Raw genomic sequence first — 52,308 nt, 5'->3', positions numbered from 1 at the left:
CTGTCCCTTTGCCGAAACAAACGGCGGAAACAGACGTCTAACCCTAGGGAGATTGATAGAAAACTACGATTACAATGGTTTGGAGGATTTGGAGAATGGTACTTCGCAAGTGGTTTATCCTGCTGCTCATGCTGGCGCTGTGCGTCCCGGCGATGAGCCTGCCGGTCCATGCCCAGGCGCAGGGGATCAGCATCTATCTGGACGGGCAAAAAGTAGAAAGTGACGTGGCTCCGTACATTCTTCCAAGTGTGGGCGTCACGATGGTCCCGCTGCGGGTCATCAGCGAGAGTCTTGGGGCGCAGGTCTCCTGGTCGCAAAGCGCACAGACAGCGACGATCAACAAGGCGGGGACGGAGATTGCGATGACCGTCAATCAGAAGTCCGCCCGGGTGAACGGCGCGAGCGTCGCCCTGGATGCTTCCGTCGAGAACAGGCAGGGACGGGTCATGGTGCCGATCCGGTTTGTCAGTGAACAGCTCGGTCTGCAGGTGAACTGGAACCAGGCGACCCAAACGATTTCCCTGCATTCGGAAAATGCAGAGGTTCCGGCTCTGCCCGGGCAAGCGCCCAGCAGGGAGCAGGCCAAGGCCGGCGATTCGATGCGCGGCGCCTGGATTTCCACCGTATTCAATCTGGACTGGCCGTCCAGCGGCTCGTATGGAAATAAAGCCAAGCAGCAGCAGGAATACGTGCAGCTGTTGGACGAGCTGCAAGGGATGGGGTTAAATACCGTGTTCGTACAGGTCCGTCCTGCCGCGGATGCCTTGTACCCGTCGACAATGGTTCCCTGGTCGCGCTTCTTGACCGGAACGCAAGGGAAGGATCCGGGGTACGACCCGCTTGCTTTTATGATTGAGGAGACGCATAAACGCGGGATGGAATTTCACGCCTGGTTCAATCCGTTTCGGGCCAGCACCGATGCAAAAACGGACCAATTGGCGCCCAATCACATCGCCAAGCAGCATCCGGACTGGATTGTGAAGGCGCAGGACAAACTGTACATCAATCCGGGAATTCCCCAGGCGCGTCAGCAAATTATTGCGGAAATTATGGAGGTTGTGAATCGCTACGAGATTGACGGAGTCCATCTCGATGACTATTTTTATCCCTCCGGCGGAGATTTTCCCGACGATGCCGCGTTCAAAGCGTACAACGCCAAAAAATTTGCCACCAAAGCCGAATGGCGCCGCGACAACATCAACCAGTTCGTCAAGGACCTGGGACAGTCGATTCACAGCGCCAAGCCTGGCCTTCCCTTCGGAATCAGCCCCTTCGGCGTCTGGCGCAACAAGTCGGCAGACCCTACCGGCTCCGATACCAAGGCCGGTGTGAGCGCCTACGACAACATGCATGCGGACGTACGGACCTGGATCAGGCAGGAGTGGATCGATTACGTCATGCCGCAAATCTACTGGAGTTTCTCCTTTGCTCCAGCCCAGTACGACAAGCTGGTGGCATGGTGGGCAAACGAAGTGAAAGGAACGAACGTCAAGCTGTACATCGGACACGCCCCGTACAAGCTGGGGACGACGGAAGCCGGCTGGCAGACCGCCCAGGAAATCATCAACCAGCTGCAGTACAATACACAGTACCCGGAGATAGCCGGGGACGTGTTCTTCAGCGCCAAGGATCTGCGGAAAAATCCGCTGGGGTTGGTGCAAGCCCTTACCGAATACTATCGCCGCTAAAGACGTCTCATGCGGCAGCAAAAAAGCAAAGGAAAGCAAGGTTAGAAGAAGTTCTGTTCTAATCTTGCTTTCTTTTTTTTCGTAGAAAATGAATTTCGGAGGTTTCCCAGTCTCCGCAGAGCGGATTGGGCAGCACGATGAAATAGGTGCCGAACTGCTCTTCCACCCGAAGATGTCGTGTTGACGAACAGGATGAATCTGGATATACTGGTTTTTGAACTGACTAGTCAGTTCAAAAACGAAAGTTGGTGAATGGATGGCCAGAACAAAAAAAGACCAGATCTCTCAAGGGGCCCTGCAGGCATTTGCTGCCAACGGGTACAGCGAAACCTCCATGGATGCGATCGCCGATATCGCCCAGGTGGCCAAAGGAACCTTGTATTACCACTTCAAAACAAAGGAAGAGCTGTTTGTCTACGTCAATCGCAAAGGGGTGGAAAAGCTGATCGCCGCTGCTACGGAGGCGATGAAAGACACTTCCCGCCCCCTTCAAGAGCGGCTGCTTCACTTGATGGATGAGCATCTTCGCTTTTTCGACAACGAGCGGGAACTGTGTTTGCTGCTGTTAAATATCAGCTCCGGAGACCGCGAGCGGGATGAGCTTGTCCGTTCGATTCTCGCCGACTACTTCGGCACGATGGAAGCGTATTTTCGCAAACTGCAGGATGAAGGGATGCTAAACCCCAAGCTGGATGCACAGACATTGACATCGGCGCTGTTTGGCATGATCGGGTTTACGGCGCTTCGCAGGTTGTTTTTGGGCGAACCGCTGTACACAGATGAGACGCGCTCCACGTTGATTGCCCTGTGCAAAGGGGCTTTGGGGCTGTAAACGAGAGACAGGAACAAGAGGGAGAGGGAGAAGAAACATGAACAAACGAAAAGCGTGGATCGGTGTGGCTGCTTTTTTGGTGTGTATTGCCGTGCTGACGTTCTATTTGCTGGCGCCCGGCAGCGCAGTAGGTCAGTTGAACCAACAGGTGACCGGGGTCGTGGAAGGAACGGAAGTGAATCTGGCCTTTAAAATGAGCGGACAGATCGAGGAGATCACGGTGAAGGAAGGCGACCACGTAACCGAGGGGCAGCTTGTGGCGAAGCTGACAAGTGACGAACTGCTCGCAAAACGGGACCAGGCGAAGGCGGCTTACGAGCTGGCTTTGGCAAAGTGGGAGCAAGCCAAACAAGGGGTAAGCGTCACAGCCCAGACGTCTGATGCGCAAATCGCCCAGGCAAAAGCCGCTGTCGCTGCAGCCAAAGCACAGTATGAAGCGAATAAAAACGGCGCCCGCCCTGAGGAAATCTCGCAGCTTCAGGCCAAACTGAAGGCGGCGCAAACGGCGAAGGAAACAGCCGAGAACAACTTGAAACGGATGCAGACTCTGCTGGCCGAGGGTGCGGTTCCCCTGGTTCAGGTAGAGGAAGCGCAGGCCGGGTACGAAAAAGCAGCGGCTGAACTTGCGGCAACCCAGGAGCAGCTGGCAATGGCACAGAGCGGTGCCCGCCAGGAGCAGGTGAATGCAGCCAAGGCGCAATGGGAGCAGGCACAAGCCGCCTACGAACAGGCTGTTGCGGGACGCGGCCAGGTGGGTGTGCGGGAATCGGACGTCAAATCGGCGGATGCAGGCGTAAAACAGGCCAAAGGAGTGCTGGACGAAATGGAGGCCTACTTGCGCAATACGAAGTTGACCTCACCCATAGCGGGAACCGTCAAATCGGTGATGGCGGAACGCGGCGAGCTCGTCGCCCAAGGTGCGGCGATCGTGACGATTCAGTCTGACGCGGACCTGTTCGTCAAATTGTACGTCGATGAAAATCAACTGGGCCATTTGCAAGCAGGAGATCAGCAGACACTGTATGTGCCGGCGCTGCAAAAAGAGGTGCAGGCCAAGGTTTTGGCGATATCGCCGGCTGCTGATTTCGCCGTAAAAAGGGCGACGCAGGAGTTGGGAGATCGCGATATTCGCGCCTTCCAGGTCAAGTTTGACGTCGCCGGGACGGGACTTCGGCCAGGACTTACGGTTGAATGGCGGTTAGAAGGGGAGAGAAGCGGTGAATAGCAAACTTTCCCAACTCTTTCTAAACGAGTGGCGGTCCATATTTGCCAACCGGACGATCGTACTGGTGATGCTTATCGTCCCACTGCTCTATACGACGCTGTTCGGATTCCTCTACAGCGAACGAAGGGTGATGGAACTGCCGACGGTCGTCCTTGATGCCGACCAGTCGGAGCTGAGCAGGGAGTTGATTCGCGCTTTTGACCAGGATCAGACTTTTGCCGTCTCAGACATGGTAAACAGTGAGGCAGAATTGAACCGGCGGATTGATGCGGGGGAGGATTACGTCGGAATCATCATCCCGGCCGGCCTGTCAGACAAGTTGAAGCGGGGGCAGCAAACGGAAGTATTGACGATCATCGACGGCAGCAATCTGATGATCTCCAATACGGCTGTCCGCGCCGCGAGCACGATCGTCAAGACGGTATCTGCCAGCGTCACGCTGAAGCAGCTTGAGGCCAAAGGGGAGTGGGGCGAGCAGGGGAAGAGCTTTCTAACCGGAATTGATTATCGCTACCGCGTCCTGTACAATCCGACGTTCAGCTATTTGTCGTTCATGGTATTCGGGCTCGGCGGGACGGTGCTGCAGCAGGTCGTCTTCCTTGGCATCGCCATCGCTGTGACGCGGGAGAAGGAAGCGGGAACCTGGCAGCAAACGATTCGGGAACACAGCTTTGGTCAATTGCTGGCAGGAAAAATGCTTCCCTACCTGATCTTGTCCACCTTCAGCCTGTTGATCACGTACACCTTGCTGTTAAAGGGATTTCAGATTCCCTTCTACGGCAATCCGCTCTGGCTGATACTGGCGGGTATCGTCTTTAACGCGGCGGTTTTGGCATTGGGCCTCGCGATTTCCTTCTTCTCGCCCAATCAACTGCAGGCGACGCAGGTAGCCATGCTGATCGCCGTCCCGTCGTTCATGCTTTCCGGCTACACCTGGCCGACCATGTCCATGACGCCGGTGATTGCCGGAATCAGCAAATCGCTTCCGCTTACGTATTTTTTGCACGCCGTTCGGGAAATTTTGACGAAAGGGCACGGATTCGACTATATTCGACAAGATCTGCTCGTGCTTTGTCTCATGGCGATGATCGGCATATTTTCCGCATTTCTCGCGTATTTATGGAATCGTAAGCGGGCAATCGAGCCGGTGGAAAACCTGTCGACCATGCAAAACTTGTAAAAAGAAAAGCCTTGTATCTTTGAAAGGGGTTTCATAAAATAGAAAAGGAACTAATTTAACATTTCTCTTCCCAAGGAGGTACCCATGTCTGGAACTCACTTGAAATTGCTGTGTGAAGAGACTTTTCGGCGGTTAAAAAAGGTAAGCATGGAGTTGGAGCGCTTTCTCAACCAGGTGACGCTGTCGGAGTTGGTCAAGCAAAGCGGCGATCCGGAGGAGTACGAAGCTTATTATCGGAGCTACCTTTCCGACTTGCGCCATCTGCTCGTCAATTCGGAGAATGCCTACGAAAAAGTGGGTGTCTGTCTCCGGCGGGCCCGCTTTAGCGAGGAGTTCGCTCAAGAAGTGCTGTACAACGTTTACCACACCTGCATCAACTGCTTCTACTATCCCAAAGGGGAAGTGTACGACGAGAACAGCCGGATGGGCTATACGGGAGAAGATCCGATTGTTTTCTCCAAAGAGGTAACGCCTGAGCTTCGCCATTTAACGCTTTACCTTTCCAGGACGTTCGAGCAAATGCGCAATGAACTGCACTACTTTGAGAGTGATAATACTATTCCTTCGAATCAAATGATCTCATCCGTTTGATCATCAGTAAACCGCAGCTCCCATGGAGCTGCTTTTTTGTATGCCAGCAGTAATAGTATACAATTTTGCCGGGTCGGAACACAACATCTTTTTATAAATATTCAGAAAATTTTTCACGACATTTTCCGGGTTCGTAAAAAGCAGGCTCATGCAAAACATGAACCTGCCCGTTTTTTCGCTACAGCCCAAAACCAAGCCGGTGTAAAAAACGGCTGATAAACCCGCCGATGCCGCCGTTATACTGTCTTTCATCAGTCGACTGCTGAACGGGCGGCGCTTCCACTGCCTGCAGTTGAGAGAGTGCGGCATTGACGTTGATCAGTCCGTATCCGTACTCCGGATCCTTGCCCGGCCTGCCAAGATCGGTGGCCGTCTCCCGGATCAGGCGCATGACTTCGCTGTTTTTCATCCCGGGGCTGACAGATCGGATCAGGGAAGCAAAGGCGGATACGTGCGGACATGCCATCGATGTGCCAGACAAGGCAGCGTAATCGCTCTCGATATAGGTACTGGGTATGTCGACGCCGGGAGCGGCCACATCGACGTAATCGCCGTAGTTGGAGAAATCGGCCCGGGCTTTGAGGTGATCGACTGCCGCCACGCCCATCACTTCCGGATAAGCGGCTGGATAACCCGGCTGGTCGGAGTCGTCGTTGCCGGAGGCGGCAACGAGGATGACATTGTTGTCGAAAGCGTATCGGCAGGCTTCCCGCAATGCCGCGGATGAGGTGTAGTTGCCGACGCTCAGATTGATGACGTCGGCGCCGTTGTCTGTTGCAAAGCGTATGCCCTGGGCAATGTCAAACGCCGAACCGGAACCGTCCGCGCCAATTGCTTTGACCGGCATGATTTTGCTCTTCCACGACATGCCGGCAATCCCGGCGTTGTTGTTGGTGCGGGCAGCGATGATGCCGGAGACGTGGGTCCCGTGTCCGTTGTCGTCCATCGGCACGTCGTTATCGTCTATGAAGTTGTAGCCGGGGACCAGCTTGCCCTTGAATTCCGGGTGCTTCAAGTCGATGCCGGTGTCGACCACGGCGATGATGACGTCTGTGCTTCCTTCCGTTATGTTCCAGCCTTCCTCCATGCCGATCATTGGCAAATTCCATTGGTAACGCGGATAGTAGGTGTCGTTCGGAACCACGTTGGGCAACAGCAAGTAGTTGGGCTCGGCGTATACGGAATCGGGATGCTCGGCAAACACCTTCATCATCTCTTTTGTGGTCTTCGAATTCGACTTGATGATCATCGCTTCTCCGTAATCGCGCTTGATTTTGCCGTCTACCTTCCCCAGGATCTTTTTGATGGTCGCCTGATCGGGCCGCGGAGAGAAGCGGACGACAATCTCGTGTTCCACGTAGTGACTGCGGTCCCGTTCGTTGTGGTGGATCTTTTTAATATGAGGCCTGCTCTCAACCTGCCGTCTAATGTCCCGCACTTGTTCGATGTAGTTGATCCGGGGAATATCGGAACGAATGGAGGTGACGGATGGATGGGGTTCATTGTACTCTTGCACGCGGTAGCGCTGAACGGGAATCGCAACAAGTACGACCAGCACAGCAGCCACCAAAACGGCGGCGATTGCTCTCACCAGACTCACTCCCTACACTCTTAAGTAGGTATATCCTGCTACGCCGGCAAAGAGTTTATGAAGGAAAAAACAGGGGAGTGAGTTTTACGGACCGGGCTGTTCGGCGGCATATCCCATTCCGGGTCGAACCAGGACGTTCTGGAGGCGCTGAACATCGCCAAAGAGGCGGGAGCGGGCCGGAACCGCGTGGATAACGATTACCTGGCGGGGAATACTGGAGAGGAAGGTTTTCCTTTAAAAAAGAGCGATCTCTGATTCGGCGTCAAACACGTGGCATTTGGACAGGTCCATCCCGAGTGTGACGGTCATCTTCGGGCGCAGTCCTTCGCGGGCGTCTACGCGGGCCACCATCTGCGAATTGCCGATGTTGTTGAAGTAGACGTACAGCTCGGAGCCCATGTTCTCCACGACATCGACTTCTGCTTGGAAGACGCTTTGAAACGGGTTGGCTGTAATAAACTGGTTGTCGCGGTAAATGTCCTCCGGGCGGATGCCGAAGGTTATTTCTTTTCCGACATACCCGTTTTTCCTGAGCAGCTGAGCCTGATCGTCCGGAAATTGAATGTCGATCCCTCTCGCCGCAAACCAGACCTTGCCTGCTTCCTCGCGCGTCCGTCCCGTGATGAAGTTCATGTTGGGCGAACCGATGAAGCTGGCGACAAACTGGTTGACGGGGTGGTTGTAGATATCGTTTGTCGTCGCTACCTGTTGAATCAGTCCGTCCTCCATGACGACGATCCGGTCGCCCATCGTCATCGCTTCCGTCTGATCGTGGGTGACGTAGATGACGGTCGTCTCCAGGCGCTGATGAAGCTTGGCAATCTCCGTACGCATCTGTACGCGCAGCTTGGCGTCGAGGTTGGAAAGCGGTTCGTCCATCAAAAAGACCTGCGGCTCGCGAACGATTGCCCGACCGAGCGCCACCCGCTGCCGCTGGCCGCCGGAGAGCGCTTTTGGCTTGCGGTCCAGCAAATGCGCGATGTCGAGGATCCGCGCCGTCTCTTTGATCCGGCTGTCGATCTCAGTTTTGGAGAACTTGCGCAGTTTTAAGCCGAAGGCCATGTTCTCATAGACGTTCATGTGCGGGTAGAGCGCATAGCTCTGGAATACCATCGCAATGTCGCGGTCCTTTGGTGCCACGTCATTGACGCGGCGATTGCCAATGTACAGATCGCCTTCGGAAATATCCTCCAATCCGGCGACCATCCGCAGCGTGGTCGATTTGCCGCAGCCGGACGGGCCGACTAAAACGAGGAATTCCCGATCCTTTATGTCCAGATGAAAGTCATTTACAGCCGTGACGTTTCCATAACGCTTAAACACGTGATGCAGGCGTACTTCTGCCATGTATGCTCCCTCCCCACGGATAGGTACGGACCCGTCCGAATTTTCTCACTCTTACTATAGCGAAATACGGGCGGCGGTCTCTATGGCGATTCTGCACAAATTTGCTTAGCGGTTTTGACTAAACAGCAAGGCCAGGCGCAGCAGCAGCGCGTCGGAGAATTGGCGCGGATCCAATCCGGTCGTCTCTTTCAGTTTGTCCAGGCGGTAGAGCAGCGTATTGCGGTGAATGTATAACGCGCGGGCCGTCTCACTTATATTTAAGTTGTGGGAGCAGAGCGCCGCTAGCGTTTCCCGCTGTTCCGCCGACAGCCGCATCGACCACGGCAGTGTTTGGCTGATCATCATGGCGGCCTGATCCGGCAGCTCGGCAGCCCACATCTCCAGGCGGTACTGCCAGGTCGCGGCGACCATCGTTTTGGGCAGGAAGCGTTTTACGGCACGCGACAGGGAAGCCAGCTCGCGTAGCGCTGCGGCAAGCTGCTCAGGCTGCCCGATCGGCGGCGCTACAAAGACTCTCGCGTTCTCCATCGCCTCCGTCGAAATCAGATCGTGTATGCCGGCGGCCCACTCCAGCAGGGACTGCCCGGGCGGTTCTCCTGTGTCCGTATCCGTCCTGACTTCAGACAGCAGGGAGAGCGGCAGCAGCAGAAGGGCAGCGGTGTCGGTCAGGGGATACAGCTCCAGCTTTTGTCCCGCGTCAAAAAAATCGGTCAGCAGCGCCAGCCACGCTGCGGCATGGCCGCTTCTCTCCGGCATGGTCCGCTCCAGGAGAAAACAGGCCCGCTCGTCAACCCAGTTCCACGGCGTTTGCAGCTGGATGGGAACAGCCGGGGTTTGCCCCATGTAACAGGCCTTCAGCCAGGCTTGAACACTTTCCTTATCGGGCTCAGCCTGATCCGGCTCATGATGTAACAGCAGATTCAACAACGCCAGGGCAGGCTTTGGCCATGCCTCCGGGCTGACGCCGACGAACCAGACCTCCGCCTTAGTGACTTCGCTTATAACGATTTTTCCGCCCGCACGTTCGTACTGCTGCCTCTCCGCCTCCCACTCACTCGGGGAACAACGAACCAATTCGATTGGCAGGCTGGTCGTCTGACGTATCCGCTCGATTTCTCGGCGCCATCTAGCGATCACATGCTACCTCCGTTCCGAACAAGAAAAAAGAATATTGGCAATGACGAGATACTACTTATGATTATAGCAAAGAACGCCTCCATCGTTGGCAACGGAAGCGTTTTGCGTTTTATATTTCGCTTGCGGCCAGCACGGAAGCCTTCTCCCGGGAAGGCGAGACGGACACCCCGGATTTTTGTTTCTGCGGGGCAGGCTGGCTCTGCAAGGTGTGTACGGTGATCTCCGGACGGGAACGAAGCCTGACGTTCAGCCCGGTTTGCCCCAAGCCTTCACTGATGTAGAAGGGACGCCCGTTTAGGTAGTGCAGTCCCTTGACGATATTCATCCGCGGGAGCTGCCCCATCTTGGCCAGGTGAAATGGCTTCGGCCAGTGGATCTGTCCGCCGTGGAAGTGACCGGACAACAGGTAGTCGTAGTCGTATTCCTGCATTTCAAGCACGACATTGGGATCATGTGTCAGCACGAGGCGCAGCCCGTCGCCGGGAACCTGCTGAAACGATTTGGCCAAGTCGCTTTGGCGCGTGGCGTAGTCATCGACGCCGATGACGTGCAGCTTCACATCCGCCGCATCGAGCGTAACGGTTTCATTGCGCAGCACGCGGCAGCCGACCCCTTCCAGCTCTCTTTGCAGCAAGTCCAGCTTGGCAGCGGGCAGCAGGTAGTCGTGGTTGCCGAAAACGACAAACGTGCCGAGCCGGGGGGAGAGCTGCTGCAGCTGTTCCACAAACGAAATGGCTTTGGGGATATTGTACGCGCGGTCCAGAAAATCACCGGTGATCGCGATCAAATCCAGCGCTTCATCAGCCAGATCGGCTACGAGTCCCTCCGGTTTGATCGAAATATTTTCCATGTGCAAATCGGATAAGTGAAGAATGCGAATAGGCGGAAAAGCTCCGTTTATGTGACGCTTCTCTCGCGCGATGTCGATCGAGATGCGGTTGATTGTCGGATGGAAGGTGTTGCGGTACGCCTTAAAGCCAAGGCCGGCAAAAGCAAGCAAGGCAATTGGCCATAACATTGGTCTATCACCTCATCTATCGGTAGAGTACATACTTTATGATTATACTACACATACCGAAAGGCTGCGGAAGTATATACTGGAAGGAAATGCAGTGAAAAGAGTAGAAATATTCTTACGAGATAAGCCGAATATACTGTACCTGGAAGACAGGAGGGGTGATCCGATGAACTTTGAAGAGGCACGGCGTCGGTTTCCTTGGACGCTACATGGTGTGGGTAATATTGTCTATGAAGCAGTGGATCGGCATGTGGACGAGGGAAAAGGAGAGCAGACGGCTCTCTTCTTTACCGACGGCCAGCGAGAGGAATCGTATACCTTCGAGCAGATCCAGCGGCTCTCGTCTCGTTTTGGACGGGGCCTCAAATCGCTTGGCATCAAAAAAGGAGAGCGCGTATTCCTGTTCATGCCGAGGTGTCCGGAGCTGTATATCGCGCTGATAGGAATCGTACGGGTTGGCGGGATCGCAGGTCCCTTGTTCGAGGCGTTTATGGAAGCGGCTGTGCATGACCGCTTGCAAGACAGCGGCGCCGCGGCGATCGTGACGACTCCTTCGCTGCTGCCGCGCATTCCCATCGAAGAGCTGCCGCAGCTTCGCCACGTCATCGTCGTCGGCGAGATCCCCCGGACGGCCAGCCAGCGAGCCGTCTCCTACGATCAGCTCATGGCCACCTCCGACGAACCGCTCATCGAACGGGTGGATGGCGAGTCCGGCTTGTACCTCCACTACACGTCGGGTTCGACAGGCAAGCCAAAGGGTGTGCTGCACGTGCATGCGGGACTGGTTCACCAGTACGTGTCAGGAGCGGTCGTCTACGACTTTCGCCCGGGGGATGTGTACTGGTGTACGGCGGACCCGGGCTGGATCACGGGAACCTCGGCCGGACTGTTCGCCCCCTGGCTGCACGGGGTGACAATCGTCGTTCGCGGCGGCCGGTTTCGTCCGGAGGATTGGTATGCTACTTTGGAAAAGTATGGGGTAAATGTCTGGTTCAGCGCGCCGACGGCATTCCGGATGTTGATGGCGGCAGGGAACGATCTGCCGCGGCAGTTTGACCTCAGCCGTCTGCGCCACATCCTGTCGGCGGGCGAGCCGCTCAATCCGGAGGTGATCCGCTGGGGAGAACAGGTGCTGGGCAAGCAGATATACGATAATTGGTGGATGACGGAGACAGGCTCCACCATCTGCGCCAACCGGCCCGGCTTGCCTGTCCGGCCCGGTTCGATGGGCATGCCGCTTCCGGGGATTCATCTCGCTATCGTGGATGGGGAAGGCAGAGAACTGCCGGCCGGGGTGATGGGAAATTTGGCGATCAAGCCGCCATGGCCGGCGATGATGCGGACCATCTGGGGCAACGAAGCCAAATACCACTCGTATTTTCAACATGGCTGGTACATATCAGGGGACTCGGCCTACAAGGATGAAGACGGGTACTTTTGGTTTCAGGGGCGGATCGATGACGTCATCAATACCTCCGGAGAGAGGGTAGGCCCGTTTGAGGTGGAGAGCAAGCTGGTAGAGCACCCTGCCGTTGCAGAAGCCGGGGTGATTGGCATTCCCGATCCGGTGCGCGGCGAAGTGATCAAAGCGTTTGTGGTGCTGCGCCAGGGATACGAGGCCAGCGAGCAGCTGGGCGAGGAGATCAGGGAGTTTGTCCGCAAGAATCTGGCCGCGCATGCCGCTCCGCGCGAGATCGCTTTTCGGGATTCGCTGCCCAAGACCCGCAGCGGCAAGATCATGCGCCGCGTATTGAAAGCCTGGGAATTGGAACTGCCGACCGGTGACTTATCCACTCTGGAGGAGTAACATTCACTGCCAAAAGATTCCGCTGATTTCGGCAGGAAAACGCTTGCGGTTTGTCGAATACTCAGACTTATCCCAAAAGAGAGATGTTTGATTTTGATAAGGAGCGTGAGCATATGAAAGAGAATATGATACCAGCTGAAGAAGGCAACTTTAATTTGCAGGATTACGATCAAGCATATGCGAATTTTGACTGGAAAGATGTCGAAAAGCAATTTACCTGGTATGAAACGGGCCGAGTCAATATGGCATACGAGGCGATCGACCGCCATCTGGCTACCGACCGCAAAGATAAAACGGCGCTGCTGTACTTTGACGCCACGCGCGATGAAAGCTATACCTTTGCTGAGTTGAGCCAGCTCTCCAACAAATTCGGCAACGTTCTGCGCAAGCTGGGCATCGTCAAAGGCGACCGCGTCTTCGTGTTTATGCCGCGCTCCCCTGAGCTTTATGTAAGCGTTCTCGGCACGCTGAAAATTGGCGCAATCGTCGGTCCGCTGTTTGAAGCGTTCATGGAAGGGGCTGTCCGCGACCGCTTGGAGAACAGCGAGGCGGTGGCGATCGTCACGACTCCGGCCTTGCTCCCGCGTGTACCGGTACAAGATCTGCCGCATCTCAAGCACGTCATCGTCGTGGGAGACCCGGATCAAGTAGGGGACGGACAGGTCAGCTACCATGAAGAGATGGCCAAAGCCTCCGCAGAACTGGAAATCGAATGGGTAGACCGTGAAGACGGCATGATTTTGCACTACACATCGGGTTCCACCGGCAAGCCGAAAGGCGTTCTGCACGTCCACAATGCCATGATTCAGCACTACCAGACGGGGAAATGGGTGCTTGACCTGCAGGAAGACGACATCTACTGGTGCACCGCCGACCCGGGCTGGGTAACGGGAACCTCGTACGGCATCTTCGCTCCGTGGTTAAACGGCGCGACCAACGTGGTTCGCGGCGGCCGCTTCAAACCGGAAGATTGGTACAAGACCATCGAAAAGTTCAAGGTGACGGTCTGGTACAGCGCTCCGACTTCTTTCCGCATGCTGATGGGAGCGGGAGACGAGCTGGTGAAACAGTTCGACCTGTCATCGCTGCGCCACGTCATGAGTGTCGGCGAACCGCTCAATCCGGAAGTGGTAACCTGGGGATTGAAGGTCTACAAGCAGCGGATTCACGATACGTGGTGGATGACGGAGACAGGGGCACAGATGATCTGCAACTACAAGTCCATGCCGATCAAACCCGGTTCGATGGGCAAACCGTTCCCCGGCACCCATGCCACGATCATCGACGACGAAGGAAACGAGCTGCCTCCGAATCGCATGGGGAATCTCGCTCTGCGCGTCGGCTGGCCGTCGATGATGCGCAAAATCTGGAAAAACGACGCCAAATACGAGGAGTATTTCCGCTTTCCCGGCTGGTACATTTCAGGTGACTCCGCATACAAGGATGAAGACGGGTACTTCTGGTTCCAGGGTCGCGTCGACGACGTGATCATGACCTCCGGCGAGCGCGTCGGGCCATTTGAAGTAGAAAGCAAACTGGTGGAACATCCGGCAGTGGCCGAAGCGGGCGTCATCGGCAAGCCGGACCCTGTGCGCGGCGAAATCATCAAGGCGTTCATCGCCCTGCGCTCCGGTTTTGAACCGACCGAGGAATTGATGAATGACATCAAGCGTTTCGTCAAAGAAGGGTTGGCCGCACATGCAGCGCCGCGCGAAATCGAATTCCGCGACAAGCTGCCAAAGACCCGCTCCGGAAAGATCATGCGCCGCGTCTTGAAGGCCTGGGAACTCGGGCTGCCCACCGGCGATTTGTCCACGATGGAAGATTAATCCCGAATCGCAGTATGATAAGAAGCGTACGTCCGGAGCTGTCCGGGCATACGCTTCTTTTTCGTCTAATATTCTCTGCCGAACGCCTGATATAATAGGAGTACATTCAGCGCAATGATGATGAACGCGACAAGCACGGCCAAGCAGTTGGTCAACGGCCTGTTGGCGTAGCGCCCCATGAATGTTCCTGGTGAACAGAAGCAGGGGAATGATCGTAAAGGGCAGTTGGACGCTTAAAATGACCTGACTCACCAGCAGCGCCGTCAGTGTGTTGAATCCAAAACCGATGACGGCCAGAGCGGGAACCATCGTGATCAGACGGCGCAGCCAGATGGGGAAGCGAATGTCCAGAAAGCCCTCCAAAATATACTGGCCGGCCATTGTCCCGGTCAACGAGGATGAAAGCCCCGCCGCTGATGTTCGTCGCCCAGTTTCCGGGGTCGATGTAGCCGACACTGACCAGGAACGCCGGGCCGAGATAAGCCAGACTTTTGCGCGTAAACAGCATTTTGCCAAAAGAGTCAGATGTTCGCTGCACAGGCAGTTTTGTTTTGAATGTTTTGTACATACGGCCGCCTCCGCCATCTCCGTGTCTTTCTTTCCCGGTATTTTGCCCATGTGATCCGTATATTTTCATCGGCAATTTATAGTGACGAAGTACCAAATGCGTGCAAACCGCTTACAGTATGGTAAGGAATGAATAGAAGGGTTTGGTGAGGTGAATCATGTGGACGACTTGGACAACGATCCATGAATCATACGGCCTGCCGCGGGCGGCCAACGATTTGCGTCAATATTTAGAATTGAATGGAATTCGCGTTCGGCTTTCCAACCAAAAACAAGGAACGCTGCGTTCGTACGCCCTGCAGGTACCGATCCATCAGAAGGAAACTGCGCTGCGGCTGCTGGGCCATTACAAAAAGACGATTAAATAAAGCCAACCGACCATATTTCACCTCCGCTCCCGCAGTTGGAATGGGAATACTATCCCCCAGGGGAGGGATTGCAATATGGTCACGACACTGGTTGATCAAGCAGATGTTCGGGTACAGCATCAACGCCAGACCAAGCAGTTCGTGCCGGATCTGGTGTTCTTTGAACCGCGGGCCTTGGAATATCCGCTGGGTGAGGAACTGTTTCGCCGTTACAAGCGGGAAGGCATACCGATCAAGATGACGACAAGCCATAATCAGGTAAGAGGAATACCAGGCGAAACGGACTTGGAGAAATACCGCAACGCCAAACGCACACTGGTAGTCGGGGTGCGCAAAACACTCACCTTTGAACAGTCAAAACCCTCCGCGGAATACGCGATCCCCCTCGCAACAGGCTGCGCAGGCCACTGCCACTACTGTTACCTCAATACGAATGTCGGCACGAAGCCCTACATCCGGGTATATGTAAATATGGACGAGATCCTGGAGAGGGCGGCCAGGTATATACGTGAGCGGGAGCCGGAGATTACCAGCTTCGAGGCCGCTTGTACGTCAGATCCTGTCGGGATCGAACACATTACCGGCAATCTGAAGAGGGCAATCGAATTTATGGCCGATCAGCCAAATGGGCGCCTTCGCTTTGTGACCAAGTTTCACCATGTCGATTCGCTGCTGGACGCCAGGCACAACAAGCATACCCGCTTTCGCTTCAGCGTGAACGCCGACTACGTGATCAAGCATTTTGAACCGGGCACGTCGTCGTTTCAGGAACGGCTGGAAGCAGCCGACAAGGTGGCGGCAGCCGGCTACCCGCTCGGATTTATCATCGCCCCGCTCTATTGGTTTGACGGATGGCAGGAAGGCTATACGCATCTGTTGGAAGCCTTGAATCAACATCTCGGCCCGGAAGCAAGGCAGGACTTGACCTTTGAATTGATCCAGCACCGCTTTACCAAAATCGCAAAAAGCTTGATCTTGCAGCGTTACCCCAAGACCAAGCTGCGGATGGAAGAGGCGGAACGGAAGATGAAATGGGGAAAGTACGGCAAGGCAAAATACGTCTACCCCGATGTCCAGGCCTTCGCGCTGAAGTCTCACCTGGAAGGGGAGATCCATCGACTTTTTCCCCAAGCCCGAATCGAGTACTTCACCTAGGGTGCCTAGCCGAACAACTCGCTCATCGACAAATACCGCTCGCCGCTGTCTGCACAGATGGCGAGCACTTTTTTATGCGGTCCCAACTGCTTTGCTACTTTCAGCGCAGCAAAGACGGCTGCCCCGGATGACGGGCCGACGAGGATGGCTTCTTGTCTGGCTAATGCCCTCGTCATCTCCAGCGCCTGTTCATCCGTAATCTGGACGATCTCGTCGTAAATCTGCGTATTCAAGGTTTGGGGAATAAATCCCGGGCTGGTCCCGACCACTTTGTGCGGCCCTGGCTTGCCTCCGGATAAGACGGGCGAACCGGCCGGTTCTACGACCGCGATGTGCAGGTGCGGCAGATGCTGACGCAGGACTTCGCCTGTCCCGGTGATGGTGCCGCCAGTCCCGGCTGTAGCCACAAACCCGTCAAGGGAGCCATCCATTTGCTGAAGGATCTCCCGCGCAGTCGTCAAGCGGTGGATGTCGGGATTCGCTTCATTTTCAAATTGCATCGGCATGAAGCTGTTCGGGACTTCACGCAGCAATTGCTCTGCCTTGCGAATCGCTCCGGGCATTTTTTCATCGCCCGGCGTGAGCACGACCTCTGCTCCGTAAGCCTGCAGCAGCTGGATGCGTTCACGGGTCATCGTGTCGGGCATGACGATGATCGCCTTGTAGCCTTTGACGGCTGCGGCCATCGCCAATCCGATTCCCGTATTGCCGCTGGTCGGCTCGATGATCGTCGCCCCAGGCTTCAATTGGCCGCTGGCTTCTGCAGTGACGATCATGTTGTATGCCGCACGGTCTTTCACGCTGCCGCTGGGATTGAACTTCTCCAACTTTACATAGACATCAGCCATTTCGGCGCTCACCAGCCGACGCAATCGAACAACGGGTGTCTGGCCGATCAGTTCACCCATGTGGGCTGCTATTTTCATAGTTAATCGCACCTTTGTAAGAGATGATGTGTTAATCCATTATAACATATCGGAATTTACGGATTCTAGCTTCTTCGACAAATCCACCGCCAGCATGGTAAAATGAAAGTCGTTTGACCGGCAGCATGCAAGCCGTTATCCCGGCTGCCGGAATTGTGGGAGATTTGGAAAAATGATCGAGATCACAAGCGATCCATAAGGAGTTATGCAGCGATGTCGAGGTACTCAGGCAGCCAACTATACGAGAAGTACGGGATTCCGGCCAACGCCGTGATTACGGTCAGCGGAACCGTCGGCGTGGGCAAGTCTACTTTTACGCGGGCGCTGGCCAATCAGCTGGGCTTTCGCGTTTCGCTTGAAAAAGTAGACAACAACCCGTATTTAAACCGGTTTTACGAGGATTTAAGCCGTTGGAGCTTCCATTTGCAGACCTTCTTCCTGGCTGAACGCTTCAAAGAACAAAAGCGGATGTTTGACTACGGAGGCGGATTCGTGCAGGATCGCTCCATTTATGAAGACACGGGGATTTTTGCCAAAATGCTGCACGAACAGGGCCATATGACGGATGAAGATTACGATACATACACCAGGCTGTTCGAAGCGATGGTGATGACGCCTTACTTTCCCCACCCGGATCTGCTGATCTATCTGGAGGGGAGCTTCGAGGAAGTCGTTCAGCGTGTCAGAGAACGGGGACGGCCGGCGGAACAGCAGACCCCGATTGCTTACTGGGAGGATTTGTATCATCATTACGAGCGGTGGATTGACAGTTTTTCCGCCTGCCCGATTTTGCGGATCAACATCAACGAATACGATGCTCTCGGCTCCGGCAGCTCCATGGAGGTGGTCCTGTCACGGGTGGCGGACAAGTTCAGGACGTTTCGGGAACTGCGCCGCTAGCCCTTTGCCCGGTGCTTTTTTTGCGGGCCGAGCAGCTCTCGCCACTTCCGGCACCATCTGCCGCTGTATACGCTGGTGAACAACCCCAACGCAATCCCGGCAATGACGTCAATGACGTAATGGTAGCGCAAATAGACAGTTGACAGCAAAATGCTGGCGACAAGCGGAACGTACAACCAAAGCCAGCGGGGCCGATAGACTGCGATAAAGTAAAGCATGACAAGCGAGACGGCTGTATGCAGGGAGGGGAAGGCATCGCGGGGGATGTTGAGGTCGCCCGGCAGTACCAGATTCTGCTGGGCTGCCGTGACCAGCCCGCCGGCCAGCGAGATGCTGTAGGTTTGCTGCAGGGTATAGTAAGGGCCGACCGCAGGAATGAGCAAATAGCAGAAGTACCCGAGATAAAACGTAAACAGCACACTCGCTGTATATTCGGTAACTGCTTTTTTCGACAAAAAATGCAGCAGCACCATTGTCACGAAGATCAGCGGGAACCAGGCCATGTACGCAAAACTGAAGCAATCTGTGAGCAGCGGGTGAACGAACTGCTGCAGCCAGATGGTTGGCTGTACCCCGAAGAGCCAGCGGTCGGCATGAAGCAGCCAGTCATCTCGGTCAAGGGGCGAGAAGAGCGGAACGTAAAAATTGAGCACGCGGTAGATGAACAAGAGCAGACAGAATGGCAGTACGAGCCGCGTCAGGATAAGCGTGTGGCGCATCCCCCACCGCAGGTCCCGATGTTTCCACCAGCCCACGGCTAGAAGCAGCGCCAAACCAGCCCCGAAAGCTTTCGGCAAAAAGGCGCGGTAGACATCCCAAACCCAGCGAACCGGGTGCCAATGCCAGTTTTGTTTTTGCTGCTTCAGGTCTGCCAGATCGGCGTACAAAAAAAAGACAGCGAGTGCGAATAAAGAGAAAAGAAGCCCTACACACTCATACAGTTCCACCTTTTTCAGACCGTGCCAGATAGCTCTCATCGCAATCCTCTCGTCGGAGTTAATGGCAGAGCAGCCGAGTACGGCAAAGCGGGAAACGACTGCTCCCCCAACAGTTTGCACGAGAGCGGCCGCCCTCATTCGCGCTTGCTGCAGCGAGCGAAGGACATGCTGGAGAGGTATGGTATAATGGAAAAATGAACCTGAACCCAAGGAGCGAGATAGGTAATGGGAGATGCTTGGTTTGAACGGAGTTTTCGCGAGGATTACCTGCTGGTGTACCAACATCGCGACGAAGCCTCAGCGGATCGAGAAATTGGAAATTTACTGGAAAATTTGCCGATAAAACCTACTGGCAGGGTGCTCGACCTGTGCTGCGGCAGCGGGCGTCACTCGCGGGCCTTGGCACGCCGCGGCTACGAAGTGGTTGGCGTAGATCTGTCGCCGGTGCTCTTGGCCCTGGCGGAAGAACACAATCCATACCCCAATCTTCGTTACGTACAATGCGACATGCGGGAGATCCCGTTCGAGAATGAATTTGATATCGTCGTCAATTTGTTTACCAGCTTTGGTTACTTCGACACCGATGAAGAAAGCTGCATCGTGGTGAGAAATATGGCCAGGGCGCTGAAGGTCGGCGGAGAAGTCTTGATCGATTATTTGAACCCTGCTTATGTACGGGCACATCTGGTCCCTGCTTCAGAGCGGGAAATCAACGGCTTGCTGATCGAAGAAAAACGCTGGATCGATGCTGGCTATGTCAGGAAGGAGATCGTCATACGGGATCCGGAGTCAGCGGAGCCGCGCCGCTATATGGAGCAGGTCCGCTTGTTTGAAGCGGCAGAGATCAGCGGTATGCTGGAGCAGGCTGGCCTTCGCCTGATGCAGCTGTACGGTGACTATACATACGCCCCTTACGAACGTGAACAATCGCCGCGGATGATTTTTTTCGCCGTCAAAGAATAGGCGTCCTCGATCGTTCAATTGTTGTGACTAACCGCTGCGGTCGCTGAATAGGATAGAATTATCTTTACGTCCGACCGTAGGGGGGATGGCATGGTATGGCGAAACTGTCGATCGAACAGATTTCGTGTTACTTGTATAAAGTTCCGGGATGGCGCTTAACGGAGAACAAGCAGGCACTGGTTCGAACGTTTTCATTTCCCGACTTTCCGTCGGCTCTCCGAATGGTCAACAGGCTTGCCGACCATATGGAAGGGGAGGATCATCTCCCGGAGGTCAACGTCAAGGGTTCGGACATTACCTTTACGCTGTCCACCGGCCACGCAAACGGATTGACGGGAAAGGATTTTGCCCTGGCGCAAAAGATAAACCGACTGACACAAGCGGTCACAGACGCAGTATAAAGCACCGGTCTTGGTGCTTTTTTTGCGCCTTCGGGCAAAAAGCGCAGCATGCCGGTAACAAATCAGCAAAAAGATGGTAAGATAAGAGAAGTACCGTTGGGAAGGGGGAAGAGGGGTGGCAAGTACCATCCCCTTGGAGGATATGGGCGACTACGTCAACCAAAATAAAGAGACATTTGATCGGCTAGGAACGTCTGCCACTGAAGTGGAAGAGTTGGATCATATGGCGAAGCTGGCGCTGCCAGGATTTCAAATGTTATTGGCCGGCGGACGTGTGCTCGATGTAGGCTGCGGAGTCGGGATTGATTCCCTGCGGTTGAAGCGGCACATGTTGGATGTGCAGGGATTGGATATCAGCGAAGTGATGCTGGCGGAGGCCAAGCGGCTCGTGGCCGGCGTTCCCTTTTGGCAAGGAGATTTTCGCGCGCTGCCGTTTGAGCCGGACAGTTTCGACGGAGTATGGGCGAATGGCTCGCTCTTCTACGTGACGACGGCCGATCTGCGGCAAACGCTGCAGGAGGTGCGGCGCATTTTGAAAACAGGCGGTGTGTTCTTCGCTTCCTATCTGCAGGGGGAAGATGAATTCTACCGCAATTCGCTCTACCACCGCTGCTACCGCCCTGAAGAATTGGAACAGTACTACCGGGAAGCCGGATTCAAGACGTTCGACCAGTCACTAGAGACCAGCGGAAACAAGTACGTGTGCATTTTGGCAGTCAAATAGAGGAGGACGCCGATGGAAATCCAGACGCATCAGCAGCTGCTGCATACGCTGCAGGAGCAATTTACAGACAGGCCCGCACAAATCACCTTTACCCAGTGGGAGGGTGAAGAGGAAGACGAAACCGTGACGGAATTTCAGGCGGTGCTTAAACAGGTGTCCTTGACAGAGGGGGATTTTGCGGGAAAGGATCTGTTTCTGCTCTTTGAGGCAGAGGGAGAGCAAGTGCTCGAACTTTTGATGGAAATCCCTGCGGAGGAAGAGGATCTGGGGGTGCTGGATGGCGGACAGCTGCGCATCTTCGGCACCGAAGCGGAGCTTGTGATCGAATAGCGAAACAAGTCATCAAGAACCGTCGATTTCATGGTTGAACTGCACCCCAATTGTTAGACACAACAATGGGAGTTGCAGTTCAGGTGCCGGATCGCCGGCCCGACCGAGCATGAATGCCTCCAGATCTTTGCGTTCAGGGGCGCAGGTGCTGTTGAACTGCCTGCTCCGGGATTGGGGAAACTTAATTACGATCCTTATCTGCAAAGTTTGGCGAAGATTCATCCGCATATTCCGCTTGTCATTGAGCACCTGGATGAGGCGGAGATTCCGCGGGCAAAGTAATTTCTCGAAAACAAATGAAAGGAAAACGGCTGTTAAGTACCGGCCGAACAGACGAAGACCGTTCCGATATGAAGTCGGACGGTCTTCCTTTTGCCTTTATCTCACCTGGCTCGGAGCGTAGAACTGCTGGTGTTCCTTGCGGTGGGCGCGCCGCTGTTGGCGAAGCTTGAAGCGTTCGGGAGCGCTGTTAAAGTGGAACTTCTCTTCTTCCGTTTCCGGGTAGACGGGCGGGACGGGGATCGCCTTCCCGTCCTTGTCGACGGCGACAAAGGTCAGGTATGAGGTGGCTGTTAACAGCCGCTCGCCGGTTAACAGGTCTTCGGACTCAACTTTCACAAAAATTTCCATCGACGTTTTGTGTGTCCACGTGACAAAAGCTTCCAAACTGATCGCTTGCCCGACGCGGATCGGGTTTAAAAAGTCCAGGCTGTCCGTCGATGCGGTGACGACACCTTGGCGGCAGTGGCGCATGGCGGCGATGCTGGAAATCCTGTCGATGTAGGCCATCACTTTGCCGCCAAAGATGGTGCCGTGAAAGTTGGTATCCGGGGGAAAGACGATGTCGGTCATGTAGGTCCGGGAACCACTTATCGGTTTTGCTTGCATGATTCTCTCCAATCCTCTTTCATAATCTCGGTTTTCTCTTTCCAGGACGATCCTATTCTACCCAACTCTGCCCGGTTTCACAACATCCAGGCCAGCTTCCCTGCCTTGAGCAGCTCTTCCGCCCTGGCTAAGTCCGGATGCATTTCCCTGTCGTGGTCGAGGCGGCTGATCACCTGGCGCAGTTCCTTGTAGGCGCGCTCTGTGCCACGACCCATTGTTCCCTCGCCGAAATCGAGTGCCTGTGCCGCTGCCAGATACTCAATCGCCAGTACACGGAATACATTGTCCACCACGGTTCTCAGTTTGCGGGCGGCTGTGGTGCCCATGCTGACGTGATCCTCCTGATTGGCCGAAGACGGGATGGAGTCTACCGAGGCGGGGTGGCACAGCACCTTGTTCTCGGAGACGATCGAGGCAGCCGCGTACTGTGCGATCATGAATCCGGAATGAAGGCCGCCTCTTTCTGTCAGAAAGGCGGGCAGTCCGCTTAGCTGCGGGTTGACCAGTCTTTCCGTCCGCCGCTCGGAAATATTGGCCAGCTCCGCTGTGGCAATGGCCAGAAAATCAGCGGCGAAGGCCATCGGCTGACCGTGGAAATTGCCTCCTGAAATCACGTCACCCGTATCCGGAAACAGAATGGGATTGTCTGTCACACTGTTGCATTCACGCTGTACGGTTTGCCAGACGTGCTCCAGCGTATCCCGGACGGCACCGTGAACCTGCGGGATGCAGCGCAGACTGTAGGCGTCCTGTACGCGCAGCTCTCCCTGTCCGCTGGTCCGCGTGCTTCCCTCCAGATGTGAGAGCAGCCGGCTGGCGGTCGTTTGCTGGCCGGGATGGGAACGGACGGACTGCAGCTGCGGATCAAACGCCTTCGGGATTCCCCGCAGCGCCTCCACGGTCATCGCGGCGATCACTTCCGCGCTTTCCACGGCGATCCTGGCGTCGTACAGGGCCAGGCTGAGCAGCGCGGTCATCGCCTGCGTTCCGTTGATCAAGGCGAGCCCCTCCTTGGCTTCGAGCCGAATGGGCGACAGCCCGGCGGCACGCATGGCATCGGCTCCGGGCAAGCGTTTCCCTTTGTGGACTGCCGCACCTTTTCCCAGCATGACCAGGACGAGGTGGGCGAGCGGAGCCAAATCTCCGCTGGCGCCAAGCGAGCCTTGCTGCGGGATGACCGGGTGCACCCCGCGATTGCACATCTCCACCAGCAGTTGAATCGTCTCCAGCCGGATGCCGGAGAAACCTTTGGCCAGAGCGTTCACCCGCAGCACCATCATGGCGCGGACGACTTCCTCCGGATAAGGATCGCCCATTCCGCATGCATGGCTCATGATCAGGTTTTCCTGCAGGCGGCTGACATCATCACGGGAGATGAGGACATCGGAAAATTTGCCGAAGCCGGTCGTGATTCCGTAGACCACCTTTTGTTCATCTACCATGTTCTCCACCATCCGGCGCGAACGCTGGATACGGGCGATCGCCGTGTTCGTCAGCGCAATTTGCGCATGCTGCCGAGCGACTGCGGTGACCTCCTCAATTGTCAATCGATCTCCTTGCAAGGTAATCATCTTGATTCCTCCTCATCATTATCTTGTCTTAAACGGCAGGGAAACTTGTCCGCCGTACCGCGTCTATAAGCGGCTTGATTGCTTTAGCAGAGCAGAGAACCCAAAAAAGAAGAGGTTAGGAACGAATTCCTAACCTCTCAACATGGGCCAATATGCGGTTTTTACCAATGGTATGCCGCTTCCTATGCATTTTTCCTTCCCCGCTTTTCAGATCTTACCCTTCATTGTAATACACCTTTTCCAGACGTCAATGGCCTTTTGCGATGTCCGGCCCGTTTTTCTCGAACGGCGGGTGTCGTTGAAGGCGGCGGCCTTGGTTTTCCTTTTGTCGATAGGATAAAATGCAGAATTTGCTTCAACGAAAAAAAAGGGCACAGGCATTTCGTGATAAATAGGCAAGTGTCGTTTCTTGCAAGGGGTAAATGTCATACCATGTACTGTGTTAATAACCAGAAAGGATGTGTTATCGCGTGGAACATAAAAAACCGGTACCGCCGCCGGAGTCCGTAACGCCTCCGCCACCGCCCAAACATCATAAGGTGCCGCCCAATATACCGCCTAACATTCCACCTAACATACCGCCCAATCTGCCTCCCAACCCGCCGCCCAAACATCTCAAAGAACCGATGCGGCCGATCAATCCGCCGCCACCGCCGCCGCCGATGAAACCGCCCAAACACGAGAAGCCGGTCATGCCGAAACCGAAAGTGGAGGTAGACATCCACATTTACAAGTATTACTTCCATATGGACCAAATGCAGTACTACGAATACAAATGCCACAAACACCGCCACCATCCGAAAAAATACCGGATGTACTACAAACACTACATGCACCATCGGGACCGCATGTATCATTACTACTCGAAGTGCTACGGCATGGACAGCAGTTCGCACTACTCCGGGCACCGCTGGGGCCGCTGCGCCTGTTCCTCGTCGTCAAGCAGCCGTGGATAGCAGGTCAAGACGCCGCTCTTTTTACCGAGTTGGCGTCCTTTTTTCTTTTTGGCTTTGGCAGGGAAACGTCTGAATGAATCCTGAATTTTTACAGATAATTGAAGTACCGGAGTCGTCCACTGTGAATCGATCGGCAATTCGTGAAGCCTTTTTTCACCAGATCATGTATAATAGGAGAGATAAACAATGATTGCGGAAGCGGAGGGACTGAATATAAGGGAGAGGAGAGGAGCTGAACTTGACTCACACCACGTTTCAAATCACCACAAACGTCTGGGCGATCCTCACTTACGAGGATGCCTGGAACAGCTATATTAACAACTATGTGATCGCAAAAGGCAACCGTTTTGTACTGATCGACACTAATTTGCGCAAACACCGTTCCTATGTCCAACAGGCCTTGCAAGAGATCGGCGCGGTAAACGACGCCATTGAATGCGTGTACTGCACCCATCGGCACCCCGATCACATCGGAAACGTCGAGATCTTTCCATCCCGAAACAATTGGATACACCTGGACGATTTTTTTGAACTGGACGATTTCTCCCAGACTCTGTTTGGCCATACCTTTACCGGGAGCAAGGGAAAGGTGCCGCACTTGTTTTTCCATCAGCTCCCTTCACATACGGCAGGTTCCGTTGCCTTTTTTGACCCGGAGAGCAAAGTTTGTTTTACAGGGGATCACCTCAGCTTTTACGGGGAACCGCTCGGAGCGGGCATCGGTTACGAAGCGGAAAGACGAAGTGCCTTTCTTAAATTTGTTAAAAAATGGAAAATCAAGCATCCGGATAAAGTGAAAGGATTTGCCGAGGGCATCCGGCTGCTTTCCCTCTGGCCGAGCGAGTACTTGGCGACTGGACACGGCACTGTGCTGAAAGGGGAGATCCAGGAATTTTTGCGGCAAGTGCTGCAAGTGGTAACTACATAGAAAGAGACCTCACCCTGCATGGGATGAGGCCTGTTTCGTCCATTCTTCCAGCCGCTTCTCCAACTGGCCCCGGTGCAAATGCATCGTCCGAGAGTAGGGAAGGGCAAAGATTTGTTTAATCTGCCAGACCGCCTGCTGGTAATCCCCTTTGGCGGCGGAGATTTCTGCCTGACAGAACAGTCGCAGCTCTTTTTGCCCCCTTTTTTCCGGCAAAATGCGCAGTGCTTCAATCGCGCCTTGCACATCGCCGAGCCGGGCATGGGCGCAGATGACAACACCCAGCGCGCCCATCAGTCTGCGGTCCCGTTCAAATACGCGAAAGGCTACATCCAGCGCCTCTTCGTATTTTCCGGAGTAGAAGTAGACAGTGGCCAGATTGTAGAACAAGTAGTGAACCATCGCTTGATTAAACAAAGTGGGAGTCTCCTTGCAAGCAGTCAACCCCTCAACGATGAATTTTTCCGCCCCTTCATAATTGCCTGCCATTATTTCGCACGTCGACTTATCCAGCATTGCGACGGTACGGGAACGGTTTTTTTGGTAAGACTTTTCCAGCCACCGCATCAGGCGGTCAGGGTTCTTTTTCCACAAAAGGCCCATGTATTGAAAGCGAAAAGGCCAGTGTAAGCGCAAAAATGCGACAAGCAGTACAGCCGCAACACCGCTCAAAACCGAAACGGCATTAAAATCCAGCAATCCCATAAGGGTGCGCACATCCTTTCCAGTCGAGGGAATTCTATTTCGTACCCGCCGGGCGGGAGATGGTCACAGTATGCCTGGCTGGGCCAAGTACAGGTAGAGGGACATAATCCATCTTAACACAGATGGGAGTTTTGCTGTAGTAGAAGAAATTGTCCTTATTTGACGAGACGTGGAAACGCGGAAAACGTTTCAGGGAGCAGTTCAAGATACTGCCCGATATGGTATAATAGAAGTTATGTACTGATTCTACTTATAAGGAGCGTCATGGATGGAAAAGTTGAATGAGAGTCTGCTCGAATTGATTACGGAAACGTCAACCAATCTGCCGCCTGATGTGCGCCGCGCGATAAATGAAGCGAAGCGCAAGGAAGACGCAGGTACGCGTTCCGCCCTGTCTCTCTCCACCATAGCAACCAATATTACCATGGCGGAGGAAAACGTCTCGCCGATTTGCCAGGACACCGGGATGCCTACTTTTGAAATCAAGACACCGGTGGGCGTCAACCAGATTACGATTAAAAAAGCGATCCATGAAGCAGTGGCCAAAGCGACCAAATTGGGCAAACTGCGGACGAATTCCGTCGATTCGCTGACGGGTGAAAACACCGGGGACAACCTGGGTCCGGGTACTCCGGTGATTCACTTTGAACAGTGGGAAGAAGAGGATATCGAGATCCGCCTGATTCTAAAAGGAGGCGGCTGCGAGAACAAGAACATTCAATACTCGCTTCCCTGCGAGCTGGAGGGGCTTGGCAAAGCAGGGCGCGATCTGGATGGAATTCGCAAGTGCATCCTGCACGCGGTCTACCAGGCGCAAGGCCAGGGCTGCAGCGCCGGTTTTATCGGAGTAGGGATCGGCGGCGACCGGACATCCGGTTATGCCTTGGCCAAGCACCAGTTGTTCCGCCGGGTAGACGACGTAAATCCGAATCCGAAGTTGGCTGAACTGGAAGCGTACATCATGGACAAGGCAAACGAATTGGGCATTGGCACCATGGGCTTTGGCGGCAACACCACCCTGCTCGGCTGCAAGATTGGCGTAGAAAACCGACTGCCGGCCAGCTTCTTCGTCTCTGTCGCTTACAACTGCTGGGCTTTCCGCCGCCAGGGTGTGCGCCTCGACGCGAAAACAGGGGAAATCAAGCAGTATCTGTACAAAGACGAAGTCGTTCCGATGGACACCAGTGCAGCGGAACCAGCCAGCACACAAGAGCGGCGCGAAGTCGTGCTGCAGGCGCCGATTTCCGAAGAGCAGATCCGCAGCCTGAAGGTGGGTGATGTCGTCATCATCAACGGATTGATGCACACCGGACGCGATGCGCTGCACAAGTATTTGATGGATCACGACAGCCCGGTCGATCTGAACGGCGGCGTCATCTACCACTGCGGTCCTGTCATGCTGAAAGACGAGGCGGGAGAGTGGCATGTGAAGGCAGCCGGACCGACAACGAGCATCCGCGAGGAGCCGTATCAGGGCGATATCATCAAGAAATTTGGCATCCGCGCCGTCATCGGCAAGGGCGGCATGGGGCCGAAGACGCTGAAGGCATTGGAAGAGCACGGAGCCGTCTACCTCAACGCGATCGGCGGTGCCGCCCAGTATTACGCGGACTGCATTGAAAAAGTGGAAGGCGTCGACCTGATGGAATTCGGGATCCCGGAAGCGATGTGGCATCTGCGGGTGAAAGGCTTTGCTGCCATCGTCACAATGGACGCCCACGGCAACAGCCTGCACGCTGATGTCGACAAGAGCTCGAAGGAAAAGTTAGCCCAATTCGCCGAGCCGGTCTTTCAATAATGTTCAAAAACCTTTGGAGGTTGAAAAAGTCTCCAAAGGTTTTTTTCATTCATACTTGTCCGTTTCCCAAATAAAGTTATAGTAATCGTTCATTGAAAGGAATCGCTGGGTATGGCGGCCAAACGGAAAAACCTGTACATCCTACTGTACAATCTGATCGCTTTAGTCCTGCTCTACTTCAATATCATTGTGTTCTTTTCCTGCATCTACTTCGTCCTGGAGATCAGCGGACTTGGGTACTTGAAAGATCACTTCAGCCCGCCGGCCGAAACCCGACATTGGTACAGCGGTTTGACCCGTACCATGTACTTTAGCGGCATGACGCTGGCCGCCGGCGGGTACGGCGATATCACTCCCTTTGGCTTGTCCCGATTGGTCGCGGTGATCGAATCGATTATCGGGCTGATCTTGCCCATCGCTCTGGTGGTCAATTATATCCTGTTCCCCAGCCGCAACCTCAGGCTGCTGGGGTCGCTGCTGAAGGACCGGTAAAAGCGCATCCCCGGGAGATGAACCTCCTGGGGATGTGATGCAGCCATTTCGGCGTTCATTCGGATGTAAGTCCTTCCCATTCGCTATACTCTATCTCCTCTATCGATACCTCCAGTGAACCTGCGGGCGTATCAATCTGGATCCGCTCATTTTTGGAAGCGAGCAGCAGCTGCATGCCGAACGGGGAGAGGAAGGAAATGTGCCCGGCGTCGGGGTCGGTCTGGTCGGGAAAGCAAATGGTCAGCGTTTCGGTTTCGTTGTCATTTGTATATTTGATGGTCACCCTGCTGCCGATCAAAACCGTAGATTGAAGCGTTGTTTCGTCGGACGCCGAGACCATCCGCTCAACCTCAGACACGTACCGGACCAACAATCGGTCAATTTTTTGCCGTTCCCTCAGGCCCTCGCTGGAGTATGGAAAATGCTGGTCCAAAAATGCGGACTTCTGCTCGTCGAAGTACCTGAGCTGCTTGACCAGACTGTCTTTGTACGCCTGCTGGTGACTAAGGCTCATAATATTCCTCTCCTTTGCAGCACATCTTGCCCGTCTTGACGTAATAAGGTTTGGCCCATAACTGCATAATGTTCCCCCCTGATAAAATAATAAGCCCCTTGGGATATCAAGGGACCCTATACTGATATCATAACATAACCTGATGGAAAGTCCATCCAAGAAAGCGATTTCAGGCTTGCCAATAGGTCCGTGACCAAACTGCCCGAAAATGGGTGCAAGTCTATTTCACCCGCCCTCCCGGGAACATACCCTAGTAGCGTATAACATGAGGAGGGATACATGTGAACTATGTAGTGAGACCCGGTGATACATTATATTCCATTTCCCGCCGGTTTGGTGTGCCGACGGATGTGATCATCCGCCAGAACCGCTTGCAGCCGCCGTACATCCTGTACGCAGGTCAAACGCTGTACATTCCGACGACACGTCCACCCGGTCCAGGCGGGATCACGCTTGAAGATCTGGATAGACGCGTCGACAACCTGGAGCAGCGGACCGATGATCTGGACAGGAGGGTAGACCGGCTGGAACGGCGGGTAAACCGACTGATGCAGCGATAGCCGGCATTTCAACCGGGAATGCCAGTCTCCGAAGTTTCTCCCTAAGCGACCCGATTTTGCCTTGTCGGCCTGCAGCGATGGCTTCGCCACACTTTTTGGCGGAGCCTTTCTATTCTTTTGCTTGCCCAAGAGCAGTCGGGGAGGATACGATAGAGTCAAACAGATGAAAGGGAGTCGGAGAAATCAAATGAAATGGAATGTTGCGCTGCTGCAGATGGACGTGGCTTTCGGCCAGCCTGAACAAAATCGGGAAAAGGTACGTTCACTGGTGGATTCCCTGGCTGTTTCCGGCAGCCAGACGGATGTTCTCTTACTGCCGGAACTGTGGGATACGGCTTATGATTTGCCGCGCTTGGACGAGATTGCCGATGAGCAAGGGGAGCGGGCGATTGAACTGCTCAGCTGGGCCGCAAGACGGTTGAACAGCTACGTCATCGGCGGGTCGGTAGCCAAGAGGGCCGGGGATCAGGTGACAAACACCAGCTTTGTGTTTGACCGCAAAGGCAATCTGATTGGCGAGTACGCCAAGGTCCACCTGTTCCGACTGATGGAAGAGGAAAAACACCTCACCGCGGGAAACCGCTTGGGACTGTATGAGATGGATGGTCAGACGACAGGTTCGGTCATCTGCTACGATATCCGCTTCCCGGAGTGGATTCGCACGTATGCGCTGCAAGGGATGAAAGTTTTGTTTGTCCCCGCACAGTGGCCCAATCCCCGCCTGCAGCATTGGCGCCAGCTGCTGATCGCCAGAGCGATCGAAAATCAGATGTACGTCGTCGCCTGCAATCGCGTAGGGTTCGGCGGAGGTTCGGAGTTCTTCGGACATTCACTGGTGATCGACCCGTGGGGGGAAGTCATTGCTGAAGGGTCTGAGCAGGAAGAAGTGGTCCAAGCGCAAATCGACTTGGCGTTGGTCGATGAGGTTCGGAGCCGCATTCCGGTGTTTACGGATCGGCGAACGTCCCTCTATGATCTGAAGTAGCCAAGCAAAAATGGGCGGATCCGGCTCTTCCTCCTTTTATCCACCAGGAGGTTTCCTGCATAGGGTGATACCAGGGGATTGACGTTGAGGAGGTGGGAGCATGATCCGTCTAAATGGAAATGATCTGCGCTATCATTTTGGGGGAGTTCGCGGAAAAATGGGGCAAATACGGCAACTGGTTGAGGTTCTGGACACGATGTTTGATTCCTTCCATCAGGTGAATGAAATCGGCAAATCCATGTTGGGTCAGCCGCGATCCCGCAGAGTGGCAGAAGAACTGGATTTTGACCAGCGGCGGAAACGCCGGCTGAAAACCTGATGTTCCAACTGACGGGGAACCGGCTTGCAGAGCGGTTCCTTTTACGTTGTCCGCTTGTTTTCGCCAGTTTGTTCATTTGCCGTCAGCGCCATTTGAGCGGAGCGGATCAGCTCTTTCACCATACTGCCGCCAAGCTCTCCGCCGATTTTCCCGGCGTCGTGCGCGGTAAGCTGTCCATTGTAACCGTGGGAGAGGGGAATGTTGAGGGAATCGGCAACTTTATACTTCGCCTGATCCGGCTTGTCTACGTTCTGCAACCGGGCTTTCAACAGGTCAAGGGCTTCCCGGGAAGCCGGAACCATGGGTCTTCTGTTTCGACTCATCGATCTTCACCTCCGTCTTTCCTTTAGGATACCCAGAGGAGAAGAAGTTGTTTCAGCAGTCCTTTCCTGTTGGCAGCGTGTTATACTGGAATTACACATACAACCGGGTTTCTGCAGAGGAGGTGGCCGGATATTGATCATGGGTGTTTCTTTCGGGCGCGGCGTGTTTTTTCACAATCGCCGGGTACTCGCCTGTGCCGAAGTGAAGCGAGGGGTCATCCACGTTTGGGCAGAGCCGATCACCCCAAAAACACTTGGGAAAATCTGGTGGAGGGTACTGCTTTCGCTTCCCTGGCCGTATCAACTGTTTCACCTTGCCGTTTTGCTGTATCTGTTTTTTCCTGTATACGGGGAATTGAATCCATTGTGGCTGGTGCTCTACGCTGCAGGCTTTCACTTTATCTTTCCCCGCCGTTTGAAACAATTCCACGGGGCGGAGCATAAAGTGTTCAGCTACAACGGGACAAAACGGCTGGAAGCGATCCAGGAAATCAAGCAGGCATCGATCGTGAACAGCGGATGTTCGACGAATTACGTCACCTATTTTTTTGTGTCCTTTCTGCTTGCCCTGCTGTTTTTGCCCTTGGGATGGAGTGTCTTGTGCGGCGCGCTTGGCGTTGTCGCGGGCTCCCTCGGCCAGACGTATCGGCCGGGGTGGATGAAGCCGTTTTTTCGCCTTTCCGGCTTCTTGCAGCGGCATGTAACGACGATGGAGCCGGACCAGATCCACTTGGAAACGGCGATTCGCTCTTATCAGATGTTTGAACACTATCGCGGAAAAAGCGCGTGAGGAAAAAGGGGAACAGGCCAACAGCAGCCGCTCCCCCTCTTTATTTTCTGCACGCCGGTTGGGCTGATTTGCCTGCCTGGCGTCTATTTGCGTGCAGCCTCCGCTTCCAACTGCTTGTAGATCTTTCCTTTCTCGACATAGGACTGCCGAACGCGGATCAGTTCCTGGAAATCCGCTTCGGTCAGCTCCCGCTTGACCTTTGCGGGCGAGCCGACGACCAGGGTGCGAGGCGGAATCTTCATTCGCGGGGGCACCAGGGCACCTGCCCCTACCATCGCCTCTTCCCCAATCTCCGCACCGTCAAGAACGATCGCGCCCATGCCGATCAGTGCGCCTTTGCGGACGTGGCAGCTGTGCAGTACGGCATTGTGTCCAATCGTCACCTCGTCTTCGATCACCAGCGGGGTACCCGGGCTTTGGTGCAGGGTGCTGTTGTCCTGGATGCTGACCCGGCAGCCGATGATCGTCGGAGAGATGTCGCCGCGGATGACGGTATTGTACCAGACAGACGTATCGGCGCCGATGGTAACGTCCCCGGAGATCAGGACACCGCGGGCAAGGAAGACGGAGTCATCGATTTTTGGCATTTTTCCGTTGAAGGGCAGTATCAGCATGAGTGAAGCCTCCTTGTTCGATTAAGATAGCGTTAAGATAGCGGACAGTTGTTTGGCTGGTTCGGATGAAATAACTGCAGGCGGCCATTCGTGCGATTGAGATCGATGACGAGTCCGGTGATGCGGGGCAAGTCCTCCTCGCGGTAAAATACCCGAATTCCTGAAAGCAGTGCAGTCTGTTCGCCTGCCGAACGCTCGGTAATGGCGATACTGTAGGAGATACTGCTGCAGCCTGTCGTCGTCATCACGATCCGGATGCCTAAACGCTCGGCATCAGGTTCGTCTGCGATCATCAGCGCCAGGCAGGCGGCAGCGAGTGGAGTGATCGTCATCATGTTGCCGTCATAGCCCCCTCGATGCTTCCGGCGTATTTGAGCGATGGCGGCAGCCGATGATATCGTTCACAGGTGATGGCGTAGATGAAGTGGTCCTCCCAGACACCGTTGATCTTTACGTAGTTTTCGCTGTAGCCTTCCCGGATGTAGCCGGCATTTTCGACGACGCGCTGAGATGCCAGATTGCGCGGCATGATCGAGGCCTGAATGCGATGCAGGTCCAAAGCGTTTAATCCGAAGGCGGTGACCATCCGAATCGCTTCGGTCATGTATCCCCTGTTTTGGACGGTATGGTCGATGTCGTAGCCGAGAAAGGCGTTTTGAAAGGCAGCTCGTATAATCTTGGATAAATTGGCTTTTCCGATCAACTGCCCCGTCTCCCGGGAAAAAACGCCGAACATGTACTGCTGGTCTGCCTCTACCAGCCTTCTTTGGTCTGTCACGCGCGCTGCCGTCTCAAGGGTGAAGTAGTCAGCTTCGCGCAGCGGCATGAAGGGTTGGTGTGCCGTTTTATTTCGAATGAGGTAGTCTAGAAACGCAGGTGCATCCCCGGCAGAAAGCAGCCGAAGGGATACCTTGCTGCCGTTTATTCTCAAGCGAAAGAGATCCATCACGTGCCCCCTGTATCTGTGATGAAAAATTCGGATATTCTATTATAAATGGTTGAGCAAACAGAGACAAGGAAAAATTATCATCTGCTGCCAATAAAAATCAGTTGACCAATCGTTTCAAGATGTGTTACATTTACTTTTGCTACTGTTACGATACAGCAAGAAATGCGGGTAGTCGCTGTCGCGGTCATCACGATCGGCGGCAGAGGAAAGTCCAGGCTCGCCCAGGCTGAGATGCCTGGAGTGTTCGTACCTAGTGCAAACTAGGGCAGCGAGACAGCGATCTCGCTGACGGCGCGAAAAGGGTTCTCACGTAGACCCGAGTACGCTGAAAGTGCCACAGAAACGCAGCTTCCCTGGCGACAGGGAGGATGGAACGAGGTAAACCCTGCGAGCGAGAAACCCAAATTTTGGTAGGGGAACTGTCCCGAAGGAAATGAACGGACGGACAGATGGCAGTTCGAGCTGCCATAGATAGATGACTACCGCTTCTTGTGCGAGGGGAGACCCGTTTGCAGCACAGAAGAGACAGAACCTGGCTTACAGCATTTCTTGACGGTATCCTATTTGAACTTGCAAAGAGAGGCATTTCTGCCAATTTGGCGGACATGCCTCTTTTTCTGTTGATGCTAAGATGTTTCTGTCGAAGCGTGTCGCAACCTTTTGCTTGTTCACCATACGCTTTTCACCTATGCTGAAAGTAAAAAGGGGAAAACGAGCCGGATGCACGATCATTTTGGCAGTGACAAAACAGTTGTGGCCCAGACGATTCATGAACGAGTCATGAGAAGTGGAAGGCGAAAGCTGGTTTTGGAGCCGTGGTGCAAGACCCTGTTTGAACAAACGTCAGAGATTCTTGTGGCGCTTTCTGCAGACGGTGATGTGATGTGCATGAATCTGGCGGGGGAGTCGGAACGGGACGTCTGTTCGGTAAAGCTGTGGAGATGTTTGCGAAGGTAGGGCTGGGCGGGATGGTAATCGGCCGCGAGACGCACCGCCGCCGCAAGGATGGCAAATGCTTGATGCCAGCATCACCTTGCCTCCGATTCGCAATGCAAAGGGAGAGGTCATCGGTGTTGCGGCGATCACGCGCGATATCACCGAACGAAAAAAACGGAAGATCTTATCCGAAATTCCGACAAATTATCCGTCATTGGCCAGCTGGCGGCAGGAGTCGCCCGCGAAATCCGCAATCCTTTGACAGCACTGAAAGGATTTACCCAACTGCTGCAATTGGACGGGCAGGACAACAGATTGTACACCGACATCATGCTGTCTGAACTGGAGCGGATCAATTCCATCGTCAGCGAACTGCTCCTCTTGGCTAAACCGCAAGTCACCCTGCAGCGGGAACACAACCTGCTGACCATCCTGGAAAAAGTGAACACCCTTCTGGAGATGCAGGCAATTATCCATAACGTACAGCTTGTCGCAGAATTTGATACCGGCATGCCCCTGTTGAAGTGTGTCGAGTACCAATTAAAGCAAGTGTTTATCAACCTGCTGAAGAACGCCATCGAGGCGATGCCGCACGGCGGGACGGTAACCGTCATAGCGGGATGGTTTGACGACAGGCATGTAAGTGTGCGGTTCATCGATCAAGGATCCGGCATTCCACTGGCCTCTCTTGACAGGCTGGGTGAACCGTTTTATACGACAAAGGAGAGAGGGACCGGACTTGGATTCATGGTGAGTTATAAAATTATTGAAGACCATGGCGGCAGGATACACGTTGAGAGCGAGGAACAGAAAGGGACGACCGTCGAAGTCATTTTACCGATTGATAAAGTCTGAGGTTTAATGGAAAAAGCGGCCGGCAATACCCCTTGACGTGGTAAAAACCGGCTTATTTTATGCCAGAACGACGAAAGAAATAGGAGTGTCCAAAAGGGAGACCCTCTAAATAATATGGGAAAGACAATACATATGGAAAATTTCATTGTAAATAATCATCCATATAACACAACTTTATTCATGGTCCGTTCCGATTTTTCCATTAGGAAAGCCCGGGTATGGTATGATGTGGGAAATACGTTCCTTGCAAGGTGGTAGATCAGAGATGAAGCTAGCTTTTCTGTCTGACATTCACGGCAATGCGGTCGCGCTGGAGGCAGTGCTCAGCGATGTGAAAGCGCAAAAAGTGGACCGCGTTTTCGTCCTGGGTGACATTGCCTACCGGGGACCGGAACCCAAGCGGGCACTGGACATGGTTCGCTCACTCGGGGCGCAGGTGATCAAGGGCAATGCCGACGAATGGACGGTGAGAGGTGTACGGAAGGGGGAAGTGCCTGACAGCATGCTGGAGATGATGAATTGCGAGCAAGAGTGGACGAGCTCCAGGCTGACGGAAGCAGACTTGTCCTGGCTGGATTCCTTGCCGACCGAACTGGCTGTCCCTGTTTCCGAGGCGCTATCGATTCACGCCTTCCACGCGACCCCGGACAGTCTGTTCGAAGTGGTCCTGCCCGACCAAAAAACGGATGAGCTGAGCGGCAAGCTGATGTCCGGCCGTGACGCGTCGATTTACATCTATTCTCATATCCATCTGCCATATGTCCGCTTCATCGGAGGGAAATGCCTGGTCAATACCGGCAGCGTCGGTCTTCCCTTTGACGGGCTGGCCCGTGCTTCTTACGCTGTAGTGGAGGTACAAGGAGATCGGTACCGGATCTCGATCGAACGGGTGGCTTATGATGTAGAACAGGTTGCGGCGCAATATAGGCGGTTGGAATACCCCAACGCGGAAACGATGATGCGCGTTATTCGCACCGCGACCAGTCCGTTTGGAAAATAAAGAAAAACCCTCGCGGGAACGATGGAACTATACTTCGCCATCCAAAAGACTGTATGCAGCGGGAGGTGAAAGAACCTCGAAAGGGAATTTTTCACCATGCATGCCGGCGAAGCGCTTGCTGGACTTTCCTGCACTTCCGACCGACAACGGGGTCATGTTTGTTTTGGCGTACAGGCGGCGGCCGGGGGCATCTGATAGCGCGGCTGAACAGGAAACAAGGATGAAAAAGGGAAACCGGAACTCCTGCTTGGCGGAGGGCCGGTTTTCTGTATAAAGGGCGCGTGTATCTGAGATGGAAGATCCTGCTTACCCTTGCAGCCTGTAGCCGCACGAGACATGAGCCGGCAGGCCGTGTATTCGAAGCATCACAAAAGTTGATTCTAAGTACCAACAAGCCAGCGTTCCATTCATCACGAAAACGCAGCAGAAGGGATGGCGTACATGAAATTTGGCTGCCACGTCAGCATCAGATCGGGCTATTTGGCCGCGGCAAAGACCGCCCTGGCGCTGGGGGCCCGTTCGTTTCAGTACTTCCCCAAAAATCCGCGCAGCTTGTCGGTCAAGCGGTTTGACCATCGGGATGCTGCGATGTGCCGGGCGTATTGCGAGGAACATCAGCTCCTCTCGATCGTCCATACCCCGTATCCGACGAATTTGTCGGTGGATGCGCCAGAGCTGTATACGGCAACGATTCATTCGCTCCTCAACGATCTGGAGATCGCGGATGCCTGCGGCTCCGCAGGGATCGTCGTCCACTTCGGCCAGTACAAGGGGGCCAGCACAGATCCGCTCTACGGCTACCAACGGATGATCAGCATGCTGAACGAGATCCTGGGCAGATGGGAGGGGCAGGCCCTGATCCTGCTGGAGAACAATGCGGGGCAGGGAGGGAGGATGGGGACGACCCTGGAAGAGTTGAGCGAAGTGCGGAGTCTCCTCGCCCATCCGGAGAAAATCGGCTTTTGCCTCGATACCTGCCATGCTTTCGCCAGCGGCATGTGGACGGGCAAAAATTGGCCGCAAGTGGCTGAGAAAGCAAGGGGCATGGGCTACCTGCCCCATTTGCGGGCGGTGCATCTCAACGATTCCCGCTACCCGTCCGCTTCGCGCCGTGACCGCCATGCCAACATCGGGCACGGCGAGATCGGGGTCGAGGCACTGGTTGAACTACTGCAAACCCCAGAGTTGAACGAGCTTCCCGTCATCCTGGAAACGCCGACTCCCGCGTCGGGATCTCATCGGGAAGAGATCGCCTTGGTAAACAGTTTTTTCGATCGCTGGTATCCTTGACGTGCTTCGTGCTAAAGTAAGGTGTGGAGGCGATAGCGAAGTGAAGCGAACAGTAAAAGTAACAATCCGGGATTTTTCCGCGATTGCCGAAAACCTGAATGACCCGGGCGAACTGGCCCTTTACGAATCGGCAAACGGGCGTACATACGAAGCCGAAATTGAGCCAGACGGCTATGCGGTTGTCGACGTGAGCGATGAAGATTACATCGAACTGGCTCCCGGCGAATACCAGATCATGATCGAAGATTGGACAGTGGCGGGAAAGCTGGGAGAGCTCACCCTCGAAACCAAATCTGACCCTGAGGACGACAAGAACCTGCTTTACCGCGGGGTGGACGCTGACGGCCGCGAGGTGCAAAGAGCTCAGTCGCTGCCCAAGCAGGTGGTATCGCAGCTGGCTAAAACCTGGTTTGGCAGCGGAAAGTAAAAACACAGCAGCAGGTGCCGCACCTGCTGCTGTGTTTCGTCCAATCGTCCAATCATGACGGCTTCTTGCGCTGTGCTCCCAGCTCGTCGAACAGTTTTTTGGTCAGGGCCTCCTTGTCTGCGGCGTGTTCCCATTCCGATTTAAAGCGGCGCAGCGATTCTATAAGAGATTGTTCCTCCTCGGCATCGGCAAATGACTCGAAGTTCTCCTTCGGGTCGAACCACATCAGCCGATTGTCCAACCCGCTGCGCAGATACGTTTCCTTCCAGTGATCCGGAAACGAATAAGGCTGCTCGCCGAGTACGATTCCCAGCACATCATCTGATTGGAGCGGAAGAAAATAATCGTACTGGTCTTTGTAACCGCCCTCGGACAGGCGGAGTATTTCGAGCGTATAATGCAGGTAATGCTGTCCTGTTTCCAGGTCTTTGACAATCTGGTACCGTTCAAAATCGTTTTCTTCCAGTTTGTTTACCGTGTCCAGTTTGGCCATAAAAGCATCTCTCAGAAAAAATCGGGCATGCTCGTTCATCCGTGTAACCCCTTTGTCATCCATCGTACAGGTTTAGCTTCATGGTAGCAAAAAGCGATCCCGCTGACAAATCCGAACGGCAAAAAATTCGGGAAGCCGGCAGTTCCAAACAAAAAGAGCCGCGGCAATGACCGGGCTCCTCTGCCATTTGTTTGACACCGATTAGTTGTCTGTGCTTCCCACGATTACGAGTAGTATAAACAGCACCAGCACGACGGCGAAATTTTCGAAAAACCCTCCACAGAACGATGTGCTCATTTCTTGTTCCTCCTCCTTTCGATTATGCTCTAGTGTATACACTTTTGACTAGTTTGTTGTGGGCAGGTATCTTGGTGCCCGGGAAAATGGGCTGTTCACCTGGATCGGCACGTATTCATCCGTAAGACCGCTCATTGACGAAGCAGCAAGCAAATGCTAATATATAATGAATAAAAAATTGCATGACAAGTACTCTTATCCAGAGAGGTGGAGGGACTGGCCCTGTGAAGCCTCGGCAACCGGTATCTGGTGCCAATTCCAGCAAAGCGCGCTCGCTTTGACAGATAAGAGAGGAGCATAGTCATTTCGTGCGTAATCCTCTTCTTATTTGCCGGGAAGAGGTATTTTTATGTCAGAAAGAGGTTAGTTTTGATGAGTAAACCGAGTTTTCAAGAGCAACTGTGTCGTAAAATTCTCATATTGGATGGCGCGATGGGAACGATGCTGCAGCAGGCAGATTTGACAGCGAAAGACTTTGGCGGCGAGGAGTATGAAGGCTGCAACGAAATTCTCAACCTCACCCGGCCGGATGTGATACGCTCCATACACGACAAGTACCTGGAAGCGGGAGCCGACATCATTGAGACCAATACATTCGGGGCGACCACGGTGGTTCTTGCCGAGTACGACCTGCAGGAGAAGGACGAAGAAATCAACGTGGCCGCAGCCCGGATCGCGCGCGCTGCGGCGGATGCGGCATCCACTCCTGAGTGGCCGCGGTATGTTGCCGGATCGATGGGTCCGACGACCAAGACGCTGTCACTGACGGGCGGAGTTACGTTTGAAGGATTGGTAGAGAGCTACTACCGCCAGGCCAAGGCATTAATGATTGGCGGTGTGGACGTGCTGCTCTTGGAGACGTCGCAAGATACGCTGAATGTGAAGGCAGGTGGGATTGGTATCCGCCAGGCCTTTTCCGAATTGGGACGGGAAGTACCCGTGATGATCTCAGGCACGATCGAACCGATGGGCACCACCCTGGCTGGTCAAAATATCGAAGCGTTCTACGTTTCCATCGAGCATCTGAAGCCGGTGTCGGTCGGCTTGAACTGCGCGACCGGCCCTGAGTTCATGCGCGACCATCTGCGGACATTGGCCGACCTGTCCGGGTGCGGTGTAAGCTGCTATCCCAATGCCGGCTTGCCGGATGAAAATGGGCACTACCATGAATCGCCGCAATCCCTGGCGGCGAAGATGGCCGCCTTTGCCGAAAGGGGATGGCTCAATATCGCCGGAGGCTGCTGCGGGACGACGCCGGAACACATCAAGGCGCTCGCGGAGGCACTCAGCGGCTATGCTCCCCGTCCCTTTTCATCCAAGCCGCTTAGCGCCGTGTCGGGAATCGATGTCGTCTACGTGGAGGAGGACAACCGGCCGCTATTGGTCGGCGAGCGGACAAATGTCATCGGTTCGAAAAAGTTCCGCGATCTGATCGCCGCCGGACAGTATGAAGAAGCATCCGATATCGCCCGGGCCCAGGTCAAGCGGGGAGCCCATGTCATCGATGTCTGCCTGGCTGACCCCGACAGGGACGAACTGAAGGACATGGAAAACTTTCTCAGCTATGTGGTGAAAAAGGTAAAAGCCCCGCTGATGATCGACTCGACCGATGCCGAAGTGCTGGAGTTGGGGTTGAAATTCTCGCAGGGAAAGGCGATCATCAACTCGATCAACCTGGAGGACGGATTGAAGCGCTTTGAAGAAGTGGTGCCGCTCATCCATCGCTACGGCGCGGCGGTCGTCGTGGGGACGATCGAAGAGTCCGGGATGGCGGTCACCCGTGAACGCAAGCTGGAGGTGGCGAAGCGCTCCTACGACCTCTTGGTCAACCAGTACGGGGTGAAGCCGCAGGACATCATCTTCGACCCGCTGGTCTTCCCGGTCGGGACAGGGGATGAACAGTACATCGGGTCCGCGTTGGAAACCGTGGAAGGAATTCGCTTGATCAAGCAGGAGATGCCGGAGTGCAAGACGATTCTCGGCATCAGCAACGTCTCTTTTGGCCTGCCGCCGGCGGGAAGGGAAGTGCTGAATGCGGTCTTCCTGTACCACACGACCCTGGCCGGATTGGATTATGCGATCGTCAATACGGAGAAGCTCGAACGATACGCTTCGATTCCGCAGGAGGAGCGGGAGCTGGCGGAAGCGCTGCTGTTCAGAACCAATGACGAGACGCTGGCAGCCTTTACGGATTTTTACCGGCAGAAGAAAGTCGTCGTAAAAAAAGAGGCCTCGACGCTGTCCCTGGAAGAGCGGTTGGCCAATTATGTCGTAGAAGGATCGAAAGAGGGCCTGATCCCCGACCTGGAGGAAGCGCTGAAGAAATACGCTCCGCTCGATATCATTAACGGGCCGCTGATGGCTGGAATGGAAGAGGTCGGACGGCTGTTTAACGCCAATCAGCTGATTGTCGCGGAAGTTCTCCAGAGTGCCGAAGTCATGAAGGCGGCCGTGGCGTTTCTCGAACCGTTGATGGAAAAGACGGAATCGGCCACCAAAGGGAAGGTTCTGCTCGCCACCGTGAAGGGGGACGTCCACGACATCGGCAAAAATCTGGTCGAGATCATCCTGTCCAACAACGGATACAACGTGGTGAACTTAGGAATCAAAGTGCCGCCGGAACAGCTGATTGCCGCTTGCCGCAGCGAAAAACCGGATATCGTCGGACTGTCCGGCTTGCTTGTCAAGTCAGCGCAGCAGATGGTGGTGACGGCCCAGGACATGCGTTCAGCGGGGATCAATGTGCCGCTGCTGGTAGGCGGAGCCGCCCTGACCCGTAAATTTACCCAGAACCGGATCGCGGCCGAATACGACGGTCTGGTGCTGTATGCCAAGGATGCCATGGACGGTCTCGACCTGGCGAACAAACTGCTGGATCCCGCGGCTGTAGAGGCGATTCGTGAAGAACAGGCAAAGGCCAAGGAAGCTGCTGCGGCTGCTGCCCAAGCGGGTGAGCAGGCGACCACGGGATCAGGCAAAACGGGTGTGAAGCGGTCCGCGATCAGCCGAACCGCCCCGATATTCGTGCCGCAGGATTTGGAAAGGCACGTTCTGCGCGACTATCCGATCGGCCATCTGCAGCCGTATATCAACCTGCGGATGCTGCTCGGAAAGCACCTGGGGGTTCGCGGCAACGTCGACAAGCTGCTGGCTGAAGGGGACGAGAAAACCGTCCAATTGTACGGCGTCGTGGAGGAACTGCTGCGCGAAGCGCGTGAGGAAGGCTTGATCCGGGCCCATGGCATGTATCAGTTTTTCCCGGCGCAAGCCGACGGCGACGACATTCTGATCTACGATCCTGCCGATCAGACCCGGCTGGTGGAACGCTTCACCTTCCCGCGGCAGCCGGACGAGCCGCATCTCTGCCTGTCCGATTTTCTCCGGCCCGTCGAAAGCGGCGAGATGGATTACGTTGGGTTCCTGGCTGTCACCTGCGGCCACAACATTCGCGAGCAGTCGACCAAGTGGAAGGAGAGCGGCGATTACCTGCGTTCACACGCGCTGCAGGCCGTCGCCCTGGAGACGGCGGAAGCCTTTGCAGAGCGGATTCACCACGTGATGCGGGACGTCTGGGGCTTCCCTGACCCTGCGGAGATGACGATGGCCGAGCGCTTTGGTGCGCGGTATCAAGGGATACGCGTTTCGTTCGGCTACCCGGCCTGCCCGAATTTGGAAGATCAGGAGAAGCTGTTCCGCTTGCTGCGTCCGGAAGATATCGGCATTCATTTGACAGAGGGCTTCATGATGGAACCGGAAGCTTCCGTATCGGCGATGGTGTTCGCTCACCCTGAAGCTCGTTACTTTAACGCCGGACCGTCCGTCTTTGAGGTTTGAGCATAGGGAAGCGCGGAAACGAAGAAGTGAGAGAAGGGACGTATTATGGGGAGTAAACGAGATTTAAAAGGGTATCTGACCGAACATCTGCTGATCGGGGACGGCGCGATGGCCACCCAGCTTTACCAGCTGGGTGTTCCGATCCGCACCAGCTATGAAGAGCTTTGTTTGTCCAATCCCAAGTTGGTGAAAGATGTCCACAGCGCCTACTATGCGGCAGGTGCGCGGCTGCTGGAGACCAATACCTTCGGGGCCAATCGCGACAGCCTCTCCCGTTACGGCTTGGAAAACCGGGTAGCCCGGATCAACCGGGCGGCAGTGCAGATCGCCAGGGAGGCGGCAGGGGATGACGCCTTTGTCGTCGGCAGCATCGGCTCGATCATCGCCGGGCGGGTGCGGATGCCGCAGTTGGAAGGCTTTCGCGACTTGTTTGAAGAACAGGCGATCGCTCTGCTCCATGAAGGGGTGGACGGGATTTTGCTGGAGACGTTCCTCGACCTGGAGGAACTGCTGCTGGCCCTCGAAGTAATCCGTCCGCTGACGAACGTGCCGATTCTGGCGCAGCTGGCGACGATGGAAGTAGGGCGCACGCGGGATGGCTATACGCTCGGCGAGGCCTTCCGCCAGCTTCAGCAGGCAGGAGCAGATACGGTCGGGCTGAACTGCCGGTTAGGGCCGGCCGAGATCATCCGCTCGTTTGAAAGCTGCGTCGTACCGGAAGGCGTATTGCTCTCCGCCTTTCCCAATGCGGGTAGGCTCGGGATGGCGGACGGCTCCTACGCGTTCAAGTCGACACCGGAGTACTTCGCGGAAAGCGCGGCTCGCCTGCGTGAGCTCGGCGTCCGCTTGATCGGGGGATGCTGCGGCACGACTCCGGCACACGTCCGGGCGATCGCCGAGGCACTCGCCGATCTGCCGCCGCTGCCGCGAGTCAATCCGCCGACAGGGCAGAACGAACGGCAAGCGGCAGCTCTCTACAGCGTCAAGCAAAGACAGCAGCCGACGATCGTGGAACAGGTAAAAGAGCGGCATACGATCATCGTGGAATTTGACCCGCCCAAGGATCTGGACGCAGATCAATTTCTGCACGGCTGCTGTGAGCTGCACAATGCGGGAGCCGATGCGATCACCTTGGCGGACAACTCGCTGGCGAATGTGCGGATGAGCAATATGGCCCTGGGCGCACTGATGAAACACCGGTTTGGTATCGACCCGCTCCTGCACATCGCCTGCCGTGACCGCAATCTGATCGGCCAGCAGTCCCATCTGATGGGCCTGCATGCACTGGGCATCGATCAAGTGCTGGTCATCACGGGAGACCCGTCCAAGTTTGGCGACCTGCCGGGGGCCAGTTCCGTATTTGACGTGACTTCATTTGATTTGATCCGCATGATCAAGCAGTTGAATGAAGGCTTCTCTTTCTCCGGCAGGCCGCTGAAGCAAAAGGCGCAGTTCGTCGTCGGAGCCGCCTTTAATCCGCACGTCCGGAAGATCGAAGCAGCGGTGCAGCGTCTGGAGAAAAAGGTGGAGGCAGGGGCCGATTTCATCATGACCCAGCCTGTCTACGATGCGGAAACGATCGAGCTGATCTACCACGCGACGAAGCATATCGGCATCCCGATCTTTATCGGCATTATGCCGCTTACAGGCTGGCGCAACGCGCAGTTCCTGCACAACGAAGTCCCGGGGATCAAGCTGTCCCAGGCAGCGCTTGAGCGGATGAAGGAGCTGCAGGGCGAGGACGGACGCCGCGAGGGCACCGCGATGGCAAAGGAACTGCTTGATACGGCGATGAAATACTTCCGCGGCATCTACCTGATCACGCCGTTTTCCTACTATCAGATGACGGTCGAGCTGACAAAATACGTCTTGGATCATTCAAACGCGCAGGGTGATGCCGCCAGGCAAGTGGCAGGCACGTAAGCCTGCCTTGTTTTGACCTCCTTTTGGAAGGGAGCCGTTTTCAGATGTACGTATTGACTGCTGAGGAAATGCGCAAGCTGGATGAACACGCTATCAAAGCGATTGGCATCCCCGCTATCGTGCTGATGGAAAACGCCGGGGCCGCGGTAGCCCGTGAGGTGGAGCGGTTTTCCCGCGAGTCAGGGCTGTCTCGTCCAGGCCGTCCGCCCCGCTGGGCGGTCCTCGCCGGCAAGGGAAACAACGGCGGAGACGGCCTGGTTGCGGCCAGGCACCTGATCGAGAGCGGCATGGAAGTGACGGTGATCTACGCCGTGCCGCCTGATCAGTTGAGCGGTGATGCCGGCTTTCAGCGCGACGTGGCATCCCGTCTAGGGGTGCCAACCCTGACGTACGGCACTGCACCGATTGATTGGCACGATTACGACGGAATCGTTGACGCCCTGATCGGAACAGGGTCGAAAGGGGCGCCGCGCGGCTCGTATGCCGAACTGATCCGGGCAGCGAATGAGAGCGGGCTGCCGATCGTCTCCGTCGACATTCCCAGCGGGCTTGACCCGGATACAGGACGGGTGTACGATCCTTGTATCCGGGCAGCCCGCACGGTGGCGCTCGCTTTTCTCAAACGGGGGTTGGTCCAGCAGCCCGGAACAGGGGCCGCCGGACAGATCGCGGTGGGACAGATCGGGATTTGGCCTGATCTTGCCCGACAGTTTGGCATCCATACATACTTGCTGGGAGAGCGGCTGTTTCGGGAGGAATTAGGACTGGATCCGGCGCTGCCGAGGAAGCCGGACAGCCACAAGGGCACCTATGGCCATCTGCTGGTCTGCGCCGGCAGCCGGCAGATGAGCGGAGCCGGCCTGCTCTGCAGCAAAGCGGCGCTGCGGGCAGGGTGCGGGCTGGTCACCTGGGCGGTGCCGGATGATTTGCTTCCCGCTCTTATCGGGCAAGTCCCCGAGGTAATGCTGTCCGGCATACCGGGAACAGGACACGACCGGCATAACGTTCAAACCCTGCTGCAGTTGTTGTCCGGCAGGGATGCGGCAGTGATCGGTCCCGGACTGGGCCGCTTCTGTGGAGATACCGAGTGGCTGCGCCTGATCTGGGAGAAGAGCGATTGCCCGCTTGTGCTGGATGCAGACGCGTTAAACATGCTCGCCGACGCCGACTTCGCGGCTTGGCCAAGGAGAGGGGGCGGGGTGATTCTCACCCCTCATCCGGGGGAAATGTCCAGGCTGGCCGGGGTGACCACAGCGGAAGTGCAGCAAAACCGGATCGAGTTAGCCAGAAGCTACGCGCTTCGCCATCAGGTAGTTGTGGTGTTAAAGGGAGCCGGGACAGTGGTGGCTGCACCTGATGGAGCGGTCTATATCAATCCGACGGGCAATCCCGGCATGGCCACAGCGGGCAGTGGCGACGTGTTGGCTGGAATGATCGGAAGTTTGTCGGCACAGGGCTTCAAGGCGAGCCAGGCCGCTTGTCTGGGTGTCTGGCTGCACGGGACGGCTGGTGACAGAGCAGCGGCGAAACGGCATGCCCAGGGTTCGCTCTTGGCGGGGGATATCATCGAGGAGTTGTAGGCCTGATTGAAGCATCCGCCGACTGGGGCTCTGAAGCTGTATTGGCTCCAATCTGTGCCAGAAGCACCGATTGCTGCTCCATCACTTGCTGGATGTGGGAAAGGATGCGGGCGAACCACTGAACCTAACAGGACACGAGTGGATCTGGCCAAACTCTATACCTCCTTCGATTGTTGTGAGAACGATATCCTCCTCTGAAGAATTTGTTAGGAAAACAGGTGACCCTCTGAGCACAGAGAGTCACCTTTCGTTTTGTTTACCTCCTGCGTACGAAGATCAGGACATTTCGGCTAGATACGACGAGACGAAATCCGTTAGCAAGCAGACAGCGCTGTGCCGGACCCACGCGATTGCCGATCATTAAAAATCGTCTGCACGGAAAAGCGCTGCCGATTACGCGAACAGCTTGGATAATTCTCAGCCGCACGCCGGCCCTGACAACGCGTCTGAACTCGATCACGACGATATCCGTTCTTAGGCGAGCCAAATCAATCACCCCGCTTTCGATAAGGATTTCATATAAAAGATGCGAGGTGAAAAGAAAAGGAAACGGATAGAAATCCAGGTGACAAAAAATCGCTTCAGATAACCATCTGTTAGGGCCGCATGTGGGTCGCGACCGCCGACATGCAGCGTCACAACAAGAGAAGCTCTGAAAGGCTCGGTTCGAATGATAGCGGAGTTCTATCACGGCTCAGGGTGACTGCTTAGAATGAAGAGGGATGACGAAGGGGGGCTTGGGGGTATCGTTTCCACTACAGCATGAAGGCAAGCCTCTTGAAAGAAGGCTTGCCTTTTGAGCCGAACGTCCTATCTACAATTGATATACATCTTTCACCTTTTTCTCCAAGTATTGGACGAGATAGTCAGCGTTCATCGCTTCGCCGGTGATGTCGTGCACCAACTCCGAAGGGCTCTTCATTTTGCCCCACTGATGGATGTTCTCCTTCAACCAGGTGCGGATCGGTGCGAATTCGCCGCCCGCGATCAGCTCGTCGAAGCCGCTAATTTGCTGCCTCATGGCGTGGGCAAATTGTGCGGCGTAGACATTGCCCAGCGAGTAGGTGGGGAAGTAGCCGAAGCTGCCGCCTGACCAGTGAACGTCCTGCAAGACCCCGTCTGCGTCGTTTGGCGGCACCACGCCGAGGTATTCTTTCATTTTTTCGTTCCAGATGCGGGGCAGGTCACCGACCTCCATCGTCTCGTTGATCAATCCTTTCTCAATCTCGTAGCGGATCATGATGTGCAGGTTGTATGTAACTTCATCCGCCTCAATGCGAATGAGCGAGGGCTGAACGTAGTTGACGGCGCGGTAGAAGTCTTCCGCTTGAACCCCTGCCAGTTGATCCGGAAACTGTTTGGCCAGATCGCCGAAGAAGTGCTGCCAAAACGGCAGGCTGCGGCATACAATATTCTCCCAGAAACGGGATTGGGACTCGTGAATCCCCATAGAGGTGCCGTCACAGAGCAGGGTGCCGAACAAGTCGGGATTGATGTTCTGCTCGTAGATGGCGTGGCCCGCTTCGTGCGTGCAGCTGAAGAAGGCGACACGGAAGTCGTTTGGATCGTACTTGGTTGTGATCCGTACGTCACCCGGCGCAAAGCTGGTGCAAAACGGATGAGCGCTGATGTCGATTCTGCCGGCCGCGAAATCGTATCCGATCTTTTCCAGCACGTAGCGGCTGAAGGCTTCTTGGCGGGCGATATCGTACGGCCTGGTGAGAAATCCGGTGTCTGGCTTGTTCGGCGATTCGGCGATCGCCTGCACCAGTGGAACGGTTTTTTCACGCAGCTTGCCGAACATCTCATCCAGCTGTGCGGTTGTCATCCCTGGTTCGTACATATCCAGCAAGGTGTCGTACTTGACCCCGCTGTGCCCCCAGTAGTCGATGAATTCCAACTGCAGCTTGACGATTTTCTCCAGATACGGGCGAAAGCTGGCAAAATCGTTGTTTTTGCGGGCATCCTCCCACATTGTCTCGGCTTGTGTCGTGGTGATGACGAATTCCTGGTACTTCTCCGGCGGCAGTTTTTTGCTGCGCTCAAATTCCTTCTTGCCTTCAAGCACGGTCTTGCGAGTGACCGGATCAAGCGAGGCCAACCGGTCCGGTTCGCTAAGCGCGGTGAGGTACTCCTCGTACTCCCGGGAAGTGGCCAGTTTGAACTGCTCGCCGGAGAGAACGCCGATCACTTCCGAACGGGCGTGTGCTCCCTTGCGCGGTGCCTTCGTCCGCAAATCCCAACCCAGTACGGCCAAAGCTTGATTGTAACTGACCAGCTTTTTGACGTAGTTGCGAAAATCGCTTACGAGTTTGTCCTGACTCATGAGGTGGGGAGTCCTCCTTATTAAAAAATTTTGATCAAGGTTATTATAACACAGAAAATACCAGCTAAGGCGGGTCGCGGATTCCTGCTTTCGCATGCACGGGATTGTCTGTATGATTACTCCCGCCACTTACCATCACTAGGATCTAGTTGAAGTGGGGGTTTCTGGTGTATCAATCGTAAACTACCAAATGCGAAGCACCAGTGGAGCCCGCACGTTGACGGACTGACTACCGTCCAACCCCTCTATCCCATGAGCCGAAGCCGCTGGGACTACTTTTCGCAGGATATTGGCTGCACCGTTTACATCGGCATTGATCAAGCCTTTCCTACTCTTATATAGGCCGCGCTTGATCCGTTTTCCAGAGAACCGTTGCGTAATTCCTTGTTCATAGGAGGGTAGGGGATCGCGGTCCAGAAAACTAGCTTTTGAGGTATAGGCTTCTTCTGTGAATTGCACGTCAATCCCCTGCTGGGCTGCTTTATATTGGATCATACAGGTCAACATATGATGGGGGAGATGACAAAAGGACTGGTTGTTTCTTTTGCCGATGTTGGCTTCCTGTTTCCAGCCCGGATTATGCCCGATGATGATCGTCCCGATGTTTTGCCGGGCAGCAAGTTGGACAATCTGGTAGCTCGCCTTGTGAAACAGGTCTTTGATTTTGAAATACCGAATGTGATGCAATCGCTCCAATCGCTTGGAGGTATGCTGCCCTTCTTTCGTTTGCTTTCCTTGACGGAGGATGCCCAGATAATGAGCTTTCCTTTTGTTGTAATACTGATTGATCGACTTGATATGCTTGCCCTTCACCAACACCGGACGCGACCCCGTTGTGGTAACGATGGTTGCAAGATTATCAATGCCTAAGTCAATCGCCATGTACTTGTCTTTTTCCGTCATCTTGGTTTCAAACGGGCAGGCAAAGATCAATTCGACGACATATTGCCCATACTTTGGAATAACTCGTACCTGTCTCAACTTCCCGCCGGTGTACCCAAGCTTACCGATGTTAAGTCGCTGACTTGTTTTCGGGAATTTAAGAAACTTCCCTTCTCTTATGGCACAATCTTGATTCGTAAACAGGATTTCCTTTTCCTTTGCGCGACTGTATGTCGGAATACGGGGTTTTCCGGAATACTTTTCGGGATGTTGCCGAAAGTCTTTGATGCTCGCAAAGAAGGATTTCCAATTTTGAAATACACGCTTGATGACCCATTGGCTGCTTTGTGTTGGAAGGGAACGATAATCCTTTTGTTCTGAGATTTTAAATAGGCTGTCTAAAAAATGGTAGTCTACATAAGGACTCTCTTCAGACGGCAGGACAAATTCGTTGCATCGAATCTCTTTACGCTGTTCCACGGGTTTTTGCTGTTCCTTTGTAACTCTCGACCAATAAGCCTGACGTTGCCGTTCGTTCATTGCTTCGATATATTGTTGCATCGTATTCAGTACTTCTTGCTGCAGAGGTTGCAGAGATTTTTGTTGCCGGAATGCGGTGTATACTTGACGGATATAAAAATTGGTGGTGTTATATAAATGCTTGGCATTTTGACACATCTGTTTACAATAAGGAAATAAGCGATGTCCTTTCTTGATGCAGATTTGAAACGTTTTGTAATATTGATCCGGCATGATTCCACCTCCCTTCTCGCAAACGTATGTTCCTATAATTCTAACAAATTTTGTATGAAAGTGGAAGGGCTTTTTACCATCTGCACGGATCGCTAAGCAAGCCGGGATTTCGAAAATATGCCCAAGATGTCACCGATTGCCCTCCCCCCTTTGTTTTTTGAGGCACTTGAAGAAGGAGGCCTCGGCATGATAGATTTAGTCACACTTGTAAGGAGAAATGGATATGGACCAAGCAATTGCACAAGAGATAGCCAGACGAAGGACATTTGCGATTATTTCCCACCCGGATGCCGGGAAGACGACGATGACCGAAAAATTGCTCTACTACGGCGGAGCCATCCGTGAGGCTGGGGTGGTCAAAGGCAGAAAAAACTCCAAGCATGCCACCTCAGACTGGATGGAAATTGAGAAAAAGCGGGGAATTTCCGTTACCTCCAGCGCCATGGAGTTTGAGTACAAGGGACACCACATCAACATTCTCGACACGCCTGGTCACCAGGATTTTAGTGAGGATACCTACCGCACCTTGACGGCTGCTGACGCGGCAGTCATGATCATCGACGCAGCCAAGGGGGTGGAGGCGCAGACGATCAAGCTGTTTAAAGTCTGCCGCATGCGGGGAATTCCCATTTTTACGTTTATCAATAAACTGGACCGGCACGGGAAGGATCCGTTTGAACTCTTGGAAGAGATCGAGCGGGTGCTGGGGATTCGTTCGTATCCGATGAACTGGCCGATTGGCATGGGCAGTTCGCTGTGCGGCATTTACGACCGGCAGAAGTCAAGGGTGGAATTGTATACAGAGGGAAGCGATCACGAGGAGATTTCCTTTGTTCAGGTGAGCGGTCCGGACGACTCGCTGATCAGCACTCGCGTGGGCAGTGCTTTGGGACAGCAGCTTGCCGATGAGCTGTCCCTGTTGGACGTGGCAGGTGACCCGTTCGATCCCGAGCTGATCGCCAAAGGCGAATTGACGCCCGTCTTTTTCGGCAGCGCGATCAACAACTTCGGGGTGCAGACCTTTTTGGAAAACTTCCTGCAAATGGCTCCGCCGCCGTCTGCGAAGAAAAGCACGATCGGTCCGATCGACCCGTATGAGGAGGCCTTCTCCGGATTTATCTTTAAAATCCAGGCCAACATGAATCCGGCGCATCGGGACAGGGTGGCGTTTTTGCGGATTTGCTCGGGGCGTTTTGAACGGGGCATGACCGTCCGGCACGTCCGCCTGGGGCGGGACATCAAACTGGCCCAGCCGCTGCAGTTTATGGCCCAGGATCGGGAAATCGTCGAGCAGTCATACGCAGGCGACGTGATCGGACTGTTTGATCCCGGCATCTTCCAGATCGGTGATACCCTATGCGTCGGCGGCGCTTTCGAGTATGAAGAGATGCCGCACTTCTCGCCGGAGTTCTTTTCCAAGATAACGGTGAAGGACGCGATGAAGCACAAGCAGTTTCAAAAGGGGATCATGCAGTTGACGGAGGAGGGGACGGTACAATTGTTCCGCACCTACCCGATGGAAGAGCTGATTATCGGCGTAGTCGGAGTGCTGCAGTTTGAAGTCCTGGAGTACCGTCTGAAGGCGGAATACGGCGTTGACATCATGCTGCAGCGTATGCCGTATCAGATCGCCCGCTGGATCGAGGGCGACAAAGCGACGCTTGACACCTTGCAAAAGCGCAGCCAGACGGTTCGGGATCGCTACGGGCGGCCGGTGATGCTGTTCGAAAGCGAATACCAGCTGCGCATGGCACAGGATAAATACCCGGATATCAGGTTCCATGAAAGCTCGCTGGGGTTAAAAAC

51 protein-coding genes, 1 other RNA gene, 1 pseudogene and 1 riboswitch are annotated in these 52,308 nt (G+C 54.8%); of the genes and pseudogenes, 33 read left to right on the top strand and 20 right to left on the bottom strand.

Annotated elements, in window-relative coordinates; all coding sequences use genetic code 11:
• The first annotated feature begins 95 nt into the window (after positions 1-95).
• From HGBM_RS04080 to HGBM_RS04060, 5 genes are all read left to right on the top strand, one after another.
• The gene (locus HGBM_RS04080) at positions 96-1,688 is read left to right on the top strand and encodes a family 10 glycosylhydrolase (protein WP_019119819.1); all 1,593 of its coding nucleotides are present in this window, start codon (positions 96-98) and stop codon (positions 1,686-1,688) included.
• 256 nt (positions 1,689-1,944) lie between these two features.
• Complete coding sequence (locus tag HGBM_RS04075) at positions 1,945-2,520, top strand: TetR/AcrR family transcriptional regulator (RefSeq protein WP_019119818.1); 576 nt, start codon at positions 1,945-1,947, stop codon at positions 2,518-2,520.
• 37 nt (positions 2,521-2,557) lie between these two features.
• Positions 2,558-3,745, top strand: a complete 1,188-nt coding sequence (locus HGBM_RS04070) for an HlyD family secretion protein (protein ID WP_019119817.1) — start codon at positions 2,558-2,560, stop codon at positions 3,743-3,745.
• Positions 3,738-4,925 (top strand): ABC transporter permease, encoded by a 1,188-nt coding sequence (locus HGBM_RS04065; protein WP_019119816.1) that lies wholly within the window; start codon positions 3,738-3,740, stop codon positions 4,923-4,925. The genes HGBM_RS04070 and HGBM_RS04065 overlap by 8 nt, the downstream gene beginning before the upstream one ends.
• Positions 4,926-5,009: 84 nt before the next feature.
• Entirely contained in the window at positions 5,010-5,516 is a 507-nt protein-coding gene (locus HGBM_RS04060; protein WP_019119815.1) for a DUF3907 family protein, read from the top strand.
• 178 nt (positions 5,517-5,694) lie between these two features.
• On the opposite strand, the gene HGBM_RS04050 is transcribed toward HGBM_RS04060, so the two are convergent.
• From HGBM_RS04050 to HGBM_RS04035, 4 genes are all read right to left on the bottom strand, one after another.
• A complete protein-coding gene (locus HGBM_RS04050; protein WP_019119813.1) occupies positions 5,695-7,107 on the bottom strand; it encodes a S8 family peptidase in 1,413 nt (470 codons plus the stop codon).
• 234 nt (positions 7,108-7,341) lie between these two features.
• A complete protein-coding gene (locus HGBM_RS04045) occupies positions 7,342-8,454 on the bottom strand; it encodes an ABC transporter ATP-binding protein (RefSeq protein ID WP_019119812.1) in 1,113 nt (370 codons plus the stop codon).
• Between the two features lie 105 nt (positions 8,455-8,559).
• On the bottom strand, positions 8,560-9,591 hold the full coding sequence (locus HGBM_RS04040) for a PucR family transcriptional regulator (protein WP_019119811.1): 1,032 nt from the start codon (positions 9,589-9,591) through the stop codon (positions 8,560-8,562).
• Between the two features lie 109 nt (positions 9,592-9,700).
• Positions 9,701-10,609 carry a metallophosphoesterase gene (locus HGBM_RS04035; protein WP_019119810.1) on the bottom strand — a complete coding sequence of 303 codons (909 nt, stop codon included), beginning with the start codon at positions 10,607-10,609 and terminating at the stop codon, positions 9,701-9,703.
• 166 nt (positions 10,610-10,775) lie between these two features.
• Between HGBM_RS04035 and acsA (HGBM_RS04030) the strand changes: the two genes are divergently transcribed.
• Together acsA (HGBM_RS04030) and acsA (HGBM_RS04025) are read left to right on the top strand one after the other, a co-directional pair.
• Complete coding sequence (gene acsA / locus HGBM_RS04030) at positions 10,776-12,416, top strand: acetate--CoA ligase (RefSeq protein ID WP_019119809.1); 1,641 nt, start codon at positions 10,776-10,778, stop codon at positions 12,414-12,416.
• 113 nt (positions 12,417-12,529) lie between these two features.
• Positions 12,530-14,245, top strand: coding sequence for an acetate--CoA ligase (gene acsA / locus HGBM_RS04025; protein ID WP_019119808.1), 1,716 nt, complete (start codon positions 12,530-12,532; stop codon positions 14,243-14,245).
• Positions 14,246-14,485: 240 nt separating this feature from the next.
• Here acsA (HGBM_RS04025) and HGBM_RS32400 read toward each other — a convergent pair.
• Positions 14,486-14,626: pseudogene (locus HGBM_RS32400) on the bottom strand (divalent metal cation transporter); the annotation flags it as partial.
• 344 nt (positions 14,627-14,970) lie between these two features.
• Here HGBM_RS32400 and HGBM_RS04015 point away from each other — a divergent pair.
• Positions 14,971-15,180 carry a hypothetical protein gene (locus HGBM_RS04015; RefSeq protein ID WP_019119806.1) on the top strand — a complete coding sequence of 70 codons (210 nt, stop codon included), beginning with the start codon at positions 14,971-14,973 and terminating at the stop codon, positions 15,178-15,180.
• Between the two features lie 75 nt (positions 15,181-15,255).
• A complete protein-coding gene (gene splB, locus HGBM_RS04010) occupies positions 15,256-16,335 on the top strand; it encodes a spore photoproduct lyase (protein WP_019119805.1) in 1,080 nt (359 codons plus the stop codon).
• Between the two features lie 5 nt (positions 16,336-16,340).
• Here splB and cysK read toward each other — a convergent pair whose 3' ends face one another.
• Positions 16,341-17,261: a cysteine synthase A gene (cysK, locus tag HGBM_RS04005; RefSeq protein WP_019119804.1), complete on the bottom strand. Its 921-nt coding sequence runs from the start codon at positions 17,259-17,261 to the stop codon at positions 16,341-16,343.
• Between the two features lie 213 nt (positions 17,262-17,474).
• On the opposite strand from cysK, the gene HGBM_RS04000 reads away from it, so the two are divergent.
• The gene (locus HGBM_RS04000) at positions 17,475-18,161 is read left to right on the top strand and encodes a deoxynucleoside kinase (protein ID WP_019119803.1); all 687 of its coding nucleotides are present in this window, start codon (positions 17,475-17,477) and stop codon (positions 18,159-18,161) included.
• On the opposite strand, the gene HGBM_RS03995 is transcribed toward HGBM_RS04000, so the two are convergent.
• Complete coding sequence (locus HGBM_RS03995) at positions 18,158-19,219, bottom strand: phosphatase PAP2 family protein (RefSeq protein ID WP_161605010.1); 1,062 nt, start codon at positions 19,217-19,219, stop codon at positions 18,158-18,160. The two genes, HGBM_RS04000 and HGBM_RS03995, sit on opposite strands and share 4 nt — an antisense overlap.
• A 105-nt stretch (positions 19,220-19,324) precedes the next feature.
• Here HGBM_RS03995 and HGBM_RS03990 point away from each other — a divergent pair, with 105 nt between their 5' ends.
• The 4 genes from HGBM_RS03990 (at position 19,325) to HGBM_RS03975 (ending at position 21,517) form a co-directional block, all read left to right on the top strand.
• Entirely contained in the window at positions 19,325-20,062 is a 738-nt protein-coding gene (locus HGBM_RS03990; RefSeq protein ID WP_019119801.1) for a class I SAM-dependent methyltransferase, read from the top strand.
• Positions 20,063-20,157: 95 nt separating this feature from the next.
• Complete coding sequence (locus HGBM_RS03985; protein ID WP_019119800.1) at positions 20,158-20,463, top strand: 4a-hydroxytetrahydrobiopterin dehydratase; 306 nt, start codon at positions 20,158-20,160, stop codon at positions 20,461-20,463.
• A gap of 115 nt (positions 20,464-20,578) precedes the next feature.
• A complete protein-coding gene (locus HGBM_RS28750; RefSeq protein ID WP_019119799.1) occupies positions 20,579-21,187 on the top strand; it encodes a class I SAM-dependent methyltransferase in 609 nt (202 codons plus the stop codon).
• Positions 21,188-21,199: 12 nt separating this feature from the next.
• On the top strand, positions 21,200-21,517 hold the full coding sequence (locus HGBM_RS03975) for a hypothetical protein (protein WP_019119798.1): 318 nt from the start codon (positions 21,200-21,202) through the stop codon (positions 21,515-21,517).
• A 378-nt stretch (positions 21,518-21,895) separates the two neighbouring features.
• On the opposite strand, the gene HGBM_RS26560 is transcribed toward HGBM_RS03975, so the two are convergent.
• Both HGBM_RS26560 and hutH read right to left on the bottom strand, forming a co-directional pair.
• Positions 21,896-22,405 (bottom strand): acyl-CoA thioesterase, encoded by a 510-nt coding sequence (locus tag HGBM_RS26560; protein WP_019119796.1) that lies wholly within the window; start codon positions 22,403-22,405, stop codon positions 21,896-21,898.
• A gap of 77 nt (positions 22,406-22,482) precedes the next feature.
• Positions 22,483-23,976 (bottom strand): histidine ammonia-lyase, encoded by a 1,494-nt coding sequence (gene hutH, locus HGBM_RS03960; protein ID WP_019119795.1) that lies wholly within the window; start codon positions 23,974-23,976, stop codon positions 22,483-22,485.
• Between the two features lie 470 nt (positions 23,977-24,446).
• On the opposite strand from hutH, the gene HGBM_RS03950 reads away from it, so the two are divergent.
• Positions 24,447-24,932: a hypothetical protein gene (locus HGBM_RS03950; RefSeq protein ID WP_026074192.1), complete on the top strand. Its 486-nt coding sequence runs from the start codon at positions 24,447-24,449 to the stop codon at positions 24,930-24,932.
• Positions 24,933-25,170: 238 nt separating this feature from the next.
• Positions 25,171-25,860, top strand: a complete 690-nt coding sequence (locus tag HGBM_RS03945) for an MBL fold metallo-hydrolase (RefSeq protein ID WP_019119793.1) — start codon at positions 25,171-25,173, stop codon at positions 25,858-25,860.
• Positions 25,861-25,869: 9 nt separating this feature from the next.
• Here HGBM_RS03945 and HGBM_RS03940 read toward each other — a convergent pair whose 3' ends face one another.
• Positions 25,870-26,562: a tetratricopeptide repeat protein gene (locus HGBM_RS03940; protein WP_019119792.1), complete on the bottom strand. Its 693-nt coding sequence runs from the start codon at positions 26,560-26,562 to the stop codon at positions 25,870-25,872.
• A 268-nt stretch (positions 26,563-26,830) separates the two neighbouring features.
• Between HGBM_RS03940 and HGBM_RS03935 the strand changes: the two genes are divergently transcribed.
• Both HGBM_RS03935 and HGBM_RS03930 read left to right on the top strand, forming a co-directional pair.
• Complete coding sequence (locus tag HGBM_RS03935) at positions 26,831-28,360, top strand: fumarate hydratase (RefSeq protein WP_019119791.1); 1,530 nt, start codon at positions 26,831-26,833, stop codon at positions 28,358-28,360.
• 111 nt (positions 28,361-28,471) lie between these two features.
• On the top strand, positions 28,472-28,852 hold the full coding sequence (locus HGBM_RS03930) for an ion channel (protein WP_019119790.1): 381 nt from the start codon (positions 28,472-28,474) through the stop codon (positions 28,850-28,852).
• A 55-nt stretch (positions 28,853-28,907) separates the two neighbouring features.
• On the opposite strand, the gene HGBM_RS03925 is transcribed toward HGBM_RS03930, so the two are convergent.
• Positions 28,908-29,366, bottom strand: a complete 459-nt coding sequence (locus HGBM_RS03925; RefSeq protein WP_019119789.1) for a GreA/GreB family elongation factor — start codon at positions 29,364-29,366, stop codon at positions 28,908-28,910.
• A gap of 281 nt (positions 29,367-29,647) precedes the next feature.
• Here HGBM_RS03925 and HGBM_RS03920 point away from each other — a divergent pair, with 281 nt between their 5' ends.
• The 3 genes from HGBM_RS03920 (at position 29,648) to HGBM_RS03910 (ending at position 31,230) form a co-directional block, all read left to right on the top strand.
• Positions 29,648-29,926: a LysM peptidoglycan-binding domain-containing protein gene (locus HGBM_RS03920; RefSeq protein ID WP_019119788.1), complete on the top strand. Its 279-nt coding sequence runs from the start codon at positions 29,648-29,650 to the stop codon at positions 29,924-29,926.
• A gap of 187 nt (positions 29,927-30,113) precedes the next feature.
• A complete protein-coding gene (locus HGBM_RS03915; RefSeq protein WP_019119787.1) occupies positions 30,114-30,911 on the top strand; it encodes a carbon-nitrogen family hydrolase in 798 nt (265 codons plus the stop codon).
• A gap of 100 nt (positions 30,912-31,011) precedes the next feature.
• Complete coding sequence (locus HGBM_RS03910; RefSeq protein ID WP_019119786.1) at positions 31,012-31,230, top strand: hypothetical protein; 219 nt, start codon at positions 31,012-31,014, stop codon at positions 31,228-31,230.
• 41 nt (positions 31,231-31,271) lie between these two features.
• Here HGBM_RS03910 and HGBM_RS03905 read toward each other — a convergent pair whose 3' ends face one another.
• Entirely contained in the window at positions 31,272-31,553 is a 282-nt protein-coding gene (locus HGBM_RS03905) for an alpha/beta-type small acid-soluble spore protein (RefSeq protein WP_026074190.1), read from the bottom strand.
• A gap of 133 nt (positions 31,554-31,686) precedes the next feature.
• Between HGBM_RS03905 and HGBM_RS03895 the strand changes: the two genes are divergently transcribed.
• Positions 31,687-32,343, top strand: coding sequence for a DUF1385 domain-containing protein (locus HGBM_RS03895; RefSeq protein ID WP_019119783.1), 657 nt, complete (start codon positions 31,687-31,689; stop codon positions 32,341-32,343).
• Between the two features lie 83 nt (positions 32,344-32,426).
• Here the strand turns inward: HGBM_RS03895 and HGBM_RS03890 are convergent, their stop codons facing one another.
• From HGBM_RS03890 to HGBM_RS03880, 3 genes are read right to left on the bottom strand one after another with little or no spacing between them, the layout of a single operon-like run.
• On the bottom strand, positions 32,427-32,957 hold the full coding sequence (locus HGBM_RS03890; protein ID WP_019119782.1) for a gamma carbonic anhydrase: 531 nt from the start codon (positions 32,955-32,957) through the stop codon (positions 32,427-32,429).
• 32 nt (positions 32,958-32,989) lie between these two features.
• Entirely contained in the window at positions 32,990-33,292 is a 303-nt protein-coding gene (locus tag HGBM_RS03885; RefSeq protein ID WP_019119781.1) for an iron-sulfur cluster biosynthesis family protein, read from the bottom strand.
• Complete coding sequence (locus HGBM_RS03880; RefSeq protein WP_019119780.1) at positions 33,289-33,903, bottom strand: GNAT family N-acetyltransferase; 615 nt, start codon at positions 33,901-33,903, stop codon at positions 33,289-33,291. Before HGBM_RS03880 ends, HGBM_RS03885 begins: the two co-directional genes overlap by 4 nt.
• 163 nt (positions 33,904-34,066) lie before the next feature.
• Here HGBM_RS03880 and rnpB point away from each other — a divergent pair.
• The 7 genes from rnpB (at position 34,067) to HGBM_RS03845 (ending at position 38,414) form a co-directional block, all read left to right on the top strand.
• Positions 34,067-34,451, top strand: an RNA gene (gene rnpB / locus HGBM_RS29330) — RNase P RNA component class B.
• A 175-nt stretch (positions 34,452-34,626) separates the two neighbouring features.
• A complete protein-coding gene (locus HGBM_RS03875) occupies positions 34,627-34,863 on the top strand; it encodes a hypothetical protein (RefSeq protein WP_019119779.1) in 237 nt (78 codons plus the stop codon).
• Between the two features lie 55 nt (positions 34,864-34,918).
• Positions 34,919-35,104: a PAS domain-containing protein gene (locus HGBM_RS03870; RefSeq protein WP_019119778.1), complete on the top strand. Its 186-nt coding sequence runs from the start codon at positions 34,919-34,921 to the stop codon at positions 35,102-35,104.
• Entirely contained in the window at positions 35,101-35,697 is a 597-nt protein-coding gene (locus tag HGBM_RS03865) for an ATP-binding protein (RefSeq protein ID WP_019119777.1), read from the top strand. The genes HGBM_RS03870 and HGBM_RS03865 overlap by 4 nt, the downstream gene beginning before the upstream one ends.
• Positions 35,698-35,962: 265 nt before the next feature.
• On the top strand, positions 35,963-36,697 hold the full coding sequence (locus HGBM_RS03860) for a metallophosphoesterase family protein (protein WP_019119776.1): 735 nt from the start codon (positions 35,963-35,965) through the stop codon (positions 36,695-36,697).
• A gap of 441 nt (positions 36,698-37,138) precedes the next feature.
• A complete protein-coding gene (locus tag HGBM_RS03850) occupies positions 37,139-37,987 on the top strand; it encodes a deoxyribonuclease IV (RefSeq protein ID WP_019119774.1) in 849 nt (282 codons plus the stop codon).
• A gap of 40 nt (positions 37,988-38,027) precedes the next feature.
• On the top strand, positions 38,028-38,414 hold the full coding sequence (locus tag HGBM_RS03845; protein ID WP_019119773.1) for a hypothetical protein: 387 nt from the start codon (positions 38,028-38,030) through the stop codon (positions 38,412-38,414).
• Positions 38,415-38,466: 52 nt separating this feature from the next.
• On the opposite strand, the gene HGBM_RS03840 is transcribed toward HGBM_RS03845, so the two are convergent.
• Positions 38,467-38,946 carry a hypothetical protein gene (locus tag HGBM_RS03840; protein WP_019119772.1) on the bottom strand — a complete coding sequence of 160 codons (480 nt, stop codon included), beginning with the start codon at positions 38,944-38,946 and terminating at the stop codon, positions 38,467-38,469.
• 162 nt (positions 38,947-39,108) lie between these two features.
• Positions 39,109-39,204 (bottom strand): YjcZ family sporulation protein, encoded by a 96-nt coding sequence (locus tag HGBM_RS29325; RefSeq protein WP_019119770.1) that lies wholly within the window; start codon positions 39,202-39,204, stop codon positions 39,109-39,111.
• A gap of 192 nt (positions 39,205-39,396) precedes the next feature.
• Positions 39,397-39,495, top strand: a riboswitch (SAM riboswitch).
• Positions 39,496-39,576: 81 nt separating this feature from the next.
• Between HGBM_RS29325 and metH the strand changes: the two genes are divergently transcribed.
• The 3 genes from metH to HGBM_RS03815 are packed head-to-tail and all read left to right on the top strand — an operon-like array spanning position 39,577 to position 46,541.
• Positions 39,577-43,038 carry a methionine synthase gene (gene metH / locus HGBM_RS03825; protein ID WP_019119769.1) on the top strand — a complete coding sequence of 1,154 codons (3,462 nt, stop codon included), beginning with the start codon at positions 39,577-39,579 and terminating at the stop codon, positions 43,036-43,038.
• Between the two features lie 45 nt (positions 43,039-43,083).
• Entirely contained in the window at positions 43,084-44,961 is a 1,878-nt protein-coding gene (locus tag HGBM_RS03820; protein ID WP_019119768.1) for a bifunctional homocysteine S-methyltransferase/methylenetetrahydrofolate reductase, read from the top strand.
• Between the two features lie 44 nt (positions 44,962-45,005).
• Positions 45,006-46,541: a bifunctional ADP-dependent NAD(P)H-hydrate dehydratase/NAD(P)H-hydrate epimerase gene (locus HGBM_RS03815; RefSeq protein ID WP_019119767.1), complete on the top strand. Its 1,536-nt coding sequence runs from the start codon at positions 45,006-45,008 to the stop codon at positions 46,539-46,541.
• Between the two features lie 256 nt (positions 46,542-46,797).
• On the opposite strand, the gene HGBM_RS30195 is transcribed toward HGBM_RS03815, so the two are convergent.
• The 3 genes from HGBM_RS30195 to HGBM_RS03805 form a co-directional block, all read right to left on the bottom strand.
• Entirely contained in the window at positions 46,798-47,028 is a 231-nt protein-coding gene (locus tag HGBM_RS30195) for a hypothetical protein (protein WP_147512798.1), read from the bottom strand.
• 327 nt (positions 47,029-47,355) lie between these two features.
• Entirely contained in the window at positions 47,356-48,867 is a 1,512-nt protein-coding gene (locus tag HGBM_RS03810) for a carboxypeptidase M32 (RefSeq protein WP_019119766.1), read from the bottom strand.
• Between the two features lie 183 nt (positions 48,868-49,050).
• Positions 49,051-50,502 carry an RNA-guided endonuclease InsQ/TnpB family protein gene (locus HGBM_RS03805; RefSeq protein WP_019119765.1) on the bottom strand — a complete coding sequence of 484 codons (1,452 nt, stop codon included), beginning with the start codon at positions 50,500-50,502 and terminating at the stop codon, positions 49,051-49,053.
• 223 nt (positions 50,503-50,725) lie between these two features.
• On the opposite strand from HGBM_RS03805, the gene HGBM_RS03800 reads away from it, so the two are divergent.
• Positions 50,726-52,308 (top strand): peptide chain release factor 3 (locus tag HGBM_RS03800; protein WP_019119764.1); only part of this gene is annotated, 1,583 nt, incomplete at its 3' end.

It is taken from the genome of Brevibacillus massiliensis (assembly GCF_000311785.1).
Lineage (GTDB): Bacteria > Bacillota > Bacilli > Brevibacillales > Brevibacillaceae > Brevibacillus_C > Brevibacillus_C massiliensis.
This window is presented reverse-complemented; position numbering and strand designations above follow the sequence as displayed.

Bases quoted from the DNA above. Each gene is read 5' to 3' on its own strand.
- HGBM_RS04080 (WP_019119819.1), top strand. From the start codon at position 96: ATGGTACTTCGCAAGTGGTTTATCCTGCTGCTCATGCTGGCGCTGTGC.
- HGBM_RS04075 (WP_019119818.1), top strand. From the start codon at position 1,945: ATGGCCAGAACAAAAAAAGACCAGATCTCTCAAGGGGCCCTGCAGGCA.
- HGBM_RS04070 (WP_019119817.1), top strand. From the start codon at position 2,558: ATGAACAAACGAAAAGCGTGGATCGGTGTGGCTGCTTTTTTGGTGTGT.
- HGBM_RS04060 (WP_019119815.1), top strand. From the start codon at position 5,010: ATGTCTGGAACTCACTTGAAATTGCTGTGTGAAGAGACTTTTCGGCGG.
- HGBM_RS04045 (WP_019119812.1), bottom strand. From the start codon at position 8,454: ATGGCAGAAGTACGCCTGCATCACGTGTTTAAGCGTTATGGAAACGTC.
- HGBM_RS04035 (WP_019119810.1), bottom strand. From the start codon at position 10,609: ATGTTATGGCCAATTGCCTTGCTTGCTTTTGCCGGCCTTGGCTTTAAG.
- acsA (WP_019119809.1), top strand. From the start codon at position 10,776: ATGAACTTTGAAGAGGCACGGCGTCGGTTTCCTTGGACGCTACATGGT.
- acsA (WP_019119808.1), top strand. From the start codon at position 12,530: ATGAAAGAGAATATGATACCAGCTGAAGAAGGCAACTTTAATTTGCAG.
- HGBM_RS04015 (WP_019119806.1), top strand. From the start codon at position 14,971: ATGTGGACGACTTGGACAACGATCCATGAATCATACGGCCTGCCGCGG.
- splB (WP_019119805.1), top strand. From the start codon at position 15,256: ATGGTCACGACACTGGTTGATCAAGCAGATGTTCGGGTACAGCATCAA.
- cysK (WP_019119804.1), bottom strand. From the start codon at position 17,261: ATGAAAATAGCAGCCCACATGGGTGAACTGATCGGCCAGACACCCGTT.
- HGBM_RS04000 (WP_019119803.1), top strand. From the start codon at position 17,475: ATGTCGAGGTACTCAGGCAGCCAACTATACGAGAAGTACGGGATTCCG.
- HGBM_RS03990 (WP_019119801.1), top strand. From the start codon at position 19,325: ATGGGAGATGCTTGGTTTGAACGGAGTTTTCGCGAGGATTACCTGCTG.
- HGBM_RS03985 (WP_019119800.1), top strand. From the start codon at position 20,158: ATGGCGAAACTGTCGATCGAACAGATTTCGTGTTACTTGTATAAAGTT.
- HGBM_RS03975 (WP_019119798.1), top strand. From the start codon at position 21,200: ATGGAAATCCAGACGCATCAGCAGCTGCTGCATACGCTGCAGGAGCAA.
- HGBM_RS26560 (WP_019119796.1), bottom strand. From the start codon at position 22,405: ATGCAAGCAAAACCGATAAGTGGTTCCCGGACCTACATGACCGACATC.
- hutH (WP_019119795.1), bottom strand. From the start codon at position 23,976: ATGATTACCTTGCAAGGAGATCGATTGACAATTGAGGAGGTCACCGCA.
- HGBM_RS03940 (WP_019119792.1), bottom strand. From the start codon at position 26,562: ATGGGATTGCTGGATTTTAATGCCGTTTCGGTTTTGAGCGGTGTTGCG.
- HGBM_RS03935 (WP_019119791.1), top strand. From the start codon at position 26,831: ATGGAAAAGTTGAATGAGAGTCTGCTCGAATTGATTACGGAAACGTCA.
- HGBM_RS03930 (WP_019119790.1), top strand. From the start codon at position 28,472: ATGGCGGCCAAACGGAAAAACCTGTACATCCTACTGTACAATCTGATC.
- HGBM_RS03925 (WP_019119789.1), bottom strand. From the start codon at position 29,366: ATGAGCCTTAGTCACCAGCAGGCGTACAAAGACAGTCTGGTCAAGCAG.
- HGBM_RS03915 (WP_019119787.1), top strand. From the start codon at position 30,114: ATGAAATGGAATGTTGCGCTGCTGCAGATGGACGTGGCTTTCGGCCAG.
- HGBM_RS03910 (WP_019119786.1), top strand. From the start codon at position 31,012: ATGATCCGTCTAAATGGAAATGATCTGCGCTATCATTTTGGGGGAGTT.
- HGBM_RS03905 (WP_026074190.1), bottom strand. From the start codon at position 31,553: ATGAGTCGAAACAGAAGACCCATGGTTCCGGCTTCCCGGGAAGCCCTT.
- HGBM_RS03890 (WP_019119782.1), bottom strand. From the start codon at position 32,957: ATGCTGATACTGCCCTTCAACGGAAAAATGCCAAAAATCGATGACTCC.
- HGBM_RS03885 (WP_019119781.1), bottom strand. From the start codon at position 33,292: ATGATGACGATCACTCCACTCGCTGCCGCCTGCCTGGCGCTGATGATC.
- HGBM_RS03880 (WP_019119780.1), bottom strand. From the start codon at position 33,903: ATGGATCTCTTTCGCTTGAGAATAAACGGCAGCAAGGTATCCCTTCGG.
- HGBM_RS03875 (WP_019119779.1), top strand. From the start codon at position 34,627: ATGCACGATCATTTTGGCAGTGACAAAACAGTTGTGGCCCAGACGATT.
- HGBM_RS03870 (WP_019119778.1), top strand. From the start codon at position 34,919: ATGCTTGATGCCAGCATCACCTTGCCTCCGATTCGCAATGCAAAGGGA.
- HGBM_RS03860 (WP_019119776.1), top strand. From the start codon at position 35,963: ATGAAGCTAGCTTTTCTGTCTGACATTCACGGCAATGCGGTCGCGCTG.
- HGBM_RS03850 (WP_019119774.1), top strand. From the start codon at position 37,139: ATGAAATTTGGCTGCCACGTCAGCATCAGATCGGGCTATTTGGCCGCG.
- HGBM_RS03840 (WP_019119772.1), bottom strand. From the start codon at position 38,946: ATGAACGAGCATGCCCGATTTTTTCTGAGAGATGCTTTTATGGCCAAA.
- HGBM_RS29325 (WP_019119770.1), bottom strand. From the start codon at position 39,204: ATGAGCACATCGTTCTGTGGAGGGTTTTTCGAAAATTTCGCCGTCGTG.
- metH (WP_019119769.1), top strand. From the start codon at position 39,577: ATGAGTAAACCGAGTTTTCAAGAGCAACTGTGTCGTAAAATTCTCATA.
- HGBM_RS03820 (WP_019119768.1), top strand. From the start codon at position 43,084: ATGGGGAGTAAACGAGATTTAAAAGGGTATCTGACCGAACATCTGCTG.
- HGBM_RS03815 (WP_019119767.1), top strand. From the start codon at position 45,006: ATGTACGTATTGACTGCTGAGGAAATGCGCAAGCTGGATGAACACGCT.
- HGBM_RS03810 (WP_019119766.1), bottom strand. From the start codon at position 48,867: ATGAGTCAGGACAAACTCGTAAGCGATTTTCGCAACTACGTCAAAAAG.
- HGBM_RS03805 (WP_019119765.1), bottom strand. From the start codon at position 50,502: ATGCCGGATCAATATTACAAAACGTTTCAAATCTGCATCAAGAAAGGA.